This is a genomic window from Candidatus Paceibacterota bacterium, from assembly GCA_041661265.1.
GTDB lineage: Bacteria > Patescibacteriota > Minisyncoccia > JAHIHE01 > JAGLIN01 > JBAZUT01.
The window spans coordinates 57,672-115,342 of sequence record JBAZUT010000003.1; the positions used below are offsets into that span (position 1 = coordinate 57,672).

A 57,671-nucleotide genomic window follows, 5' to 3' on the forward strand; every position below is an offset into this window, starting at 1 on the left:
GTTAGTTCATTCTGCCTGTCTCCATAAGTTCTATATAAGCAATAATCCTGTGAAGGAAAATAATAAAACTCACGTAATAAGCTCGGGGTATGCCTCTTGTGTAGGAAATAAATATCTCAAGTATTTTAATGAAGGACTTACGGAGGTTACGGCGCTACAAATAAGTATGGAAAATAAGGATATATCTTATTCTAAGGGTGGGTATCGACCTCACGTAATTCTTATAACGGAGTTAGTTAGGGATGTCGCTGAAAAGTTAAGCGAAAGAGAAAATATGAATATCACACAAAAGGATATTTTAACCCATTTACAAATTGGAATGTTTCAAGCAAAAAGGGGTTATTTGGGCATAATTTCGGATATATATGGAAAAGGAGCACTTGAGTCGTTAATGAAAATGGGGATGGAAAAACAGGATGTGATTGAAGTTTCGAGAATTTTCAAATTATTATCGGCTGAAAAGAAAATTACTGATTATTATAATAACAAAGAAACAAGAATTCATATGGGAGATTCGGACATCGTATTTAATTCTGAAGATTAATTTATTTATATATATGCAATTCGACATTATAACAATTTTTCCGAAGATTTTTGAATCATACTTTAATGAAAGTATTTTAGGTAGAGCGCAGAAGAATAAAATGGTAAGGATTGCAATTCATGATCTGAGAGATTTTGCTCACGATAAACACAAAACAGTTGATGATTCGACGTATGGCGGGGGAGCCGGAATGGTTCTGAAGATTGAACCTATTTTTGAAATGCTTAAACACTTAAAGATAATAAAAAAAGACGGTACAAGGGTCAAGAGATCTTCGAATGATACTAAAGTTATCCTAATGTCCGCAAAAGGAGAAATATATAATCAGAAAATAGCCGTTGAAATGTCTAAGATAAAAAGAGTAGTAATTATTTGCGGAAGATACGAAGGAGTTGATGAAAGGGTGTCGAAATATTTGGTGGATGAAGATATCTCGATCGGAAAATATGTGTTAACGGGCGGCGAGATCCCTGCTATGGCATTGGTTGATTCCATTTCTCGATTGATTCCGGGCGTTGTCGGGAATAAAGAATCAATAGAGGATGAATCTTTTTCAAAAGAAGGATATCTTGAATATCCGCAATACACAAGGCCGGAATTGTTCTCTCCGGTAAAGGGCGTGAATTGGAGAGTCCCCGGAGTCTTGCTGTCGGGGGATCATTCAAAGATCAAAGAGTGGAGAGAAAAAATGTCAGTGAACGGGAACAAAATAAATTAAAAAAATGGAGCGGAACAAGGCGGGCTGTCAAAAGCCGGCCGAGGGAAATATCTATGCAGGAATCGGGCATTTACTAATGGTTTTTTTGTGCGCATTGATATTGTTCAATCAGCTGCTTATCATAAACATAAAGACGAAGCTTGGGATAGACGGCTATTTTTCAAAAATGGTTTATAATGTCATTTATACAAGGACAAATGAAACTCCTGCGGGCAGAGATCTGAAGCTGACGGGAAATATCCAAAAAGATGCGATTGAGATCGTTATGATTAAAGGACAGCCTGATCTGTATGGGAAAAAATTAAATGTATCTTTTGACAGGGTGCAGGAATCAATAGATATAATGAAAAAATACGATCCGAATATTAATATTTTTACTGAGCTGGAATTTGAAAGATATGCCGAAATAACAGGAAAAATATCATGTGAATTTTGCTGTCCGGTAACAGCGTTAACTTATGCCGATGGAAAACCCACATGCAATTGCGATCATGCCAAGGCAATGAGAGGTCTTGCCGCGCATTTGATCAAGAATTACGGCAATAAATTCAGCGATGATGAGATCTTGCGGGAACTTGCAAGATGGAAGGGATTATTCTTTCCGAAACAGATGATAAGTAAACTCATAGGCGAGATCAAAAGCGGAAAATTATCCCCGGATATCGCTGCGGTTTTAAACGGGATACAATTACCAAAATATGATCTTACCGATCAGAATATGAATAATGGCGAAATGGAAAATGTTCCCGACATGGTTGGAGGATGTTAAATTAATAATATATAAAAATGAACAATATAAATGATAAAGACCGTGCGAGTGAAGAAAATAATACATCCGAGGTAGCAGCAGCCGAGATGAATAGGGCAGTACCTTTGTGCGATCGGAGCAACAGATGGCTGATCATTGTTTTGATCATTATCCTGATCATTACGACGTTGCAAATGTCGGAATTATTGAAAATATTGGATGCTTTGAGAAAAATGAACGGAAATTTGTAATAATTTCATATAGAGAGCCAATCGCTCAATTGATTAAGAAAATCGGATGAATTGTATGATAAAAAAATCTCTTAATGGGAATAGGTTCGAAGTCGCCTTGGCAGCAATCATTGCCATTGTTTCGATTTTCAGTTTATTGACTGTGTTTGAGTCCGACAAGGCGTTAAATGGCATGCTGACTAAATATCAGGAGAAAAACAGACCGGCAAATCTTGATATTGTTCTGATAAAGGACAATAATTGTCCATATTGTTATGATGCAGCCGAACTGATAAGTGAAATAGAGACTGAGAATGTCAATATGGTATCAAGGCACGTTTTGGATTACCGGAGCAATGAAGCAAAGGAGATAATAATGAAATACCGAATTGAAAAAGTTCCGGCTGTTATAATCAAGGGCGAGATCGATAAGGTCGGTAATTTATACAATAAGTTCAAGGATATCGGCGAGATCATGGATGACGTTTTCATCTTTCGAGATGCCATGATGCCTTACGTCGATATCAAGTCCGGAAAATCCGTCGGAAATGTAAAAGTTGTATTGATGACGGCTGATGGTTGTGCTGATTGCTATAATTACGATAAATATATAGCAGAACTGAAAATACTTGGAATACCGACGTCGAACAGAGAGATAATCGATTATAAGTCGAATTCGGGGCAGGTCATGGTGAAAGCCAATGCGATCGAAAATGTGCCGACATTCATACTTACAGGAGATCTTGGGCGGTATCCGGCGCTTAAAAAGATACAGGACTATGACGATAATATATTCGTCTTAAGGAACGTGATCAAGCCGTATCTGAATATAGGCGACGGAAAGGTTTATACAAAAACGGATCAATAAAAAAAACAGCCTCGGGCTGTTTTTCGCCGTATGAAATGATTTATTCCGTGGGCAGATTATCCAGTATGCTTCGTCCGGTCATTTCATCCGGTTTTTGAAGTCCCAGAACGGCAAGAACTGTTGGTGCGACATCGCTAAGCATTCCGCCGACCCGCATATCTATATCATATTTCCGGGGCGTTGCAAATTTATTGTTTTTGCTTATAACAATAAAAGGAACCGGATTCGTCGTGTGTTCAGTCATGATTTCGCCGGTTTTGGGATTGAACATTTCTTCAGCATTGCCATGATCCGCAGTGATCAGAAGCGTAACATCGTTTCGCATGCAAGCCTCATAAATTCTGCCGAGGCAAATATCAATGATCTCTATGGCCTTTATTGTTTGTTTGAAATTTCCGGTATGACCCACCATGTCAGCATTGGCATAATTAAGCAGAATAAAATCAAATCTTCCTGAGTCCATGTCTTTAACAACGGTTTCAGTCAGCGTATCAGCGCTCATTTCCGGCGTTTGGTCATATGTTGAAACAGAAGGCGATGGTACAAGCGTCCGGTATTCGTTTTCAAATGGCGATTCTTTTCCGCCATTGAAGAAATATGTCACGTGTGCGTATTTTTCTGTTTCCGCGATCCTTAATTGTCTTAATCCATTATCGCTTATGACCCTTCCAAGCGGGTTTTCTACGATTTCGGGCGGAAAAACGACATTTACGGGAAGACCTTTCTCATATTCCATCATTGTGGCAATATATAGGTTTTCAATTTTTGCGCCCCTGTCGAAATTATCGAATTTATCGAGAGCGAATGCTTTTGTAAGCTGTCTCGCACGATCTTCTCTGATATTGTAATATATAATCGAATCATTTTCCTTTATTGGCGCGTAATTATTGAATTTGTCTGGAAAAATGGCCGGTTTAATGAATTCATCGGTCACATTCTGGGCATAGCTTTTTTCAAGTGCCAATTTCGGATCCAATTCCTTTATGCCGACCAGGTTTGCCAGGCAATAATATGCCATCTTCGTTCTGTCCCATGTCTGATTACGGTCCATTGCATAATATCTACCCATAATACTTGCAACATGGCCCGGCCAATTTTCTTCTTTAAGATTCCGCGTAAGTTCGGATAAATATTTCAGTCCTGCTGTTGTTTCAGTATCCCGGCCGTCAGTGAATATGTGTATAAATACTTTTTCGGTAGCAATATTGTGCATTTTAAGCATTTCCAATATGGCATAAAGGTGGTCGATGTGGCTATGGACCCCGCCGTCACTAAGCAGTCCCATTACATGAATATTGGAATTATTGTCTATTGAATGGGCTATGGCGTTAAGCAGCACGTCGTTGGAATAAAAAGTTTTGTCCTGGATAGACAGCGAGACGCGGGGCAAATTCTGATATAAGGTCTTTCCTGCGCCAAGTATAAGATGCCCTACTTCAGAATTTCCCATCTTTCCCCAAGGCAGTCCTGCTGCAATTCCAGATGCCTGAAGTATGGTATTGGGATAATATTTTATGAATGCGTCCATATTGGGAGTGGATGCATTCAGAATAGCGTTACCGCTTTGTTCGGGGCTGATTCCCCATCCGTCCAATACTACCAACATTGCTTTCTTGTTCATTTTTGTTTTAAGCTAGATTTTTTATCATTTGACATTTCATATTATATCATTTATTCTATGTTTATACAAGAAAATTCAGCTTTATCAAGAACATATATATTTAATTTATGTTATTGGTAATAAATTATGAAAGAATGTCAAAATTGCGGCATGCCCATGGTGAAAAATGAGGATTTCGGGAATAGCGACCCGAAAAGTGTTTTGTGCAGACTGTGTTTTTCCGATAAAAGTGCGGACGAAGAGAAAAAGGCAAGAGTTCCTGAGAAGGAAATTAAAATAATTGAACTGGTGGATCTGGACAGGCTGGATAGCGGAGATCTATTTTAAGCTTTCGATAGGCGATAGACCTTATGCAGGTCTTTTTTTGTTGCAAATAATGACGAAAATCGTTATAATTATAACAATAGAAATAAATGAATAATAAATTCATATTAGCAATAATTGTTGTTGTCAGCGCACCGATGGTTGCGGCTTATTTGTGGTATAAGACTGACGAACTGTCCCCGGAACCTGTTAAAGAAAACATGTCCTATTATGAGATTGTAAAAGAAGACGAAAAATGCGCTGACAATTGTTTTTTGGAATATATCGTTATGTCAGATGGCGTGGTCATGGAGAAATATATAAAAGATTTCAACAATAAAGAAAAGAACGGAATAAGGATGCTGAATGCGGGTGTTGAAGTGGAAAAGCTATTCGAAAAAGTTGCGTTATTTTTTAATAAATACGGAACAAATGACGGCATCAGCTGCGAGAGCTGTTCGTCATATCATTTATATTACTCGGGACGCGACGGCAGGAGATCGTTCGCGACAATAGAAGGAAGCAACGATTCGGAGGTCGTGAATATTCTTAGCGCCACTATGGATCTCATTGCAAAAGCAAGCGAGGGTAATGTTGATTTTTTTCATTTTTATTACGGCAAAAAAGACGGCGGATATCTTGATTATCATATTTTCACGGATGGCGTGATAATCCGTGAGGTGTTCGGCAAACGGAACGGCCAACTTCTGGAGTCGGATATTTATCGGTCAGATGGCAAAAGGATAGCTGATGTCATAAATTTAACGAAGGCGGATTTTTTTAATGAGAATAGTGAAATCAAGTTTTGCAACAACAGGGAGTTTCTATGGGGTTATCTTGAAGTAAAAACGCGAGAAAGCTATAATTACATATATACATGCGGCGACGGAAAGAATGATTCCGACATAATCTTCGATTATTTATATAATAATTTTGAATAGATGAAATATACGGCAATATCCATATCGATTATCGCTGTTTGTTTCGCAAAAATTGCGGAAGCGATCATTATAGTCCCTCCGATCATTTATATTGCCACCTTTTCCGTCGGATCATTTGTATTGAATACATTTATGATGACGGCCGTCTATATGGCTGGCCGGGGACTTGTGGATCGTTTTTATCTCGGGAAGCAGATGCATGAAATTGTCGGCATTGCGTTTTCATATCTGGGATATATATTTGTTATTATAGTTACGTCATTTGTTTCCATAGCCATCTTTGATCCGATCGATGCGCGAAGCCTGTTCTATGCGAGCGTTTTCTCTACCTTTTTGAGCTTTCTTATGATGGCTCTGAATAATTTCAGAAAATACACGCTTGCAGATTCGCACAAGAGGAATGAGATTGTTCTGCCGATGATAGTTTTTTCTGTGATCGTTTTTATAATAACGTTCGTGTCTGCATATTTCTCGATCAGTACCAGCATTATAAAAAAACAGGACCTTCCGAAAAAAACGGCGGTAACCGAGGATGTGTCAAATGCTCCCAGTGTTAATTTCGGAATTAATTTTGAAGCGAGCAAGAAAATGGCCGGTGAATACAAGAAGCAGGATGCGTCCGTTGCGGCGCCTGAAACCAAGGAAGATATTTGGTTCTATCCGTATATGAATGGAACATGCGAGATATACGTGGGAGGACGGCTCATCAAAGCTGAAATGCCATCGGGAAAATGCTTCTATTACGATAACAGCAATAATACGAGAAGAATGATATGTCCTATATATCTGACATTTGAAGAACTGAGCAGGTCACAGCCCAAGAAGAGCGCGTTAATGCAAATAGAAGGAAGGGGTTCGTGTCTCGACAGCTACAGGGTATATATAACCGAGAGCGGATTTAAATATGTTCAATAGAAAATGAAAACAAAATTGAGACAAATAAAAATTAAGGGTCTCGGAAAATTGAATATTTACGGGACGGGCGAAGGCGATGTTGTTGTGTTGGAGAAAGATGAGAATTCTTACTTTATGGGCGCGTCAAAAGAATGTACGCAAGATTTTTTTGATAGAATATATGATGAAAATGGGCCTTTCTGGAGGCTTTATGCGAATGCAGGATTTGCGGTCAGGCCGCAACAGACCAAATATGCCGTATATGTCGGCAACGCCTTATATTTCAGGAAAAGCGTTGAGGAAAGGTATATGTATAATGCCGGTATTGAGAAGGATTATGCCATAAAAAACAATTACCTCATAAGAAAAACGAAATGGGATTTGCGCAATCTGATATATCTGCTGACATTGCCCTTTGATGAGGCAAGACAATTTGTAAACATGATAAAATTCAGCTTTTATGCGAATGAAATGATCCGAGGATATGAAAGATCATACAGAAGCGCCATTGAATTTTATAATTTTTATTCAAGTGAAGGAAATATTTATGATCCTGCAAAGACGGCAAAAGAGGCAATGGAACGAGCTGTGGAAATGATGGAATATTCAATTGCGGCTTTTATATGCAATAAATACGGAATAAAATTAAAGCATTCAAAATATATCGACGAATGCGAGCTTGAAAAGCTGTCGACTTATATCGAAACGAATAACACGATGGCGATCCTGGATGAGTTCGAATTTTATTCGCTCAATCCCTATGACATATCTGTGCCCCGGCTCTTCGAGGACGATTTTAGGATCAATAAATTTTCAGGTTTCAAGGTGCCCGGCGATAATTCATTAAGATGGAGAGAAAATGTAAAATTCATAGTTGCGAGATACATGCATATAATGAGGATGTGCTATAAACTGATAGGAGACAATAGTAAAATGGGCGATCTTATATTCTATTTGAAGATAAATGAATTAAGCAAAATCGATCCGGATGCGGAAGGATCGGTCCGGGACCTCATTGATGTTGCGCTAAAAAGAAAAAATGATCTTGAAACGATAAGGAATATCGGATTGCCAAGCGTTCTGGTGTATAAGAATGAAAAATATTATGAAAAGGCGGGAATCGATCTTGCCGATAAATCGAAAAATAGGCTGAACGCGATAAGTGTATCGTCAAAGAAAAGTGTCAGCGGACCCATAGTCAATATAAACAGCATGGGTGATTATGAAAAATGCGCAGAGGGTTCCATAATACTTTCAAAAACATTATCTCCGAATCTTGTGATCCTGTTCAAGAAGGCTGCAGGGATCATAGCTGAAAGCGGGGGATCGCTGTGCCATGCCGCAATAATAGCTCGAGAGATGAATTTGCCGTGCCTGATACAATTAAAGACGAAGAACGGCATCCCGGATGGAAGCATTGTAAGGCTGGACGGCAAAAATGCGACAGTTACGATATTGGATGCTGAAAAAAAGGCTGAAAAAGAAACAACTCACAACGAACTGAACAAAGCTAGTGCAGAGCTGGAGACCGCGCGCAAAAATCCGGATCAGTCCGTGCACGAAAGAATTGTTCTTAACAAAGGTCAAAAGGTGGATTTTTATATGTTGAGCGGCGGAAAGCTTCAAAGCAAAAGCGCAGGAAACAAGGCGGCTAATCTTTCAGAGATATATTCTCATTTCAATGTCCCTGATGGGTTCGTCATCGACTCTGAGTATTTTAGAAAATTGAACGGCTTTGAAAGGATCGGATCCATAGTGAGAGAAATTAATAAGGCCAATGCGTCGGAAATAGCGAAATTGGAGGAGCATTACAATGTTTTGAAAAATGAATTTTCGAATATAGAATTCTCCAGAAAATTGGCGGATGAACTTGGACTGTTCTATGAAAAACTGGCCTCACGGCTGGTTGCGGCAAGGTCCAGTTCTTCCAGTGAGGATAGCGCCAAGGCGTCTTTTGCGGGACAATTCGATTCATACATCAATATCGGCGACATTAACAATCTTGAGTATGCGATAAAGAGCTGCTGGGCTTCGTTCTATTCCCCAAGGTCTGTTGTATATAGGAAAGAAAACAGAATTAAAAATGATAGCGCAAATATGGCGATATTGGTTCAAAAAATGATCGAAGCGAAATATTCCGGAATAGCATTTTCAAAGGACATAATGAATGATAATGCAATGTCTATAGAGGTTATTCCCGGTACATGTGAAAAACTGGCATCAGGAGAGGTTTCACCGAATGTTTATATTATCGAAAGAGAAAGCATGTCGGTGTTGAAGGTTAATGCAAATTTTGATTTCGATGACAATCTTGTCACAGGTCTTGCAACAGAGGTTCTAAAGCTCGAAAATTATTTCAAGGCGCCGCAAGATGTCGAATGGTGCATAGATAATGAGAATAAGATATGGATAATTCAAACCAGGCCGATAACTTCGGCGTGTAAAATCAAATAAAAACATGATATTAAAAGATCCTCTTTACGGTTTTATCTCAATCGGCGAGCCTTTCAAGAGCCTGATGGATACCGAGCAATTCCAGCGTTTGCGGAATATAAAGCAGCTCGGACAAAGCTATATTGTTTATTCATCTGCAAATCATACGAGATTCGAGCATTCGATCGGAACATATTATCTTGCTCAAAAGGTCGCAGAAAATAATGCAATTGAAAATAAAGATGAATTCATTGCGGCAGCTTTATTGCATGATATCGGGCATTATCCATTCTCACATTCCATTGAGAAGGCCGTCAGGCAATTGACGGAGAAGGGCCACGAGCAGCAAAGCATTGAGATCATCAGAAATACGAATATTTCAAAAATATTAAGAGATCATGGATTGGATATTGAGCTTATCTGCAATTATATAGAAGGAAAAGGGAAATATGCCAGCCTGATCTCGGGTCAGATCGACGTTGACCGTATGGATTATCTGAAAAGAGATTCATATTATACGGGCGTAGCTTACGGGATTATTGAATCTGATGTTATTATCAATAATTATACGATAAAAGGCGACGACTATATAGCCGATATCAAATATCTGCCGGCATTTGAGTCCGTTCTAATCGCCAGATACCTGATGTATTCAATGGTATATATGCACCATAGGACCATAATTGCGAATACAATGCTCCGCAGCGCATTTATTGAAGCTCTTAATAACGGCGATTTTAAGATCGAAAAGCTCATTGAATTCGATGATATTGATCTCATAAGCAGATTCAGATCGTCTTCTTCTCCCGCAAAACAACTTATGGATGCCATTACGAAAAGAAATTTATACAAGGAAGCCATTATTTTCAGCAAAGATGATTTTGAAGATGCAGGTAAGATGATAGGATACGATAAAGTGCAGGAAGTCGAGGCGTTGATCGCTAAAGAATTGAAATTAAATCGGTATGAGGTGCTGATTAATATCATGGGATTTCCAAAATCAAACAAAAGCAGGATACTGATCAGTCCTTCGATGAAAAAACTTGAGGATATATCGCCGATCGTAAGCTCTCTGAATATGGCAGAATGGAATCACTGGTTTGCCGGAGTTTATTGCCAGGAAAAGGATATTGATAAAATCCGGCAAAAAAAAGATATGATCAGGTCATATCTTATAGGAAAATAGCACTGAAGGATAATGTTCTATATAGCATTATCCTTTTTCATTATCTCAATAGCTTCTATCACCGAAAAAGCCGCGCGAGTAATGCCCATACTTCTCATATCGGCGTCAGTACCGACTAAATACAGTCCTTTAATGGGCACTTTGGGTGAGGGAAATTCTATATTGACCTTTATGGCGCCTTTTTCCGGTATTATGGTTTGAACATGCTCAAACTCGACATTCTGTTCCGCGTTCGGGATTGCTTTGAAAATACATTCTTTCAGGTTCTTAAGCTGTTTTTCAAAACTGCTTTCTTTGAATATCGTTGTAAATCCAACCAGCTGCTTGTTCTTGGGGCATAAAGTGTTATCGTAATTAGACGAAGGAACTGCCCAAAAAGGCGTTTCTGAATCGAAAAATATTTCAGAACCTATATATGCAAACTCTGGTAATTTTTTTTTAAAACCGAGCCAAAGAGTAAAGCTAAGCGTTTGCTCGATTTTTTTCAACTGATCCGAGAACTTAGCGGGCAAGGCCCTGCAGAGGCGGGGAAGGTCTTTGGCGTAGCCTGAAAAAATCACAAGATCTGATCGATAAACCTCCTTGTGTGTTCGGACGGAGTATATCGATCCTTCTTTTGTAATAAGCTCAGTCACATCTTCAGCCAAATGTATCTCGACATTAGGTTTATTGAATGAATTTATTGCGCAGGACGTTATGCTCTGAATGCCTCCAAGCGGATATCCCTGGGAAGAAAAATCCTGTCTTGCGATCTTCATGAATTTGCGTAAATGGCTTGTGGCGCTGCCGGTATCGCCATCCAAATATCCCGACCCGCCGAGAATCCTCCATGCAGGAGTTTCTTTTATGGATTTGCCGCTTAGGAAATATGAAACCGCATCCAGAAATCTGATCGATTTCGGCGACATATTATATTTTCCTATGAAGCTGTATACGCTCTGGTTCAGTATATTCTTATTGAGCGAGGAGTTAGCAACGGCGTCTATGAGAGCCCCCGAGAGCAGCAGCCGGTCTTTTTTCGAGAGAATATCGAATTTTGCAAGCTGGATCAGCGTTAGAGGAAACTCCTGGAATTTATTCTGATATCTGACATAATACATTCCGAACGGCACGAAGCGAGGGATCACCGTAAAATATTTTTTCATGATGAATGTTAGCGGGCCTTTCACTAAGTCCGTAATTGCGTGAGGCCCCGTGTCCACAAAATATCCATCGATCTCATAAGTACGGCAATTCCCTCCCAAATAAGAGTTTTTTTCTATTATCAGTACTTTCTTGCCTTCCTTGGAAAGGATCAGTGCGGACAATAGACCGCTGATACCGCCCCCGACAACTATTGCGTCATATTTTTTATTTTCAGAATTCATTTTCGGAATTATTTATAATTACAGATTAATATTATGACAGATCGCATAAAAAATCAAATTGACATATGACGGGATATGCGGATATAATTGAAAAATGATAATATCAAACAAAAGATTATATCTCATAGTATTCATTACTGGCGCGATCGTCATGATCTTGGAATTGGTCGGATCGAGGATACTTGCGCCGACACTGGGAACGTCGATTTATGTCTGGACGAGTCTGATCGGAATCATTTTGGGAGCTATGAGCCTTGGATATTATCTGGGCGGACGTTTGTCCGACAAAGATCCCAATACGCAGACATTTTCGAATTTGTTGTTGATCTCCGGTCTTTTTGTTTTTTTTATCATAGTAATGAAAAAGCCCGTTCTTGATGCAAGTATTCATTTAGAATTAAAATATGCCGCTATATTTGCCGCATTGACGCTATTTTCTATCCCAGGAATATTATTAGGTGCCATATCTCCATATTCCGTAAGACTTGCTATGAAAAATGTGGAAACCTCCGGAAACACTGTAGGCAATCTTTACGCCGTATCAACATTCGGCAGTATTATCGGCACTTTTTTGGCCGGTTTTTATTTCATACCGAATTATGGAAGTACGAATATACTTTACGGACTCGCCATCGGTCTATGTGTCATATCACTGATCGCTAATAGCAAGAAGGATAAAGCGATAAGATTAATGCTCGTCTTTTTTTTGGCTATTGGCGTCTCCGTAGTTGCTGGCGCTTCGGAAACAAATAAATACTTAGTTGATGAGGATAGCGAATATAATCACATAAGGGTATATGATACGACAGGTTCCGATGGAAAAACATTGCGCATCATGTCTGTCGAGAATGCCTTTGATTCCGGAATGTATTTGGATTCAGATGAGCTGGCGTTCGCTTATTCGAAATATTTCAGACTTGCGGACCTATTCAATCGAAAAATGAAGAAAGTTGCTGTGTTCGGGGGAGCCGCTTATACAATACCCAAGGACATACTAAAAAGACATGAGGCTACTTTTGTTGATGTTGTTGAAATAGATCCAAAAACGACAAAAATCGCGGAGGAATATTTCAATCTTGATCGGAATAATGAACGACTCGGCACATACCATATGGACGCGAGGAAGTTTCTGAACGAAAAGAGCGGTGCCGTTTCGGAAAAATACGATGCGATCTATAATGACGCTTTCAGCTCGACTTGCACAGTACCCTTTCAATTGACAACACTGGAGGCGGTGAAGCAAATATCAGGCATGCTTAATGACGAAGGAGTATACGTAATGAATGTAATATCTTCGATAAGAGGAGAGAAGTCGGAATTTTTCAGATCTGAATTCAGAACGATGAAATCAGTGTTCAAGAACGTTTATGTGTTTGCGACGGTATCCAATGAAGAAAAATATTCCGAAATTAATCAGAATCTGGTTGTTATTGCGGTGAAAAAGGACTATGATATTGGAAATATGGCAGCGGAGAATATCGGAAACGAGTATGGCGAGATGATCACAAAGTATTGGAATGGAGGCATCGAAATCGGCGATGCGATAATATTAACTGACGACTATGCGCCCGTGGAGCATTTCACTTCAAAGCTGTGCCAGGTCGTAAACAGAAATTGACCATGAAAAACAGAATCGAGCTCCTTGCGCCAGCCGGAAGCTATGAAAAAATGATCTATGCATTGGAATACGGAGCAGATGCCGTTTATGCGGGACTGCCTGATTTCAGTTTGAGAGCGAGAATCAATAAATTCGATGAAAATAAGATCATTGAAGCTATTGATTATGTTCATAGAAAAAAGAGGAAAATATATATTACAGTGAATGTATTTGCTCATAATTCCCATATAAAAAAAATCGAGGCATTCTTGAAGTTATTAAAAACTCACAGACCTGATGCCATTATTGCAAGTGATCCGGGTGTGATCGAAATGATAGGCAAGCAACTTCCCGGCATGGACGTGCATCTTTCAACACAAGCGAACACTACGAACTGGCGGAGCGTGAAATTCTGGAAAGCGCAAGGAGTGAAAAGGATCATTCTTGCACGTGAATTGAATCTGGGCGAAATAGCCGAGATCCACAGGAATGTACCGGGCATCGAGTTGGAATATTTCGTACATGGAGCGATGTGCATGGCCTATTCCGGACGCTGCCTCCTCAGCTCATGGATGACCGGAAGAAGTTCGAATCTCGGAGATTGTTCACAGAATTGCCGGTGGAGATATGACTTGGTCGAAGAAAAAAGCCCGAATGAATATATTCCCGTTGAGCAAGATATGCACGGGTCATATTTATTGAATTCAAAAGATATATGTCTTATCGATCATCTCGATGAGCTTGGGAAGGCAGGAATATCTTCATTTAAGATCGAGGGCAGGGCGAAAAGCGCGTATTATCTTGCCCAAGTGGTTAAATCTTACAGGGAAGCTATGGATATAAAGGAAAAAGGCAAGAAGAAGATCGCGAAGATCAGGGCTATAAAGCATAATCTCAGTAAACTGCAGAACAGGAGCTATAGCACAGGGTTTCTTTTTGATGAGTGTGAAAAGAAAGGATTCGAAACCAGATATTCCCATACGAGCGAAGAGCATGTTTTTGTCGGTGAAGTGATGGAGATTAAAAATGAAAAGTTAAAAATGAAAAAAGAAAATCCGGAAGACAATAGAAATCAATTAAATAATAATCTTGTGAAAATAAAAGTTCACAATGCGTTATATAAAGGAGATAAGGTTGAGATCATCAGCCCCAAAGGCAAAAACATGACCTCCAGAATTAAAAAGATCATTGAAATCGATTCCATGCAAGAATCCGATTCGGCGCATGGGGGCCAGAACAAAATGGTTTATGTCAGCTTGGGGGTGAAACCTGAAAAATATAGCATAATAAGAAAATACAAACACAGCTAGATCTGTGCTTATTGACTTTGTTGAAGACATGGGCTATGCTATTTTCATTCGATAAATTCGAAGCTGGAAGTGAAAAATGGTAAAAGTAAAATTATTTGAAAGGATGGATTGTTCGGTTTGCGGAGGGGGAGGAATAAAGAATGGCAAGTGGTGCACTAATTGTAGCGGCAACGGGGAAATAACTGTAATCTTTTCATTACATAAATAATGCTCTTGCCGATCCTACTATCCATTGCGCTTATTCAAAAAGCTGCAATTCGGTAGTTTTTTTATTTTGTGAGAAGGTTATTGACAGAAAATGCAAATCTGCTATAATAGGTATGTAATGAATACTGAACCGAAGCGACTTTTCGTCGCAAGAACCTAAGCCGGAAGCGGATGGGTTTTTTTAAAATCATAATCAATTTAAGAAATAATATGGAACAGAAACAATTTATCATGGCGATCAACCAGATCTGCGATGAAAAAGGAATTCCGAAGGAAAAAGCAATGGAGATAGTTGAAGCTGCTCTTGCTGCCGCATATAAAAAAGATTACGGCAAAAAGGGGCAGGTTATCACGGTAAAATTTGATGAGAAAACCGGAGGTATGGAAGTTTATCAGATCAAAACCGTTGCGGAAGAAGTTCCCGAAGGCGAGATCGAAGATGAATCTGAATCCGTTGAGGCTGATGAAAAAAGCGATAAAAAGAGATTCAATCCGGACAAGAATATAACTGTCGAGGAAGCAAAGAAATATCTCGATGATCCGAAGATTGACGATGAAGTCAGGATCGAACTTCCGGTACATACTGAATTCGGTCGAATCGCAGCTCAGACTGCAAAGCAGGTCATGATACAAAGAATAAGAGAAGCTGAAAAGGAGGCCATATTCAATGAATTCAAAGACAAAGAGGGCGAAGTTGTGAATGGGATCGTACAGAGAATTGAAGGACGAAATGTTTTTGTCGACGTTGGCAAAGCGATCGGGGTGATCTATCCGATGGAACAGATATACGGAGAACATTACAGGATCGGTCAGAGACTGAAGGTATATATCGCGAAGATCGACAAAGAGACAAAAGATTCCAATCTCGTATTGTCGAGAACAAATGCAAATATCATAAAAAAAATGTTCGAGATCGAAGTGCCTGAGATCAGCAATAAAACCGTCGAGATCAAGTCGATCGCGAGGGAAGCTGGATCGAGAACAAAGATAGCGGTAACATCAAATGAAGAGGGAATTGACCCCGTAGGTTCATGCGTGGGTCAGCGTGGATCAAGGATTCAGACCATAATAAACGAACTTGGGGGCGAGAAAATTGATATTATTGAATGGAATGAGAATGTCAAAAAGTTCATTCAGCACGCACTTTCTCCGGCCAAGGTGTCTCGAATTGATATCGACGAAAAGACAAAATCCGCAATGGCTTTTGTTGCGGGAGATCAGTTATCGCTTGCGATCGGAAAACAGGGACAGAATGTCCGGCTTGCAGCAAAGCTGACCGGCTGGAAGATCGATGTTGTTGAGAAAAGAGAAAGCGACACCGAGAATGAGAGCAAGCAGGAAGCCGCTAAGGCCAACGATGACGTGGCGGTAAAAAGCGAAAAAACGGAAGCACCTGAAAAAGACGAAGAAAAGTCAGATGAGTCGAAGAAAAAGAAGAGAAAAAGCAAAAAAAATGCGGAATAAGTATTTGAAGGTCTGTTTTGGGTTTAATCAAATAATAACATAATCAAAAAAATGAGTACGACAATCGCAGAAGGAGCTTTAAGCGGGAATACCTTACTGTATTCTGCTCCGGTAGCCGCTATGATCGGTTTAGCGGTCGCAGTATATCTTGTTTATTATATTATGAAGCTTGATGCCGGGACTGACAGAATGAAGCAGATCGCATCGGCTATTCAGGAAGGTGCAATGGCATATCTGAAAAGACAATACAAGACCGTTGCTATAATCGCAGCTATATTGTCGGTCGTAATTGCCATTGCCATTAACGTCGAAACAGCGATCGCATTTGTGATCGGAGCGGTTATGTCCGCAGGCGCAGGATTTCTCGGTATGAGTATTTCAGTAAGAAGCAATGTGAGATGCGCAAACGCTGCAAAGGGAGGTATGAAAAAAGCTCTCGATGTAGCATTTAAGGGTGGCGCGGTTACAGGATTGTCGGTTGCAAGCCTTGCACTTCTCGGTGTCAGCGGTCTTTTTATATTTTTTGGAGCCAATGAAGGAGCTGTGGAAAAGATCGTAGGATTCGGTTTCGGCGCTTCGCTTATCAGCCTTTTCGCCAGGATAGGCGGAGGGATCTTCACTAAAGCGGCTGATGTCGGTACGGATCTTGTTGGAAAAGTTGAGGCGGGAATTCCGGAAGACGATCCAAGAAATCCCGGAGTCATTGCGGACAATGTCGGCGATAATGTCGGCGATTGCGCGGGTATGGCAGCTGACCTATTTGAGACCTATGCGGTCACTGCGCTTGGCGCAATGCTCATCGGAGTCACGGTTATCAGCACATATCCGAATGCGATCATATACCCCTTGGTCCTCGGTGCGGCTGCGATAATCGCTTCGATCGTCGGCATATTTTTTGTAAAACTCGGAAGATCCGGGAATATCATGGGCGCGATGTATAATGGTGCGATCATTGCAGGAGTTATATCTCTGCTGTTCTTTTATGAGATAACTGTAGTTTTGATGAAAGGTGATATGAATTTATTCATCAGCGCTCTTGTAGGTCTTGGCGTGACAGCGGCAATGATCATAATCACTGAGTATTATACTTCAACGGAATACGGTCCCGTCAGAGCGATCGCAAATGCTTCGGTTACCGGCCCCGGAACGAATGTTATCACGGGCCTTGCTGTCGGACTTCAGAGCACTGCATTGCCGGTGCTGGTGATATGCGCAGGAACATTGATCTCATATACTGTTATGGGAGGCGGAGTGCTTGGTCTATATGGCGTTTCCGTTGCAGCGGCAGCAATGTTGTCTGTTACGGGTATAATTATCGCTATAGATTCATATGGACCTATAACTGATAATGCCGGCGGAATTGCGGAAATGGCTGAATTATCCAAAGAGGTCAGGGACATAACCGATCCATTGGATGCTGTCGGAAATACGACAAAGGCGGTAACAAAAGGTTATGCGATCGGTTCAGCCGCGCTTGGCGCACTTGCGCTATATTCGGCATATAGCAGCGAGATAACGAAACTGAGCGGAGGAGTGCCATTGGAATTAAAACTTTCGGATCCCATGGTGCTTGTCGGGTTGCTTATCGGAGGCATGATACCATTCCTTTTCGCCAGCTTTCTGATGGGCGCAGTTGGAAGAGCCGCGACAACCATCGTTACGGAAATAAGAAGACAGTTTAAAGAAATTAAAGGCATAATGGATGGAACCGGAAAACCTGATTATGGACGATGTGTTGACATTGTTACAATAGCCGCTCAGAAAGAAATGATAATTCCGGGACTGCTTTCCGTACTTTCTCCGCTCGTGGTCGGTTTCATTCTCGGTCCGGTGGCATTGGGGGGCCTTCTTATTGGCGTGATCATTTCGGGTCTCTTGCTTGCTCTCATGATGACGACTGGAGGTGCTGCATGGGACAACGCAAAGAAATACATCGAATCAGGTCATCTTGGAGGCAAGAAATTGCCGGATGGAAGCAAAAACCCGACGCATGCAGCCGCTGTTGTGGGTGATACGGTCGGAGATCCGACAAAAGATACAGCAGGCCCCGCGATCAATCCGTTGATCAAAGTAATGAACATTGTTGCCATATTATTCGCTGCTGCCATACTGAAATACCATATCTTCGGATAGTTGAAATAATACTATCGCAGAATAGGCAATATTAACGACTGAATTAACTAAAATAATGCATGAGTAAAAAAACGAAATTCAGCAATACTGCATATTTGTTGTTATCATTGTCGTTTTTATCGGCCATAATCTATGACGTAAGAATAGTATCTATCGAACAAATAAGCGAATATTTCGGTTTTATTCCCTATATTCCATATTTATTTATTTTTACGATTATCGTTTCGCTATTCGCATCTCAAAAAATAATCGATCTTTATGAAAAAAGTGCAATGTCGTATTGGGAAGACCTTATCTTAATATTCCCAAGTATTATTATTACGCTGATTTCATATTCGTTATTATTTTCATTTCACATTATTTCTTTCGAAATAGCCTCAGACAAAATGGTATATCTGTTTATGTTTTGGTTTTTTGTTTATAAACTCGGAATAAGTGCTAAAATACATAGAAGAGAAGACCTCTCAGATAAATAATTAAATTACTAAATAATAAATATAATGAAAATATCGGTTAAAAAGCTTCCAAAGTCATTGGTCGAAATATCGGTCGAGGTCGGGAGCGAAGAGATGTCTAAGAATATGGATGCTTCAGCGAAGAAAATGGCGGCGGCGGGTACATTTGACGGTTTCAGACAGGGAAAAGCTCCGGTTGATGTCGTTTATCAGAGGATTGGCAAGCAGAAGATATTTGAGGATGCTGTTCAGACGACGATCGAAAGATCATATGGCAGCGCGGTAAAAGACAATAAGCTGATCCCGATCGGTTATCCGAAAGCTGAGATCAAAAAAGCGGCTATCGGGAATGAGCTGATCTTCGATCTTGTTGTAACTGTACTTCCGGAAGTTAGATTGGGAGATTATAGCAAGATAAAAGGAAAGGCAGAGGCGAAAAAAGTTACAAGCGAGGACGTTGAAACTGAGCTTAAGGCGCTGCAAAAAAAACGCGCAAAATATATCACAAAAGAAGAGCCGGCTTCAAAAGGCGACAGAATTGAGATCGATTTTGAGTCGAGGTTGAACGGCGTAAAGGTTGAGGGCGGAGAAAGCAAGAATCATCCATTGGTTCTTGGCAACGGGATGTTCGTTCCAGGTTTTGAAGATAATCTCGCGGGCATGAAGAAAGATGAATCGAAAGAATTCAATATTATATTTCCAAAGGATTATTATAAAAAAGAGCTTGCTGAAAAGAATGTGAATTTCAAAGTTACTATGAAGCTGGTTCAGAAGGTCGAGCTTCCGGAGCTTAATGATGAGTTTGCGAAGTCTATCGGTAAATTTGACACTCTCGAAATCCTCAAAAAGAACATTGAAGAGGGGATCAGCATGGAGGAGAAAATGAAAGCAAAAAATGAGATCAGAAAAAAACTTATCGATGAGATCGTTGAATCGTCTAAAACCGAGATCCCGGATGTTTTGATAGAGTCGGAAAAGGATAATATGATTCATGAATTGGAACATAATGTATCTCATATGGGAGTTGAGTTCGACATATACCTCAAAAGTGTGAATACGAGCATAGAAAAATTACGGTCCGAATGGTCCGAGCAGGCTGAGAAAAGAGTTAAGGCGAATCTTGTGATTGGAGAGATCGCCAAAAAAGAAGAAATAAAAGCTACTGAACAGGAGATAGAAGAAAAGGCGAACGAAACGCTGAGATGTTATCCGAACGAGGAAGAAGTGAGAAAAAAAATAGATATAAACAAGTTTAAAGACTATATTGCAGGAACTATCATAAATGAGAAAGTTTTTGAACTCCTGGAAGACATCGCACAAAGGAATGCCAAATAAAAAAAATAGGCAAGCACGTTTTTATTATGCTTCCCTATATGAAACGCCCGAAATATCATTGATATGGACCCATCCTTTGTGAGTCTGGTATTTGTTAGCGTCGAGCTTGAGATAGACTATGTTGTTTTCGATTTTTAATATGACGCCTTCCAGTTTATGGCCCCCGGACAAAAGCAGGGTTATATCAAACTTATTGCTTGCGAGAGCCTTGAGTTCTTTCAATGCAGTTTTGGTTGCTTTCATTCGATTATCCTCCGTATCGATAAAAAGAACGTAACACAACTTAATTAATTTGTCAATAGCATGTTTTGTAATAAACATTGAGTGAGCGTATGTAGTTTTATAAAAATACACTTTAAATAAAATAAAATAAATAATATGAATCTGATACCAACAGTCATTGAAAAGACGAATTATGGAGAAAGAGCTTATGACATATATTCCAGGCTTCTGAAGGAAAGGATCATTTTTCTGGGCGGCCCGATCGATGATAGTGTGGCAAATACGATCATCGCGCAACTCCTATTCCTGGAAAAACAGGATCCGAAATCCGATGTGATGTTTTACATAAATTCTCCAGGAGGTGTTGTGACCTCGGCGCTGGCGATCTATGACACCATGAACTATATCAAGTGCGATGTCTCGACGGTTTGCGTCGGCATGGCAGCTTCGGCAGCATCGCTGCTTCTTTCAAGTGGAGCGAAAGGAAAGAGACTTATCCTTCCAAATGCCGAGGTTTTGATCCATCAGGTGATGGGTGGCGCTGAAGGACAAGCAAGTGATATCGATATTTCGGCGCGACACATTCTGAAAATGAAAGAGAGGCTGAATAAGATCCTGGCGCACAACACGGATCAGCCGATCGAGAAGATCGAGAAAGATTCGGACAGGGATTTCTACATGACCGCGGAAGAAGCTAAGAAATACGGGATCGTGGATAAGATATTGAAATAGATTTAGAGGACGCATATGCGTCCCTAGTTTAAAATGTTAGTTAAAAATAATGAAATATAAATTCAATGATCTATTTGATGAAAGTGATGGAACTTTAATGCCCAAAAAAACTATTAAATTAAAATCCGTTACTCTCAGTCCATCAATAACCTTTAAAAAGGGAGTCTCATTTAGCGGAATAGATATATTTGATTTTAAAGATATGGATATTGAAGCGGAGGACGTAGGGGGAACATTAGTCATTAAAGGTTTTTATAAACATGGACAATAGAGAAGAACAATTTATACCACTGGAAAATATACCAGAAAAGCCAACAAAAAACGAAATTAAGGAAATGGATCAATTTGGAAAGCGATTGGACGAAATAGAAAAGAAAAGAGAACTTATTGATGAAAAAGTAACACGGATCGGAATATCGATAAACGATTCCGAAAAACGTATTGAAAAAACGACAACTTTTATGATGTTTGTTGCAGGCGCTATCTTGATATCTTTTTCACTTGCATTTGTCACCTTATCATTCGAATACTATAAACGAAATGAGGATAACCTAAATAAGTTGACATCAAGGATTGAGTCATTGGAGGAAAAGAAGTTTGAGAATGTAATTAATTCGTATGATATTCAAAGGTCAAATGAATTGAAGTTAATTACAGATGTTATTCAACAACATCAAACTGATAATGAGGTATTTAGAAATTGTTTAAAAAATAAAAGATATTGGCAATACGAAGAGTGTGCCGAGTAGGTGATACTAAATTATGATAATTGAATTATTTTGAAAATTATTAAATTTAGACATTCATTAAAAATTAGAAATTAAGAATTAGAAATTAAATATTGTTGAATATAAATTAGCTTTTATATAAGCCAAAAACGCGTCTTGACAGTATTTAGATTATGCTATATTATTACATTAATAATAGGTTAAAGAAATAAAACTGAATACGAAGGAAAAAAGTAGCTGGTCAAGAATGAAGTAGCACTTGACAAGTGTTTTATTTGTACTATTATGAATAGGTAACCGTGCGAGAGTTCGTTAACAATTCAGATATGTTATCACTACAAACTTTGTGTAGTTGTCCTGAACTATTTCTGCATCGTTCATAAGTCCATATGTAAATATGCAACTGTGAACATTTATGATGCAACATTAATATGAGAGTTTGATCCTGGCTCAGGATGAACGCTAGCGGCGTGGATAAGGCATGCAAGTCGAACGCCCCTTTATTGGGGAGTGGCAAACGGGTGAGTAATACATTGGGATCTACCTTGAAGTCTGGAATAACTTCGAGAAATCGGAGCTAATACCAGATGGTCTCGCAAGAGTAAAGATTTATCGCTTCAAGAAGAACCAATGCACTATCAGCTAGTTGGTGAGGTAATGGCTCACCAAGGCTATGACGGTTAGGAGGCCTGAGAGGGTGTTCTCCCACATTGGCACTGCGACACTGGCCAAACTCCTACGGGAGGCTGCAGTCGAGAATCTTCGTCAATGCACGCAAGTGCGAACGAGCGACGCCGCGTGAACGATGAAACCCTTCGGGGTGTAAAGTTCTTTTATTAGGGAAAAATTTTGATGTTACCTAGTGAATAAGAGGTTGCTAACTCTGTGCCAGCAGCAGCGGTAATACAGAGACCTCAAGCGTTATCCGGATTTATTGGGCGTAAAGAGTCTGTAGGCGGATTGAATAGTCAGATGCCAAATCTCAGGGCTTAACCCTGAAACTGCATCTGAAACGTTTAATCTAGAGGATGGTAGAGGCAAGTGGAACTTATGGTGTAGCAGTAAAATGCGTTGATATCATAAGGAATACCAAAGGCGAAGGCATCTTGCTGGGCCATTCCTGACGCTGAGAGACGAAAGCGTGGGTAGCGAAAGGGATTAGATACCCCTGTAGTCCACGCTGTAAACGATGGATATTAGACATTAGAAGTGTCGACCCTTCTAGTGTCGAAGCTAACGCATTAAATATCCCGCCTGGGAAGTACGGCCGCAAGGCTAAAACTCAAAGGAATAGACGGGGACCTGCACAAGCGGTGGAGCATGTGGTTTAATTCGACGGTAAACGAGGAACCTTACCAAGGCTTGAAATCTCCGGAATCCCGATGAAAGTTGGGAGTGCCGCAAGGAACCGGATGACAGGTGCTGCATGGTTGTCGTCAGCTCGTGCCGTGAGGTGTTCGGTTAAGTCCAGCAACGAGCGCAACCCCTGTCAGATGTTATATTTTCATCTGATACTGCCCGGGTTAACTGGGAGGAAGGCGGGGATGACGTCAAATCAGCATGGCCCTTGACGCCTTGGGCTACACACATGCTACAATGGAGAGTCACAAAGAGTCGCCAAACCGAAAGGTGGAGCTAATCTCATCAAAACTCTCCCCAGTTCAGATTGAGGGCTGCAATTCGTCCTCATGAAGCCGGAATCGCTAGTAATCGTGGATCAGATATGCCACGGTGAATACGTTCTCAGGTCTTGTACTCACCGCCCGTCACACCAAGAGAGTCTGTAATACCCGAAGTCCCCTTTATTGGGGCCCACGGTAGGATAGATAATAAGGGTGAAGTCGTAACAAGGCATCCGTAGCGGAAGCTGTGGATGGATCACCTCCTTTCTAGGGAGAAGTGCGATTAATTTCGCAACTTACCTTGGTCTTCTAACTCTACGAGTTATATAAGCTGTTGGGAATGTCTCAGCTTCGAACAAAAGATGTTCCATGGACAACTACATAAGGTTTGTAACTTATATCTGAATAGCAAAGTCGCATCTAATCTCTTGCATTGGATGCGATTTTTGTTACGCGGCACTTGTAATATTATTATTTCTTTGATAAGATATTATAAGTTTCGATAAATTAAAAAACTTCTAAAATCAACAAGTAATTTGTAAACTTTGGGCGATTAGCTCAGTTGGCTAGAGCACTTCACTGATAATGAAGAGGTCGGAAGTTCGAGTCTTCCATCGCCCACAACAAAAACTTATAACTGATGACTTATAACGCATAACAATAAAGAAATATTAAATTCGAGAATCCTTGCATTGTTTTATATTTATTGTATAATACAAATGTAGACGAAACTTTGAGGCGACTTGCGAGCCCGTTGCGATGTGTTATGAGTTATAAGTTGTGAGTTGTTTTGGGCCCGTAGCTCAGTTGGTAGAGCACTTGCTTTGCAAGCATGGGGTCGCAGGTTCGAATCCTGTCGGGTCCACTTTGAGTTCACGTGAGAGGTTGAGGCAATATAAAATGACAGATTGCTGCTATCAATATATTCCGATGATTTATTGAAGATGCGAGCAATATATATACTTTTGAAAATCAAACACAAATATAAATATTTTAAAATATAAAAAAAGAAAGGGGGTGGAGTAAATGGAATTTTTATTCGCCAGTGATTATTTTTTTATCATTTTCAACCAAATGGTAACATTCTATCAGAATATACTATCTGGTGGGATCGATAGAGCGTTAATCGTATTGGGCGTAGGAGCTTTTATTGTTTTCGAAATTGATAAAGTTGCCCTACGAACAAAGATAAAGGAACGCAGAGTTGTTGCGATGACCGCAAAATGGGTGTTCATGATCATTACGATATTAATCGCCCTGGAAGAAGCGCATATCGGTAATAACACCATTCAGACTTTTTCAAGCGGTTTTGCGCTTATGATTGCTCTTTCAGGCGGCTTGGCTTTCGGACTCGGTGGACAGTATCAGGCTAAAGAAATACTTGAGGAATTTAAACACAAGATCATACAGAAGTAGGATCATATATTGCAACTAGCTAGTGGCAAAAATAGACAGACTTTCAGTCTGTTTTTGTCATTTTATCAGGTAATTTAGAAATTACCGACAGGCTCTTGACAACATTATTCATACTTGCTAATATTACTCTTGTCGCTGTTTAAAAGGAAATATATTGACAACAGAAATTTGACTGAAGATTTCAGCCAAAATTGTGTTGTTAATGATTGTACGTTAACAATTGATTTAATTTGTGATTCAATGATTAGCAATTAATAATTGCTAGTTAACCGTTTATTAGATAAACACGTAAGAGCGTATGGTGGATGCCTAGACATGAAAAGACGATGAAGGACGTGGCATGGCTGCGAAAAGCTTCGGGGACCCGCCAAGCAGGGTGTGATCCGAAGATGTCCGAATGGGGAAACCCGTATTGATTAATCTCAATACATCTATAACTGAATTCATAGGTTATGGAAGGAAACCAAGTGAAGTGAAACATCTCAGTAGCTTGAGGAATATAAAGAAATAAGTGTATACTAATATTTTCTCTAAATTTATTTAGAGCTTAATATTAGTATATCTCGATTCCCTGAGTAGTGGCGAGCGAAAAGGGAAGAGCCCAAACCTAGCTATACCTCACTGCGTTCGGTAAATTTCTAATTTTGTAATTTCTAATTTCTAATGAATGACTTAATTTTAAATGATTAAAAATTAAGAATTTTGTTTGAAAATTAAAAATTGAAAATTAAAAATTCTACCCGAGCATAGCGAGGTGTAGCTGGGGGTTGCAAGATAATGACATTGAATTGAAATATTGGCGCTACAATTCATTTGTAGTTCTATATTTCAATTCGTAAGGATTTTTTGCTTGTTAGCTGAATAGGCTGGAAAGCCTAACCGAAGACGGTGATAGTCCCGTAAGCGAAAATCGGCAAAACCTTCGTTATTTTCTTAAGTACTCTAAGGCCAGAGAAACCTTACAGGAATCCGGCAGTCCTACTAACATGAACAAATGAATTCTCTTTATTGGGAATTCACTTGTTCATCTGCCAAGGCTAAATACTTTTCATGATCGATAGTGAACAAGTACCGCGAGGGAAAGGTGAAAAGAATCCCGAAAGGGAAGTGAAATAGAACTGAAACCATATGCTTACAATGAGTGGGAGCCCGTCTTCGGATGGGTGACCGCGTGCTTTTTGTAGAACGAGCCAACGAGTTTGCTTTATGTTGCGTTAAGCTAAGCCCGACAGGGTGGAGCTATAGTGAAAGCGAGGGTGAAATGCCCGAAATAAGTAGCATATGCAATACACGAAACCGGGTGAGCTTACCATGGGCAGGATGAAGCTGCGAGAATATCGCAGTGGAGGTCCGAATCCACCAGCCGTGCAATACTGGGGAATGACCTGTGGTAAGGGATGAAATTTCTATCGAACTCGGTGATAGCTTGTTCTTCCCGAAATAGCTATTGGGCTAGCACTGTAATTACCTGCTAGAGGTAGAGCTCTGAATGGAGTCAGAGGGGGTAACCTACTCTCTCCTATCAACCTTCGAATTCTAGTCAGTCAATTTTACAGCAGTCAGAACTCCGGCGCTAAGGTCGGGGCTCAAAAGGGGAACAGCCCAGATCGTCGTCTAAGGTCCCAAAATTCAAGTTAAGTGGTAAAGGAAGTGATTTTCCTTTGACAGGTAGGAGGTTGGCTCAGAGGTAGCCACCCTTTAAAGAGTGTGTAACAACTCACTTCTCGATTATGGAAGATTGCACCGAAAATTCAACGGGGCTAAAACTTGATACCGAAGACACGGGTGCCATCGCAAGATGGCGCGGTAGGGAAGCGTTCCATACGCATTGAAGCCATATCCGTGAGGGGTGGTGGAGTGTATGGAAGTGAGAGTGTTGGCATTAGTAATTAAAAATTACGTGAGATTCGTAATCACCGAAAGTCCAAGGTTTCCTGGGCAACGTATGTCATCCCAGGGTTAGTCGGTCCTAAGGCGAGGCTGAAAAGCGTAGTCGATGGCCAGCTGGTTAATATTCCAGCACTAACATTGGTGTACAGATATGGGGAGACGGAACGTGATAGCTTGAGCGCATTATTGGATTTGCGTTAATGGCTTGTAGGCTTGTTTTCCAGGTAAATCCGGAAAGCTTTAAGGCCGAGAGCCGTTTAGACTTCCTCCTTCGGGAGGGATAATTTGAGCAAGTCATGTTTCCTAGAAAAGCCTCTATTCTTAATCAATGTTATCCGTACCACAAACCAACGCAGGTGGACAGGTCGAATAGACCAAGGTGAACGGGAGAATCCTCGTTAAGGAATTCGGCAAAACAGTGGCCGTAACTTCGGGATAAGGCCTCCCCAAATAGGGCTTCGGCTCTATTCGGGGTGCAATTAATGACTTCGAGCGACTGTTTAACAAAAACACAGGTCTCCGCAAACTCGCAAGAGGATATATGGGGGCTGACGCCTGTCCAGTGCCAGAACGTTAAGATTCGGTGTGAAAGCTCTGAATTTAAGCGCTGGTGAACGACAGCAATAACTATAATTGTTCTAAGGTAGCGAAATTCCTTGTCATCTAATTAGTGACGCGCATGAAAGGCGTAACGACTTGAGGACTGTCTCAACGAGGAACCCGGTGAAATTGCAATAACGGTGAAGATGCCGTTTGCCTACGGCTAGACGAAAAGACCCCATGAAGCTTTACTATACTTTGATATTGGTCTACGGCTTTGGATGTTCAGTATAAGTGGGAGGCTATGATGCTTCGACGCCAGTCGAAGCGGAGCCACAACATGAGATACCACTCTTTCAAGGCTGTAGCTCTAACCTATGACCGTAATCCGGTCAGGGGACAGTGTCTGACGGGTAGTTTAACTGGGGCGGTTGCCTCCTAAAGTGCAACGGAGGCGTTTATAAGGTCAGCTAGGTCCGGATGGAAATCGGACTGATAGTGCAAAGACACAAGCTGGCTTAACTGCGAGACTGATGGGTCAAGCAGGTGCGAAAGCAGAACTTAGTGATCCGACTTTCGATTGTAGTATCGAAGAAGCTCAACAGATAAAAGCTACTCTGGGGATAACAGGCTAGTCGCGCCCAAGCGTCCATAGCGACGGCGCGGTTCGGCACCTCGATGTCGGCTCATCGCATCCTGGGGGTGGAGAAGCTCCCAAGGGTTTGGCTGTTCGCCAATTAAAGCGGTACGTGAGCTGGGTTCAAACCGTCGTGAGACAGGTTGGACTCCTATCTGTCGTAGGCGTGGATACTTGAAGAGCGTCTTTTCTAGTACGAGAGGACCGAAAAGAGCAGACCTCTGGTGTACCAGTTGTTCCGCCAGGAGCATCGCTGGGTAGCTAAGTCTGTAATGGATAAACGCTGAAAGCATATAAGCGTGAAGCCATCTCTGAGATTAGGTATCAATAAGACTCCTGATAGATGATCAGGTTGATAGGGTACAGGTGTAAGCGCAGTAATGCGTTAAGCCAAGTACTACTAATAAGTCAAATGTTTATTTAATAGAGGTTGTATTTTAAAGATGTTTTACATCTTTAGATTACAGCTTTGGTTAACTAGTGATTATTGATTGTTGTTTATCACAAATATACATACTTGATATTTTGAAATATCGAGTACAAGAATTCTCTGGTGATTTTAGCGGCGAGGTAACACCTGATCCCATTTCGAACTCAGAAGTAAAGCTCGCTTGCGCCCATGGTACTTATTCCTTACGGAATCGGGAGAGTAGGTCATTGCCGGAGATTTTTTGTTGGAAAAAATATTTTGACCATATGAGGTAAAAAGGTTATAATCTATTATATTACTAATAATAAATATGACTGGAATACAGAGAGCGATCAAAAAATTATCTATCATATTGTTGATCTTGTCCTTGTTTTTTATTATTTCATGGCCTGAATTACGGCCGAAAGAAGATTCGTGCTATAACGGCAAGCTGGACTTTGGCGAAGATGAGATAGACTGCGGCGGTATTTGTTCAACGGCATGCCCGCCTCCTGAAAAACCGCCAATGGTAGAAGATGTAAAGATCGAATGGTCCCGCGCTCTCAAGGATGGAAATGATAATTATGACCTTATTGCAAAGATATATAACACCAATAAACACTGGGGAGCTACAAACGTCAACTATAAATTTATTATATATGGAGGTAATAACGATGTTTTAGCAATCAAAACCGGAAGTACATACATTGTACCTCTCGGATTTTCCGAGGGTGAAGGAGTGAAATATGTAATAGAAAATAATTATGTATCTGACAAAGAAATAACAAAGGTTGACTTTGAGCTAGATAATTTCAGATGGGCCGAAGTGAAGGATATATTGGAACTTCCGGAACTGGGCGTTGATACGATAATAGTAAAGGACAGAAGATATGGAAAAGTGGAATCCGGTAATGAATACTATTATATTTATGGTGTAACAGAAAACACTTCCAAATACAGTTTCAGATTTGTTGATATATATGCTGTGGTGTATGATGCGCAAAACAACCCCATTGCTGCCGGTAAAACGGATCAGAACACCGTTGCGGCCGGAACAGGATGGGAATTCAGAATATTCTGGAATGATAAATTCGAAGGGGAAGTTGCAAAAGTGGACTACGTCGCTGAGACAAATATATATGAACAATCGAACTTTATGCGGGCTTATGGCACGGGAAAGAAGTACAATACCACAAAATAGGGCGTCAAAATCATGAAGATAGCATTTTTAAATAAAATCGACGTAGCGCTGTTCGTTTCTCAAACTATTCTGATTGTTATTGGAATTATTACGATTTTTAGTACATCGTACAGCAGCAGTGGCAGCGATTTTGTGAATTTTAATAAACAGGCGATATTCGCCATTGTCGGGATAGTGGTGTTTTTTGTTATCAGTCTTGTAGATTATCGAGCTATAAAAAATTATACGGGCATCATATATGTGATCGCCTGTATTATTTTGATCTTGGTGGCTATAATGGGAAAAAATATCAGAGGAACCGCGGGATGGTTCGATCTTGGCTTTGTCAGTCTTCAGCCAGCCGAGTTCGTAAAAATAGCCATGATAATCATCATCGCAAAATATTTTACAAAGATCGATATTTACATAAACAGCTTTAAGAAGGCAATAGTTTCCGGAATATACGTCCTGATACCGGTTTCGCTCATTATGATGCAACCTGACATGGGAAGCGCTCTTATAATTATCTTTATATGGATAGCTATGCTGATACTATCCGGCGTGAATAAAAAATATATATTATATATAACTATATTGGCGATCGTGTTATCGGGCATAGGGTGGCAATATGCGCTGAAAGATTATCAAAAGAGCAGAATTTTGTCATTTTTTGATTCGGAATATGACCCTATGGGAGCAGGATACAACGTCAGGCAGTCCGTGATCGCTATCGGTTCCGGAAATATATGGGGAAAAGGCCTGGGACATGGATCCCAAAGCCAATTGAATTTTTTGCCGGAGAAGCACACCGATTTCATTTTTGCGGTCATAGCAGAGGAGATGGGATTCGTCGGAATAATCCTGGTGATTGGACTATATGGCATAATATTTTACAGACTGCTCAGGATCGCGGAGGAAGCTGAGGATAATTTCGGGAAATATCTGGTTCTGGGAACGTCGTTACTTGTATTTTTTCATGTCGTGATCAATATAGGCATGAATATGGGCATCATGCCCGTTACCGGAATACCGCTTCCCCTTGTGAGCTATGGCGGAAGTTCATTGGTCAGTCTTATGGTTATGTTTGGGATAGTGAATAGTGTGTATATCAAGGGAAGGGGTTATAAATTCACTAAAGAAGAAGATTAGCAACGTCCGGAAAAGAATAAATGTGGCTTTGGCTCCACATAATATATTTACATTGAATATCATATGTGTTAATATGTTTAAGTTATCATAAATAAAACTATGGCTGAAAATAAGACTGAGTTTTTCAATAAAATAGTATCGCTTTGCAAAAGACGGGGATTTATTTATCCCTCAAGTGAGATATATGGGGGATTCGCGGCGATCTATGATTATGGACATTACGGAACGCTTCTGAAGAACAATATACGCGATTCGTGGTGGAAGAGCATGGTTCAGATGCGCGATGATGTCGTGGGACTGGATAGCGCTATCTTTATGCATCCAAAAACATGGGTCGCATCGGGACATGTCGGGGGATTTAACGATCCCCAGATTGACTGCAAGAAATGCAAAAGCAGATTTCGGGCAGACCATTTTCTTAAGAATTTCGGCATAAATGCAGACAAAATGCCCTTGGTTGAGATCAATAAGCATTTGGATGATTTAAGGAAAGAGAAAAAGCTTAAATGCCAGAATTGCGGATCGACCGAAATTACGCAAGCAAAAATATTTTCTTTGATGGTAAAATCAAATATAGGATCGCCGACTGATGAGCTGAAAGAAGAGAATGTGGTATATCTCCGGCCGGAAACCTGCGGGGGGATATATCTTGAATTCAAGAATACCATTGATTCGTTGCACAAAAAACTTCCTTTCGGGATCGCGCAAGTCGGCAAGGCTTTCAGGAATGAGATCGTTGCGAGACAGTTCATATTCAGAACGAGAGAATTCGAACAGATGGAAATGCAGTACTTTTTGCACCCCTTGATGATGAAAGATAAATATGAATCATGGAAAAAGGCGAGATGGCAATGGTATCTGGATAATGGCATCTCAGAAAAAGAGATCAAGTGGTATAAGCACGAGAAACTTGCCCATTACGCATCAGAAGCATATGACATTACGTATAATTTCAAATCTCTAGGTGACTTCGATGAGGTTGAGGGGATACATGCGAGAGGCGACTGGGATCTTTCCCAGCATTCGAAATGTTCAGGCGTAGATCTTTCATATACAGATGAAAAAACGAAGGAAAAGTTCATACCTCACATCATGGAAACGTCAGTTGGACTGAATAGATTACTGTTTATGTTCCTGGATAATGCGTATTGTGAGGAAAAAGTGGGAGATGAAACGAGAGTTGTACTGAAACTGCCAATGCATCTTGCCCCAGTCAAAGTTGCAGTATTCCCGCTTCTGAAGAACAAGCCGGATCTGGTGCAAAAAGCACGTGAAGTTTATGACGCGCTCAAGCCATATTTCATGTGTGAATTCGACGATAACGGAAATATAGGGAAGAGATACAGGAGACAGGATGAGATAGGGACGCCACATTGCGTTACTGTTGACTTCGATACGATCAGTGACGAAACCGTAACTGTCAGAGACAGGGACACTATGAAACAGGAACGCATTAAGATCGCGGAATTACCTGACTTTTTGAAAGTAAAATTGGCCTAAACTTATGCGAGAAGCAAAATTGATCATTGCAGACAGTGAACATGATTCTAATATGTATTACGCAACCGGATGCTTAGTGCCAGATGATTTTATTTATCTGGAAATAAACAGCAAAAAGATCGTTTATATCGACGATATGGAATTTGGAAGAGTCAGAAACGAAGCCTTGGTAGATAAAGTTATAAATTATTCAAAATACAGTCCCGGAATTGACAGAGATACATTTGGACGCATATTGATCAGGATCCTATCGGATAATGGTATTGAAAAAGTTTATGTTCCCGGCAATTTCAAGATGAAGTATGCAAAGGTTTTGCTGGATAACGGCATAAGGACAGAGGTGGTTGAGCCGTTTTTCAAAGAAAGAATATCAAAAAGCAAAGAAGAGGTTGAAAAAATATCAGAGGTTCAGAGAATAAATGAGAGTGCTTTCAAAAAAGCTATAACTGTAATTAAAAAATCAAAAATAAGAAAAGATAGGAAGTTGATCTATAACGGAAATGTTTTAACTTCGGAATTCATCAGGATCATATTACAGAAAGAATTTGTCGCAAATAATTGCTTTTGCGATTACAGTATTATAGTTTCTTGCGCAGACGATACCGTCGATCCCCATGAAGCGGGAAAAGGGGCCCTGATCGCAGGGGAATCAATTATCATGGACGTGGTGCCTAAGTCGAGTTCAAACAGATATTACAGCGATATGACAAGGACGATAGTCAAGGGGAAAGCTTCTCCGGAGATTAAAAGGATCTATAATGCGGTTGCTGAGGCGCAAATGATCGCACTGAGTGAAATTAAATCAGGGATACGCGCCGACCATATTCATAAAAGAATCCAAAAATTTTTTGACAGTGCCGGATTTAAAACGGGAATGAAAAAAGGAAAAATGCAGGGGTTTTTTCATAGCACGGGACACGGGGTGGGCCTGGATGTCCATGAACTTCCAAGGATCAATTTGAATTATCAAAAAGAGCTCGAAACAGGAAATGTGGTTACGGTCGAACCAGGTTTATATTATCCGGGAATTGGCGGAGTGAGAATTGAGGACATGGTAGTCGTCACAGAGCATGGATGTAAAAATCTTACTCATTTTCCTAAATATTTGGAAATATAGGCATAAGATCTATAATAATACATAACAGAATATTAATATGAATAAATCAAAAAAGGAACAAATGGATATCGCGAAAATATATGACATTGCGATCAAGAAAGGTATTGAGAACGACTTCAGATCTAAGGCTGACATCAATGAGCTTTTCAGAAGAGAGAAAGAAAGATACAGGAAGTTGGAAGGTGAAGACAAAAATAGCTATGACAAGGACAGGCTTATTAATCCATTTTCCGATACCAGGGTCCTAAATATTTCCGAGAATAAAAATATTAAGAAAATACTTAGCGGCATCGATATCGGCAGCGGAGAGATCCTGTATGCGCAAATGCATAATGACATAGATCTCGTGATCTCCCATCATCCGCTTGGGAAGGCGCTTTCTAATCTCAGCGATGTCATGCATCTTCAGGCGGATGTATTGAATATGTATGGCGTTCCGATCAATATTGCAGAAAGCTTGCTGAAGGAGCGCATTTCTGAAGTTTCAAGAGGTGTAAATCCGATAAATCATAATAAGGAAGTGGACCTTGCAAGATTGTTTAAAATCAATCTGATGTGTGTACACACGCCTGCAGATAATTTTGCGGCAAAGTTTCTTGACGAATCGATTAAGAAAGCAAAAATAGCATATGTCGGCGACCTTCTGAAATTATTAAGAACGATTCCTGAATATAAAGAATCCATAAAGATCGGAGCAGGCCCTAAGCTTTTCGCTGGATTTGAAGATAGCCGGGTCGGAAAGATAGCCCTGACTGAAATAACCGGAGGAACAGAAGGATCGGCCGGAATGTATGAAAAAATGGCTCAGGCGGGGATCGGCACGATCGTAGCTATGCATCTTTCGGAAGAAAGAAAAAAAGAGGCGGAAAAGGCTCATATAAATGTTGTTGTTGCGGGACATATATCGTCCGATTCTCTCGGAATGAATCTTTTCCTGGATGAGCTTGAAAAGAAAGGCATTGAAATAGTACCGTGTTCCGGGCTTACAAGGATCAAAAGATTTAAATAGGCTATGCGATGTTGAAATGTTATACAAAAAGCGGGCGTTTGCTCGTTTTTTTGACTGGTTGGTCCTGATATTGTATCATATATAGTAATACGGTTCTTTGAAAATGGAGGTTAAATTATGTACCAAATAGAAATAAAAACTGAAAAAATAAGAAACATCCAGCCTGGATACGTCGCCATAGACTGCGATCCCGATGAAGTGCAGAAAATGATCTCGGCGCACTTTATGACTCCCATGATGTTCGTATATAACGGGGTTGCGGGCATATATGAAAGCAAATATGGCATTGAAAGCACAAAAAGAATAATTCTTGCGATAAGAAAAGCCAAGATCCTGGATGAAAACATAAGCGCAATAGCCCTGGGCGGAGAAGGAGTCAGTGCGGCTATCAAGGTCCTCGGACCTGCGGAAGCAAAAAAGATATTCAGCCATTTATCGACAGCGGGTGGCGCGGGACTGGAATTCTGGGTCAATGACCGAAGTTTTACCGCACTGGATTCATTTCCATCAAGAGATGCGGCATATAAGGCAGCAAATTATAGTGAATTGCTTACTGTATATGACATAAACCAGGGACTGAAAGACAAAACAGTCACTATCATTGCAGATCTGAATCTTGAGGAACCGAATCCCGACGACATAAAGATACAAGCGCTAATTGATGATATACGATTTGCGAAGGAAAATGGTGCGAAGAAGATCATCATTATGTCGCATAGAGGCAGGCCCGAAGACCGCGAAGAAAGATATAGCATGAAAGAGTATGCGAACATTTATACGCATCTTTTGAGAAGCATAGGTCTGTTAAGACCGGATGAAGAAGTGGTTTTTATCGATGACTACGTCGGAGAAAAGTATGCAAAAATTATCACTGACCTTCGCGACGGTACTATATGTATTACAGAAAATGCAAGATTTCATAAGGAAGAAAAATCCAAAGACAGAGATATTGTCTCAAGATATATCGCTGATATAAAAAATACGACCGGGACCGAAGTCCTGATATTTTCAGCGGCCGGTTCTGCGCACAGAAAGGATGCTACGAAGAAATATCTCCCGGAGATAATAGAAAAGAAAGCCATCGGGATACTGATGCAAAAAGAAATTGCTGAAATGTCAAAGCTCCGAAATAAAAAAGACGGACCGATACTGGCCATTATCCAAGGCGCCAAGAGCGACAAGCTTCAGATCGTGAAGGAGATATTTGAAAAGGATTTGGTCGATAAGATAATGGTCCTAGGAAAGCTCGCGCTTAATTTCTACAATGGAAATGAAGTGGCCGCTCAGATCAAAAATATCGCGGGAAACAAGCTCATCCTTCCGAAAAGGATGACAATTGCACAAATACCGGAACGGCTGGATGAAAAGCAGTTCATAAACTACCTCAAAACACAAAAATAATCAAACAAAAGCAGAATCAAGTTCTGCTTTTTTTAACTTTGCATTATTTTCGATCAGACTACAATATTGATCAACCTACCCTTGATGAATAAAAACTTTTTTATCTCTTTCCCTTCTACCCATTTTCTGACTTTGTCGCTGGCAAGCGCAAGTTTTTTTGCTTCATCTTCAGAAATCCCTGCAGGCGCGGAAAGCTTTTCCCTGACTTTGCCGTTTATCTGGACCACGAGTTCAATTTCTGTTTCTCTTGCAGTAGATTCATCGTATTTCGGCCATTTTTCAAGATGAATACTGTCTGTACCGCCTAGGTTCAACCACATTTCTTCCGTGATATGCGGAACAAACGGTGCGAGCATTGTTATGATAGTTGAAAATTCATTCCGGGGTATAGAGCTCAGCCTATCGTATTCATTCGAAAGGATCATGATCTGGGAAATTGCGGTATTGAACTTCATATTATCAACGTCTTCAGTAACCTTTTTTATCGCCCTATGAAGCACCGGCAACATATCAGCTTTTGATTTGTTATGCTCTGAATCCAAAAATGCAATTAATTTTGAAACGGCTTTTTTCCTATGATCGTATTTATACTTTTCAACATTCGGCATTTCACCGAATGTTTTCGACTCTGCTTCGGGGATGAATATCGGATCATATCCGAAACCGCCATTTCCCTTTGCCATTTGCGAAACAAAACCCTTGCAAACACCGTCAAATTGCCTGAATGTGTCGTTCTTCGGATCATACATCGTAATGACAGATTTGAAATATGCTGATCGGTCATTCTTGTCGGACAATTCGCCAATTATCTGTCCTTGCGCTTGTTTATAATCACCCTTGGCAAATCTCGCCGAAAATACGCCGGGCTTTCCATCCATCGCGGCAACACTGAAGCCACTGTCATCAGCAACCGTTATATAGCCGGTTTTTTTCGCATAGTATTTTGCCTTTATCAGTGAATTATCTTCATATGTCTTGCCGTTCTCTACGGGCTCTTTGTATTTCTTTTTCAGATCGGCAATGCATATGATATTAAAATCCTTAAAATGATCTTTTAATTCTGATAACTTGCCCTGATTGTTGGTTGCGACCAATATCGTATTTTTGACAGGTTTTGAAAACGCTATGTCTGCGTTTTGCACCTTGAATTGGAGATTCCAGATCCTTTCCAAAAACCTGTGCATTCCTATGAGACTTGTAGTTGACCAGGGAATGGATTCGCCATACGGCCCCATGAACATCTCATATAACCTAATCGTATCGGCGCCATATTTTTCAATAACATCATCCGGATTAACGACATTTCCGCGCGATTTGCTCATTTTTTGACCATCTTCCGCCAGGATCATCCCGTGCGATCTTCTTGTCTTATACGGCTCGCTCGTATTCACATATCCGAGATCGAACAAAAACTTGTGCCAGAATCTGGAATACAGAAGATGAAGAGTTGTATGTTCCATTCCGCCGTTATACAGATCAACGGGCATCCAGTAATCTATTTTTTTTCTTGAGGCAAACTGCTTATCATTCCGCGGATCAAGATATCGAAGGAAATACCAGCTTGACCCTGCCCAGTTTGGCATAGTGTCGGTTTCTCTTCTGGCATCGTTCTTGCAAACGGGACACTTTATACTCACCCACTTTGTGATATTGGCAAGAGGGGATTCGCCTGTATCCGTTGGCTCATAATTCTTCACATTAGGCAATTCGAGCGGAAGGTCGGACTCATTCAGTGGAATATTCTTCGTAATATTAAGAACTTGGAATTCCCATCCAACGAGACCGTTGTTCTTTATTCTGCCAATATAATCATTCGTAAAACCATATGACTTTTCAAGGTCATTGATGCTTTTTATTTTTGCACCCGGAAGAATCCTGGAAATGAGGTCTTTGTTCGAATATAATTCACCAAGACCGCCAAAATTATATACCTTTTTTATCCTGACAACTTCAAAATCACCGGTATTCTTATTATTAAATTTGAGAATGTCGCCAGCCTTTATGTCTCCGAAATATCTTTCTTTTTCATCAGGATTCAATGCTCTGGTTTCGATCGTCTTTTTTTTGCCGATGATCTGATTCCAAACATTGTTATCTCTGAAATTGAGTTCCATTTTGACATTTATTCCCGCAAGTCCGCAATGTTTGCATTTTATGATCGGGATCGGCTCTCCCCAATAATGCTGGCGGGAGAACACCCAATCGCGAAGCTTGTAATTTACTTTTTTTTGCCCGATGCTTTTTTCTTCCAGCGATTTAATCATCTCGTTACGTGCTTGTTCCGATCTTAGGTTACTATATTTTTCCGAATTTACTAACTGGCCATCATCACAATACGATTTTTCACCCTTCAGAAAGGCATCTCTTTCCTTTTGTATAGCTATTTCGGGAGATTCTGATCCCGACACAACAATCGTTAAAGCCGCAGGTACAACGACTACTTTTATCGGCAACGCATATTTCTTTGCAAACACAAAATCTCTTTCATCGTGAGCTGGAACTGCCATTACGGCGCCGGTTCCATATGCCCCCAGGACATAATCGGCCACCCAGACCGGGATTTCTTCATTATTGAATGGATTTATTACTTTAAGACCTTTAATCTCTACGCCTGTTTTTTCTTTCGCCAAATCAGTCCTATCCAGATCAGGTTTATTTTTCGCCTCGTTAATATATTTCAAAACCTCATCGTAATTGTTTATTTGCGTTTTTAAAGTTTCTATAAGCGGATGCTCGGGAGCAAGAACAACGTAAGTACAACCAAAAATGGTATCGATACGGGTCGTAAACACTTCGACATTGTTTGCAACACGCCCCTCGCCCCTCTCAAGAGGGGAATATTGAATTCTAGCATTATCTTTTAACTTTTCACTTTTCACTTTAAACTTTACAGTTGCGCCTTCCGATTTTCCTATCCAATTGATCTGCTGCGTTTTGATCTTGTCCAAATAATCCACGCTGTTCAGGTCGTCTATAAGACGCTGGGCATATTTTGTTATGCGGAGCATCCATTGCCTTTTCGTTCTTTTTTCAGCGACTGCGCCGCATCTTTCACAGCTTCCATCCATAACCTCTTCATTAGCCAAGCCAATCTTGCAGCTTGGGCACCAATTTATCGCCATTTCAGCTTCATAGGCCAGTCTTCTTGAATCTATGTACTCTTTTTTCCCGAGAGCATCCAGGCCGGCGGGAACATCAAGCTCCTCGATCGGACGAGCCTTGTCTGATCTTTCATCATAAAAACTGTTGAAAAGCTTCAAAAAGATCCATTGTGTCCATTTATAATATTTCGGATCTGTCGTATTGATCTCTCTCGACCAGTCAAAGCTTGGCCCATAGCTCTTTATTTGCTTGGTAAAAGTTTTTATGTTCTTTTTCGTTACTATGGTCGGGTGAGTCTTTGTCTTAATGGCAAAATTCTCGGTCGGCAAACCAAAAGCGTCCCATCCGATCGGATAGATCACATTGTATCCGCTCATTCTTTTTTTTCGCGCGACGATATCGATCGCAATATGGCTCCGCAGATGTCCGACATGGAGCCCTGCGCCCGACGGATAGGGGAATTCTATCAGACAATAATACTTCGGATCATTTGAGAAATCTTTGGCCTTGTACAGTTCGCTCTTGTCCCATTTGGTCTGCCACTTTTTTTCTATCTTCCTGAAGTTATATTTTGACATTATTATATATTAAATTGTAATTATCAGTTTATTGTTATAACGGTGATTTCAGGAGGAACGAGGAATCTCAGCGGGACAGTGCTCATTCCGATCCCGCGATTCACATACATCCTGTCATTATCTATTTTGTATAGACCGCTTATGAACCCTTTTCCGGCTTCGCGCCTTGCCGGTATAAATTGTTCGGAAAGAAAAGGTATGTATATCTGGCCGCCATGAGTGTGACCGACCAAGATAAGGTCAATGCCTTTATTCTTTGCATATTTGATCACGTTTGGAGAATGTGCCAGAAGTATTTTACATGATTTTACGCTATTATCAATGCCATTAAAGGCTTTTTCCATGTCGTCAGCATTTTCCCCGCTGGTATATGGATCCTTCACGCCCAAAATATAAAAATTATTCCCGTTAAGCGCAAATCCGTCGTTTGAATTCGTAATGACTTTAGCCCCCGCTTTTTCAAGTTTTGTTGTAAAATCCCTCATATCAAAATCCAAAGACCAATAATCCCAATTGCCAAAAACGATATATGTCGGATACTCATTCGATATCATCCTGACCAGATCAATGGCCTTTTCAATGCCGCTCTTATCCGTTATCAGGTCGCCAGTAATAAACACAGAATCGGGCTTCTGGGACTTTATACTGCTATAGATATCGCTTATTTTCCCATCAACAGTGTCCTTATTGAAATGCAAGTCGGATATTTGAACAAATCTTACGCTGGCCCCAAGGGTGTTTGAACAATCCAGGTCAAGATCCAAAGATTCAGCTACGATCATGTTGGGTTCTATGAAATATGAGTAACCGAACACCATCATAAAAGCCGATATAACAACAGCAACGATCCATTTTTTCTTTATCTTCAATTTCATCAGTGCTCTATAAATGAAATAAATTCACTGCATTCTTTGATGTTTCACGCTCAATGTTTTTTATATCCTCATTCCTCAGGTTCGATATTTTTTCCAGTGTAAATTTCACGTGAAGAGGCTCGTTCCTTTCTCCGCGATAGGGAACGGGGGACAGATAGGGACAATCAGTTTCAATCAGCATTCTGTCAAGCGGCATTTTTCGTATCACATCATGCATCTCCGATATGTCGCTTGTCGGGGCATTCTCTTTGTAATATGTAATAATCCCGGTAAAACCCAGACAAAAACCCATATCCAGGAATTTCTCCGCTATTTCCCATCCCGCAGAGAAACAATGGACGACCCCATGCCACTTTTCCGTACTAAAGCCATCCAAAACATCGATCATTTCGTTGTAGGCGTCTCTGCAGTGCAATATCACGGGTTTATTGTGCCTGAATGCCATATCCAGCTGAGACTCAAAGGCCTCGATCTGCATATCCTGAGGGGACAGGTTTCTGAAGAAATCCAGTCCGATCTCGCCGATAGCCACAGCTTTATAATGAAGGCACAACTGCTCAAGTTTCGCGAGATTTTTTGAATCTAACGAATCTGCATCATGCGGATGAATTCCGACGGAGCAATATATATTTTCATGCTTCATGGCCAGATCCGAGCTTCGTTCGCTTGATCTCATGTCGCAGCCGACATTGATCAGCTTTTCTCCGCCATTATCAAAATACCGCCTGATGACATCATCGCGATCGGGATCAAATTCTTTAAAATCAACATGCGCATGCGTATCGATCATTATGGTAAAATATTTTATTATTCCAATTGCTTCTCGATATTTCTGATCAGTCTGTTTAGTTCCGTCATTAACTCGTTCAATAGCGAGTTTATAACACTGAAATCCAGCGACTTACCGAATGGCATTTTCTTGATCTCTCTGATCTTCACATCAAGCTCGAGACTTGTCTGCTGAGCTCTGATCAGCGATTCATGGAAAGATTTCGCATTACCTGTTTTTTTCCCCGAAGCAATGCTCTTTGAAATTGTGACGGAGAATCTCCTTATCTCGGAAATAGAGCTATAGTTCGCCAGATTCGGAAAATATCCCGTCAATTTTTGGATCGCGAAAACGAGCTCCAGCGATTTTTGCCATGCTGCGAGCCGTTTATAGTCTTGATTATCATTTGTTTCCATATATTTGATAATATATTATATATAAATGATCTGCGTACTTCACTTATCTAGCCGAGGAAATAGATTGTCGCCTTTTTTTATTTTCGTGCCCGGCTTAAGCCTTCCCCAAAGGCTTGCATCTTTGATATTTTTGGACAACTCTGCCGTTCTTTCTTTTTCATCTGCGAAAAGCTGGGAGAATATCTTATCTGAGGTTTCGGGCATAAAAGGCCGTATCATCCAGGCGATATGGCGCATACATTCGAGAAGGTTGAATATCGTCATGCTTCTGTCCGCACCTTCCATTTTCCAAGGCTTCTTTTTTTCGAGATACTCATCGCACATGCTCATAAATGCCCTCATTCCAAGAAGGGATTCATTCATTTTAAACAAGTCAATCGAACTAAAATATTTCAGCCATGCATCTGCTGCAGCTCGTTCAAGATCGGTATCCGGCGGAATCGAAGTTTCGGATAGTGTGTCCATTTTTGATGCGAGCGTTAATATTCTTGCGGTCAGATTGCCTATGCCGTTTGCAAGGTCTGCCTGATATAGTTCTTCGAATTTAGCATATGAAAAATCTCCATCATCCGAAGAAGATATCTCTTTGAGGAGATAGTACCTCAGCGCGTCAACGCTTCCGTATTTTTCAACAACTTCAAAAGGATCAATGACATTGCCGAGAGACTTGCTCATCTTTTGCCCGCCGGAGGTTATGAAACCGTGAACATATATATTTTTGGGAAGCGCCAAATCTGCGCTAAGGAGCATTCCCGGCCATATTGCGCTATGAAAACGTAAAATATCTTTTCCAATCAGATGAACGTCTGCAGGCCAATATTTCTTGTATTTGTCGGAATCTTCAGCGTATCCGAGAGCTGATATGTAGTTTGTGAGAGCATCGCACCATACATACATAGTTTGGTCATCATCGCCCGGAATGGGAATACCCCAATCCAAGACTCTTTTTGAGCGCGAAAAGCTTATATCCCTCAAACCTTCCCTCAGAACGCTTAATATCTCATTTTTCCGAGACTCTGGTATGATGTTGATCTCGCCAGACTCTATCCTTTCCCGGATCCTGTCCGTATATTTGGATAATCTGAAAAAATAGTTGTCTTCCTTTACTCTTTCCGGCTCCTTTTTATGATTCGGACATTTGCCGTCGATCAAGTCTTTTTCTGTTATGAATTCTTCACACCCGACGCAATACAGCCCTTCATAGCTGTTTTTGTAAATATCTCCAGCGTCAACAAATTTTTTCCAGATCTTCTGCGCAGACGGATAATGGCGAACTTTGTCCGATGTCCTGATAAAATCGTCAATTGAAACATTCAGCGTCCCAAGCAGCAACCTGAATTTATCCGAATTGCCGTCAACAAATCTCTGAACGTCGATATTCTTTTCTTCGGCCGTCTTTTTTATTTTGCTGCCGTTCTCATCGGTTCCTGACAGAAAATATACATCTTCACCAAGCAAACGATGAAATCTTGCAAGGGCATCGGCCTGAAGAACTTCCATCGCATAACCGATATGAGGAGAAGCGTTTGCATAAGCGATCGATGTGGTTATATAGAATTTTTTCTTTGACATATGTAAACTTATATGTTATTTAAGGATTATGAAAAATGCGGAGGTAAGAAGATGAGCGAAAATATTCTTTATGCGGAAGTCCGCGACCGCGGGCATCAGGACATCTTGATCCAAATTGGAAAAAAGATAATCGCGGCCAGGCTTGAATCATGCGACAACATGGGCATACTCGTAGTATTTAAAAAAGACAAACAGAAAGTTGTTAACAGCTACAAAAAGCGCGAAAAGAAGACATTCATTCCATGGCACCGAATAAAATGCATAGACATCCCCTGATCATAACAGGGGATTTTTATTTTTTCAAATATGTACCTGTTTGACATAATGCTATATGCATATTAGAATTTTTCAGGAAGAAAATAAATGGTACATCCTTTTAAAAACAGATCTATCGAAAGCGCGGAACAGCTGATCGTGGAAAGAGTGGCAAACGAGGAGATCCGGGATTTCAGCTTTTGTATCCTGAAACTGAGGCTGGGCGAGGTTTGTCCATATGAAACCCTTGAAGCTGTCCTGAACAATCTTATCGATAAGGGTAAGGTGATTAAGGGCAAAAGAACGTGTTATGGCGATCAAAGATACAATTTAGTGCAATATTCCGCACCGATCACAAAATCAACAAATCAAGGCAATTTAATTGGCCGGCTATGAGGCCAATTTTTTTACTGAGTCATCGCAAAATAATTAATTTGCATCAATTAACTTACAATCACAATAAATTCACCCTTGATCTCTCCCGGGGCGATCTTTTTTATCACCTCTTCGGGCTTGCCGCGATAGATCGTTTCATACATTTTTGTCAGTTCACGACAAATGACGATGTCCCGGTCAGGAACATTGACTAGAAGACTCTGAAGCGTTTTTTCTATTCTGTGGGGCGACTCATAGAAAATTACCGTTTTATCTTCACCTTTCAAATTTTCGAAAAAGGTTTTTCTGCCCTTCTTGTGCGGAACAAACCCTAAAAACTCAAACTTATCCGTCGCGAAGCCCGAAACGGAAAGCCCGGCCGCAAGCCCCGACGGACCCGGAATTGGGATTATATTAACATTAATATTTTCATCAAGCAAGTATCTTATCAGAAGATTTCCCGGATCGGAGATACCGGGAGTGCCGGCGTCGCTGACCAGCGCCAATTTCTTGTTCATCTTCAACAGATCGGCAATTTCCTGCATCTTTTCAAGCTTGCTGTGGTGATGATAGCTCATCATCGGCTGATTGATGCTATATTTTTCGAGAAGAATTTTCGTATGCCTCGTATCCTCGCATAAGATCACATCCACCTCTTTTAAAACCCTCAACGCTCTGAGGGTTATATCTTCCAAATTGCCGATAGGCGTAGCTACTATATACAGATCTGCCATATAATTAATTTACTGCATGATTATGATTAACATCATCCAATATAATTGTGATTATGGCAGTAACCGGAACAGCCAGCATTGCGCCCATCACGCCGGCCAATTTTCCGCCGATCATGATCGCCAATATGATTATGATCGGATGCAGATTTACGGATTTTTCCATAACTTTGGGCACTATCAGATAATTTTCAAATTGCTGTATGAAAAAATATAGCACAAATGTCAACAGGGCATCGTTGAGCGAAATTGTCAGCGCGATGATTATCGCCGGAATGGCGGAAAGGATCGGTCCGACATAGGGAACCAGCTCAAGCATGCCCGCGATCATAGCCAGCACCAGCGCATATTCGGTTATTCCGAGAAGATATAAGCCGACGTATGACATTATCCCGACTATAAAACCGAGCGACACCTGTCCCACGAACCACCTTCCCAGCTTGACCTGAACTTTTTTTATTATATTCAAAGATCTGTGCTGCATTTTTTGCGGAATGACATTTTTTACGAAACGCTCGACCCCATTCTCTTCGATGATAAGATAAAAAGATATCACTATTGTAAGCAGCGCCGACATAACACCGCCAAGCAGATTGAATATCCCGGCAAAAAAACTTGATGTGATATTCTTGAAGTATCCGCTCGCCTGAACCAATAAATTTTGAAGGGGTCCCGACAATTCCGACTTGAGAAGGGCGTTGTCAATTATAAAAGAATTATCCGCCAGATATTGCGGTATTACAAGAGACAGCTGGCTTAACTGTTTTGCAAGCGGAGGAGCGATAATGAAAAACATGGATCCAAAAACGATGAAAATAATCGCAAATATTAGCATTGCGGCTATGATCCTCGGAATCTTTTTTGATTCCAGAAAATCAACGGCCGGAACGATTATCAGAGTTATCAATATCGATATAAAAAGCAGGAAGATGATATCCCTCAGGAAATACACAAATATTACGGCGAAGATCGAGATCAATATCCTGAATATGCCTTCGTATGACACATCAAGCGAGTGATGACTATTTTCATTCATATTCTTATTTTAAACTTAAGATGCCGTTTATCGGCGCATTATCCTCAAATGGTCCGATAAGGGCCAAGTTGAGCTTTTTATCGACGAATATATCCTCAGAAACTCTCTTGATATCCTTCGCACTGACTGAGTCTATTTTATCAAATTTCTCTTCGGGGGTCAAAATCTTTCCCGAATAGAGTTCCTGCATCGCGACAAAGCTCGCCATTGAATCAGATGATTCAAGAGCTATGGTCGTTCGGCCTTTGAGATATGTCTTTGCCTTGCTGAGTTCATCTGCATCAACACCGAAGTCTCTTATTCTTTTGTATTCATCGAGAATTATTTTGATCGCTTTTATGCTTTTTTCGTTGCTGAGTCCGGCCTGAGTGACCAAATATCCGACGTCTTTATAGCTTTCCGCGCTTGTATGGATATAATATGCAAGACCGTTCTTTTCCCTGACCGACGTAAAAAGCCGCGAACTCATGTTCCCTCCCAGTATCGCGCTCAAGATGCTCATTGCATATTTATTCTCGCTCTCGATCCCATATGCCCTTACGCCTATGCAAATGTGCGTTTGATCCGTTTTTCTGTTATTCACGAGCAAGTTTGGCTGAGATTGATCATCATGAGCGCTGGCCTGATCCGGAGATCTGCGGTCCGATATGCCCATAAAATATTTGCCGATCTTCGACTCGACTTGTTTTTCATTTATCTTTCCGCAGACAGCGATCACGATATTGTCCGCAGAGTAATAGTCATTATAATATTTCACAAAATCTTCCCTTTTTACAGAATTGATCGTTTCGCGGTTTCCGATCTCGTCAAAACCCAAAGGCTGGTCTTTATATAAAACACTTTCATACAACGTCGGAACGTACATCATTGGATTGTCGAGATACATATTCATTTCCTCGATTATCGTCCCTCGCTCCTTATTGATCTCCGATTGGTCAAATTTTGAATTCAGAACAATATCCGAAATGACGTCTGCGGCAAGATCGAAATTCGATGCATCAACTTTCACCCAAAATCCGGTATATTCCTTTCCCGTAAATGCGTTGTATACTCCTCCAACCCTGTCCAATTCCTTGGAGATATCGAGCGTTGTCGGCCTTTTTGCCGTTCCCTTGAAAAACATATGCTCAAGAAAATGAGATATTCCGCGGATATTCTCCGACTCGTTCTTCGATCCGGTTCTCACCAGCAGCAGGATAGTGACCGTATTTGTATGTTCAAGCGGAACCGTAATGAGCTTCGAACCGCCGGAAAGCAAAGATTTTTTATACATGTTTTGGATATATAATTAAAAATAACGCAAAAGGCCGATAACTAGCAGCTTCTAAATGATACGAACTGAAATTGACTAAGCCGTAAACTTTTTAGCTTACGGAGAGGAGAGAGATTGTTTGCCAACTACAGTACGATTAGAATGCCGCTAGCTCTCGACCTTTTGCGCTCAATAAGCATTGAAATCACCATTTGTATTAGATATTATATGATTTAGCACGGTATATGTCAATATTTAAAAAAATATATCGCTCGTGTGCCTTGCCATGTTCCGATTTATTGTGTTAAATTTATATATAGCAAATAAATAAGAAAAGATAATGCATCAGGAAATCACATTCATAGGGCATTCTACCATATTGATAGATATCGAAGGCTTCAAGATCATAACGGATCCGATTTTTTCAAAATGGGTATATGGAATACCGCGTGCCAAAAAAGTTAACATAGAAATTGACGATCTCAAGAACGACGTTGATCTTATTTTGATATCGCATGCGCACAAAGATCATCTGAACAAAAAAAGTTTGAATCATTTTCAAAAGGATATTCCCATTGCATCGCACAGCGACAACAAGAAATATATCAGTAAATGCAAATTCACGAACATACTCCAATTCGCCTATTGGGAATCAAAACTTTTCAATAAAGACGCGATCCGGGTCACATCGGTTCCGGCATATCATGGAAAAACTTTGCCATGGGGACCGATCGGAACCTCAGGGGGATTCGTGATCGAATCAACAGATAAAACTATATATTTTGCCGGAGACACCGCATATGATTCCGGATTATTCAAGACGATCAGGACGAAATTCGACATAGATGTTCTATTGATGCCGATCGGAGCGTATTCGCCTCGATGGATGCTCAGAAACGAGCACACCAATCCCGATGAAGCGCTGAAAACGATGCATGTACTGAAAGCCAAAACAATGATTCCGATCCACTGGGGCTCATATATGTTCGCGCTTGATACTCCCAAACAGCCTATCAGAATACTGAAAAAGAGGATAATGGGCACGAATCTTGAAAAAAAGGTGCGCATTCTGAAAAACGGTGAAAGTATGAGCCTGTAAAAGACCGCAAGTATTGACAAATCTAATATTATGTATAATAATGTATTTACGCTTTAAGACACAATAATCAGACAAAGCATGGACTCTGCACACAATATAATGATGATGATGGATATGATGATGAACCACTTCAATGAGAGTTGGCGCTTTTAGATTTCAGATCAAGACAAAGAGCAAAAGGCCGATTCTCCGGAATCGGTTATTTTAGTTCATTCAATGATTTCCATTTCAATATTGAATCGCGGATTAGATGAATAAATAATCAATAATATATAATACATGCAAATTACGATCATAAACGACTGCCAGGATCAAAACGCCAAATTAAGACAAGTGACAAGGGCGGGCTCATATTTTAAGAATGCTTCCGTGAATTGCTTCGGCGTCAGTTCAGAGCTCGAAGCGGCGGGGTTTCTTTTGGATGCCATAGACGCTTTTGAGGGAAGGGAAGGAATAGTCCTCGCAAACGTCGCTCCAAGGAACGGAAGCGCGCATAAATGGAAGAATGGCACTCCTTTCGGATATTTTTGGTACAAAAAAACTTTGGTGGTTACGACAATCGACGGGATGATCCTTTCTCTTGCAAAAAAATACGGCGTGATCGATAAGCTTTATGTCCTTGAGATCAAAGAAGTGCTGGAAGCCATTAAAAGAAGCGAATTGAGCGACGAAGTGAAAGGCCGGATCATTTCAAGCCAATTCAGAAGCTATGACTTTCTTCCGAGAGCCGCCTATTGGATAAAGAAAAAGATAAAACTGCCCAAAACCGAATTTGACCTAAACCTTATTCCGGAGATCCCAAAAAAGATCTGGTTCACGGACAACTTTGGAAATGCAAAAACCACCATCGACAGCGCATCTGCCGATGACAGAAAAAGAATAACCGTCAGGATCAACGGCAATGCTGTTGAATTGAATTACTACAAATGTCTTCGCGACCTCAAAGATGGAGAAACCGGACTAGTACAAGGAAGTTCGGGAGTTTTCGGACACAGATTTTTGGAGATCATGACTCAAGGAAAAAATACTTCTCATCTGTTGAACATCAAAGCAGGGGATGATGTGGAGATATTATAACAAATTTACAATTTTAAATTTACAATTTTCAATAAATGACTGAATATCCAAATGTTCAATGGGATCGGAATAACTCGACTCATGAGTACATTTACTTGAAAAGTAACAATGCTTTATAAAATTCTTCATTTCATTAATTCGCCTTTGCGCATGAGTTGAACGCATCGACCTCGGCATTATAAGTCGTAACATAGTTTTTGGTTTCCTTTATCAGAGCATTAATATCCGACACCATCTGGTTATATCTTCTCACGTTCTTATTATAAACCGCGATATCGCCTTCCGATCGAGGATTGGAGCTGTCAATGATGTCTTTCAAGCCATTTATTGAAGCTTCCGCCGAAGTTATCGTTGTATTATTCTGATCAATTTTCTGCTTCAATGCCGTGTCTATTTTCGGACAAGCGGATAACGGAAGCGCAAAGACTTGGATCGCCATCCATGTTTCATTTTTCTCATATTGTCCTTTTTGCACAGCTATTCCTATTTCGGCATATCTCCCGTTGAGTATATTTGCGCGATGTCCCGGGCTGTTCATCCATGCATCGACGAGAGCTTTGTCGCCGTCGAAATTCCCAAGAGCGATATTCTCTCCGATCGTGATATACTCATAGCCATATTCCTTTGCAACATCTGAAACGCCTATTCCGGAAGGAGATATGTGCTCAAAATATTGTTCCTTGAACATATCATCGAGCCGCAATTGCGCAATTGCGTCCAATTTTGCATTCTCCTTCAGAGCTGTCAGTCCGCCGTTTGCATTACGCATATCATTAGTCCATTTCAGGACTCCGGAAATTGTAAGATTTGTTCTGGTGTTATATCCGTTAGAATATTTCAGGGGAGGCGGACTGTTTATTTCTTTTTCAATTTCTGAAATTATATTTTTTGTATCTTCGATCGGAAAATTAAAATCAATTTTTTTTATACCATAATAATTCATTCCGAAATAAACCGACCCAACGACCGTCAACAACAATACAATGCCGAAGAATGTTTTTTTAATCATAGAATATATTTACGTGCGCCATATTTATGCATTTATTATACTTGCGATATATATTAATACAAGTCTATACAATAACTACATATTGTAGTAGTTTATCAAAAGAACATTCTCAAAATAAAATTCTTTTTCGCATTTCAAATAATGCCGTATTTTGGCTTCAATTAGTGCCAAATATCTGTGGATAAGTCAATGCTTGACACTGCTTTTTATAATGAGATAATGATAACACAACAACATCGTTGGGCAGCGAAATTCAAAAATTTATAAACGATATTGCACGACTGGTTCATATGCTGAAATGATCGATCCGGAAAGTTAGAATAGTCTTCTAGCGAGAGGCGACCATGACAAACTGAAAGTTTAAATCTGGTTGTTTTTGTTTACTGAATTTTATCTGACGAAGTTTCGTTTTTATGCACCTGGAGCTTTAGTTTCAGATCAATCGGATCAGAGGCATAAAGATCCATTACGGCCGGCCTCCGAATTTAAGTTATGCAAAATATTTATTATCTTTCAGATATCATATATAGTATAAAGAATCGATTCAAAGTTTTGGAAGTATCATTTATTTTATAAAGCAAAAAAATGGCATGCAATAATGATGACTTTGAACCAATGTGCGTTTCGACCGAAGAAAGAGAAGTGATACATGATCTCCGCAATTTGGAATTCGGAAGGATATCGGTTTTCATTCAGAACGGCGTGATGATTAACAAGGAGATCACAAAAACGATCAAGAACAACAAGCATTCGCATCGGGAAGGATATATCCAGGAAAAATATTAAAAATTTCGCCTGACAGCAAACTGAGTCCCGAGGTCTCGGGATGACAGACAACTGAGGGCTCGCATAGTCAATCTACTTTTTTTGAAGTGGTTGGCGGTTGCGGGCCCTTTTTGTAATAACGATCCGCAAGCGACAGATGACAGTATATTAATTAATAATGTTAAGCTGGTTTGAAAATCAAACTACCGGCATTTAACATATATAAAGGTCGGAGTTGTTTATTTAAACCCTAAAGGTAATTAATTAACTTTAATTATATATGAGGGTGAAAGGTTTAAATAAGTAACTTAAAAAACTTTTATCAGTTAAATAAAAAAACTTCTGCCGAAGTTCAAAATATGGATCTTTGTAGATGTAACGCCTTTTTCGAAAGGTTTTACGAGGAAAGCGAGGCAATCCCGAATTCTCGGGACTGCCAAGCGGTGAAATCCTCGCAATTCATCACTAACATAATATTTATATTTTGTCAATATGTAGGCGGAAGCTTAAAAGGAAAATTACAATGAAAACGAAAACAATGAAAAAGTTCGTTGCACTCTCGGTCATGTTTGCGATGAGCTTGAGCTTCAGTTCAACCGTATTGGCGCAATCAACGATCGGAACCGGCCTAACTGCTGATGTCAGCGGCGGCGCTACTCCTATTGTGAAAGCGAAATGGGAAGCAAATGCGCAGGACAGATACACAGATGCAAGCACAGCGGCAGGAGCGCAATTTTTGCCGTCAGGACAATACAATATGCATAAATCAATTGCAATATGCGCAGTTGTAACCGATCCGGACGGACTTGCAGACATCGACAATGTGTATGCCGATGTATTCTATCCAAATGTTGCATTAGGTTCCAGCCATGTAGCGCTCCCGAATCAGTCAGGTGATGGCTGCGGAGCGTTCATGCAGGAAGATCTTTTGGTCAGACTCCCTAAAGCCGATGGCATTGCGCTATTCTGCGACAGGGTGAGGAATAACAACAATAATCTTCCGACATTCAACACGGCACCGATAGCTTATAGCTATGACGAAATTTGCGGCGCAACAGGAGAATTGGAGAAAGACACGGCTGCCGTTTATTGCGGTGAAAAAGAGATCTCATATGAGGATCCTTCGGGAGATTATGAGGTTTGGGCGATCGGACAGGATAAGAATGGTTTGCAGGGAAAACTTGTGAATCATTTCACTTATCTTCCAATGACCGCATTTGAGACTGATTTCAATCAGGTCGCATATGGAAATGTCAGACTGAACACTCACAAGATCATCGCCGGCGACTTGACTTGGGATGTCTTGAATCAGGGAAGAGCTTCAGTGAGAAACGTCGGAAACACCAGGTTGGTCATGAAGATCTGGCAGAATGATATGGGACTCGGCAAGACTAGCGGACTCTGGAATGTGAAATATGACGCCAGGGTCGGAAGTGCTTCAACATACGCGGTCTATGATCCGGAAACAACAAACGTATTGGATGATGAATTAGACTTGTCAGAATTGGACGAAATGGATTTCTCCATCGACATTTCAAAATTCCCTCCGACGCATGTTGGATCGAACTACACCGGAACAATGACATTGAGCGCAGATTCGCTTCCTCATTTAGTATGCGAGGAGACTCCAGGTCAGGTTCAGTAATACGACTGAAACAATTGAAGTTTAATGTATTGCAGGGGGCGGCGACAAGCCGCCTCCGGAGAGGCTTGAAGCTAAATTATTTTGTTTTTGGTTTCAGACTTCTCGATAATTTATAATCAATAGAAAGCGAGGTATTATGAAAATTAAACGCGCCGTAAAGCAAATATTCATAATAAGAAAACTATTGAAAACAGGTTTCAAAGTATCAGCTATTGCGGTGTTTGCATTTATTTCCTGCATTTATACATCCGTAAATGCCCAAGACCTTGAATTTTTAGGTGTGGCATCTGCTGACATCATTGTGGCAAATAGTGATATTGGCGAAAGCGCCAGCTCGACTTTTATAACCGAAGACATCGTCGCAACCAATGATATTTCGGAAAGTGCGAGTTCGACTTTTATAATTCCGCAGGATGATAAGCATATATCAATTGGCCTGGATCCCGACTCTTCAAGTATCCAGTCTCCGATCATCATGGCGAAATGGGAAGCGAATTCGGACAGATTTACGGATGCGGATGCGGCTGCCGGAGCTCAGTTTATGCCCTCAGGCCGTTATGGGATCAATAAATCCATCGCATTCTGCGCAATTGTGGAAAATTCGGACGCCGCTGGCGCCGTTTATGCGGACGTTTACTATCCCGTAGGCGTGGCTCTTGGAAGCAGCTATACATCACTTCAGGGCCGATCCGGACTCGGTTGCGGAAAGATCATGCAAGAGCAGGGATTATTAAGGATTAATAAGGAATCAGGCATTGAACTTTTTTGCAATAAAATTAGGAATACAAATAATAATCTGCCTTCATTTGGAGCCGGATATGATTATGGAATTGCGTGCAACAATGAAGGAAGTTTGATGAAAGAGACAGCTGCGGTTTATTGCGGTCTCAGGGACATTTCATATGGAGATCCTTCCGGCGATTATATTGTAAGGACTGTTGCCGATCAACCAAACGGGACAAGCAGCACTATAGAAGACATGTTCACATATTTTCCCGTTACGGCTTTTGAAACGGATTTTGATTCTATCGACTATGGCAAAGTGAAGCTGAATTCTAAAAAGGTTATCAGCGGAGATGCCATATTCGACATTACAACGATTAACAAACCGACAGTTCGAAATGTCGGCAACACGAGGCTTACTATGAGAATCGTCGAAGATGATATAGGACTTGGCAAGACATATGAAGATTGGAATGTGCGGTTTGATGCAAGAGTCGGAAATGTATCGGCATTTACGATCTTTGAACCGAATACGCCTACTTTGCTCAATGACTCGCTCGGACTTTTGGATACGGAAAATATCGATTTCTCAGTGAATATATTCAGATTTCCGGAATCAGTCCGGGAAAGACTCGGAGGATCGATGATGCTGAGCGCAGAAGCCGCGCCACACCTTGCTTGCGAATAATACGAAATGTCAACGTTCCAGACAGAATACTCTTATAATTAATTAAATCTATGTACAAAAAAATGATGATCAGCATGACGAGAATACGATGCTTTCTTGTAGCAGTTTTTGTGGTCGCCGCATTGATACCGATCGAGACTCTTGGGATCGGACAAACCACTGACCCTATCGCAATAAAAAATGCGCTGAGAGGAAATGAATACCAGCAGACCATGATCATAGTCAACACTGAAAAAACCGATTCGACGATTGCGTTCGCCGCTCATGGAGACATTGATAAATGGGCTACATTCTATAAATTCAACGATTTCAGCACTCAACTGAGCGATGTCGTATTGAAAACGGGAGAGGTTCGCAATGTCAGCGTAGTATTCAAAATTCCTCAGGACACGCCCAATGGCGAATACAAAGGATTCATCAGTGCAGTCAAGAAAAATGATTCTTCAAGCTCAAGTGAAGGATCAAGCACTTCCGTTTCACAGGAAATAAACAGGGAGGTCACTATTGATGTAAATGATAATGAAGTTGTATCGTTCGAAGTCTCAGTCATTCCCAAGACATATGACCTTGTAAAAGGCGAGATGCTTGAGATCAGGCTTGTTTATGATAATAGAGGAAATACGAACATCACTCCTCAAGCCCAGATCAAGATAAGGAAAGACGATCAGACCGTATATAATTCGATATATCCTTATCCGGAAAATGAACCGGGTGTGAAACCGGGAGCGGTATATGAAATTCCGGCTATCCAGATCCCAACCAATAATTTCGAGAAAGGAAAGTTCCGCGCGGAAATGAATTTTCTTGTTGACGGAAAAATGATATTCGAAAAGAAATTCGGATTTTCCGTCGACATGCTGGGCGCCGACGACCAGGCCGGACTCGTTCTCGGGGCCAATGATAAAAACCTCATAAAAGGCATCACTGACATCGGCTTGCCTTTATATGCGATCTTGGCATTATTCGTCATTGCAGGTATTTCTTTGATCTATAGAAAAAGCAAGCAAATGAAAAAGGTCCAAGTGATTCAAAAAGATATTTCCGATGTCGCTGACGTGCAGCAATAAAGCCAATGTTTTCAAATAGGATGATTAGGGGGGATTAACAATAACCGTAAACGTATGAATGTGACCATGAGCGAGTGTTTGACGGAAACAAAAAGAATTGCAAAAAAGATCATAAATATAAAAAGAATAAACAGAGCGTTGTCCTTGATAAGCGTAATCGCACTCGTCGTGCAAACCACGATTGCGGGAAATATTGCCGGCTCATTTGTTTTTAGTGCAAAACCGGCTTTTGCTGTTTCTGCTGGTAGTTCCGTGAGTAAGTGTGAATGGTGGAGCCAAGAAGAGATAACGCCTGGAAATTGGGGTTGGGCAAGTAAGATTAATTATGACGTCACCAAAGCATGGTGCGATGGGAAAAGTCTGCCTCCAAATCGTCTTTCAACGTATACTCCCGCAGCCACCGCGAAAATTTCAGGATATAAATACAAGGACATAATTAATGATGGAATTGACGAGGGGGATACAAAAATTGCGGGATGGGAAATCGTCCTCTCTGGCAGCAAGTCGGCCACGACATCAACCGATGCGAATGGATATTATGTATTCAGCGGACTTATGCCCGGCAATTACACAGTATCGGAAGGATCAAATGCCGAAAAAGGAACGTTCGTCCAAACAGTGCCTGCCGGAAGCAGCTATTCGATCGCACTATCGGAAGCAGAAAATAAAACAGGAAATGATTTTGCGAATTATTTTCCGAGTTGCGGAAATTCACTGACAGATGTTTTTGATGTTTACAGCGAAGCCTGCGACGATGGGATCCTGAATGGCGTTTACGGCTACTGCAACAGCGATTGTTCCGGCCAAACTGCAAGCATTTGCGGTAATGGCGCAAAAGAAGGCGATGAACAGTGCGATATTAGCGATGGTGTGGGAGCACATCAGTCATGTTCAGATCAATGTTCGATAATAGATCTTCCTTTTTGCGGGGACAGTGTCAAAAATGGAGATGAAGCCTGCGATGGAACAGACGGAGTCGGCGAGCATCAAGCATGCACGGAAAATTGCACTATCGTCGATCTGGCATTTTGCGGAGACCAGACAAAAAACGGGAATGAGCAGTGCGACGGAGGCGACGGAACAAGCGAGCATTACAGCTGTACAGCTTCATGCACACTTGAATATATCCCATATTGCGGCGACGAGATCAAGAATAATAATGAAGCTTGCGACACAAATGACGGCATAGGAGACCATCAATCTTGCAACAATGAGTGTTCAATCGTGAATATCCCATATTGCGGCGACGAGATCAAGAATAATAATGAAGCTTGCGACACAAATGACGGCATTGGAGACCATCAGTCTTGTTCAGAGACATGCTCGATTGTCGAGCTGCCTTACTGCGGTGATGGCGCTAAAAATCAGGAAACTGAGGCATGTGATGACGGAAATGCGGCTAACGGCGACGGATGCTCGGCAACTTGCGAGACAGAGATGCCGCAAGGACCTGTTTGCGGCGACAATATCAAAAATGGAAATGAGCAGTGCGACGGAACGCAGGGCATAGGAGAGCACGAATCGTGCAATAGCCAGTGCGTCATCCAGAACGATCCGTATTGCGGAGATAATATTGTAAATGGAACTGAAGGTTGTGACGGAACGGCAGGAGTGGGCGAATATCAGTCTTGTTCCAACGAATGCACCATCACGAATCTGCCATATTGCGGAGATGGAGAAAAGAACGCAGCGGACCAGTGTGATGACGGAAATGCGGCTAACGGCGACGGATGCTCGGCAACTTGCGAGATCGAGGAAGAAAATAGCAATAATAATGGAGAATCCGGCAACAACAATACGGGCGGAGGAGGTTCTGCTGCGATCATGCAGTTCAATATTTCGGGCGAATCGCTCAGGTCATCGAATATCCGCGAAGACAGCGTCACGATCACATGGCTGAGTTCGCATTTCGCATCAAGCCAGGTCATATATTCTCTGGAAGGAGAAAGCCACGATCTGGATCTCAATGATAATTCCGGCACGCCGCCGAAATACGGCTATGCGCATACCACGGCCGAATTCGACAAAGATCCGAAAGTCACGGGACATTCCGCCACGATCACCGGATTGACGCCTGGTTCCGTTTATTACTATAGAACCGTTTCGCGCGGATCGTTTGCGGTCAGTGAAGAAAAAAGCTTTACTTTGCCGGATGCTGTGGTCAACAATTCTGATGCGAATACTGCTGAAACGGCGGTCGCCAATAATGACGAAGGAGAGGTGAAGGGAATCACGTCAACATCGGAAGGCGATTCTCGCGACTGCAATTACATATCGTCATTCATCAGGATCGGCGGGATCAATGATCCCGGCGAAGTGGAGAAAGTTGAAAAATTCCTGAATGATTTTGAAAGTGAAAATCTTTCCGTTGATGGAAAATTCGAGCAAGCGGATTCAGATGCGATATCAAGGTTCCAGAAGAAATACACGAGTGATATTCTCGTGCCGTGGAATGGCAACATTCCGACCGGAAACGTATTTACCACAACGATGAGCAAGATAAATGAAATATATTGCAAGAAGGACTTGCCCCTGACCGCAATACAGCTTGACGAGATCAGTGCCACGAAGACAAGGCTTGCGCTCGCTATTGCAAACAGTTCATCTGGAGACACGGAAAGTCCGGCTGCAGACAAAACAGCTCAGGATGAAACCGCCAGTGAATCTGTTTCGAATGATGCATCAACGAATAGTGAAAATGGAAATGTGAAAGGCGCGTCTTCGGAAAATA

At 40.9% G+C, this 57,671-nt stretch carries 47 protein-coding genes, 2 tRNA genes and 3 rRNA genes (2 of these 52 cut by a window edge); 40 read left to right on the top strand and 12 right to left on the bottom strand.

Annotated elements, in window-relative coordinates; translation table 11 throughout:
• The 5 genes in view from WC788_03040 to WC788_03060 are tightly spaced (at most 55 nt apart) and all read left to right on the top strand, a layout consistent with a single transcriptional unit that may run on beyond the window.
• Positions 1 to 544 carry the 3' portion of a hypothetical protein gene (locus WC788_03040; GenBank protein MFA6096578.1) on the top strand. Its footprint begins 485 nt before the window's first position, so the window shows 544 of its 1,029 coding nt (coding positions 486-1,029); its start codon lies beyond the left edge, outside the window; the stop codon is at positions 542 to 544.
• 13 nt (positions 545 to 557) lie between these two features.
• Positions 558 to 1,262: a tRNA (guanosine(37)-N1)-methyltransferase TrmD gene (gene trmD / locus WC788_03045; protein ID MFA6096579.1), complete on the top strand. Its 705-nt coding sequence runs from the start codon at positions 558 to 560 to the stop codon at positions 1,260 to 1,262.
• Between the two features lie 4 nt (positions 1,263 to 1,266).
• Positions 1,267 to 2,031 (top strand): hypothetical protein, encoded by a 765-nt coding sequence (locus WC788_03050; GenBank protein MFA6096580.1) that lies wholly within the window; start codon positions 1,267 to 1,269, stop codon positions 2,029 to 2,031.
• Positions 2,032 to 2,048: 17 nt separating this feature from the next.
• Complete coding sequence (locus WC788_03055) at positions 2,049 to 2,261, top strand: hypothetical protein (protein MFA6096581.1); 213 nt, start codon at positions 2,049 to 2,051, stop codon at positions 2,259 to 2,261.
• 55 nt (positions 2,262 to 2,316) lie between these two features.
• Positions 2,317 to 3,108 carry a thioredoxin family protein gene (locus WC788_03060; protein ID MFA6096582.1) on the top strand — a complete coding sequence of 264 codons (792 nt, stop codon included), beginning with the start codon at positions 2,317 to 2,319 and terminating at the stop codon, positions 3,106 to 3,108.
• Between the two features lie 40 nt (positions 3,109 to 3,148).
• Here the strand turns inward: WC788_03060 and gpmI are convergent, their stop codons facing one another.
• Positions 3,149 to 4,729, bottom strand: coding sequence for a 2,3-bisphosphoglycerate-independent phosphoglycerate mutase (gene gpmI / locus WC788_03065; protein MFA6096583.1), 1,581 nt, complete (start codon positions 4,727 to 4,729; stop codon positions 3,149 to 3,151).
• 126 nt (positions 4,730 to 4,855) lie between these two features.
• On the opposite strand from gpmI, the gene WC788_03070 reads away from it, so the two are divergent.
• From WC788_03070 to WC788_03090, 5 genes are all read left to right on the top strand, one after another.
• Positions 4,856 to 5,056 (top strand): zinc ribbon domain-containing protein, encoded by a 201-nt coding sequence (locus WC788_03070; GenBank protein MFA6096584.1) that lies wholly within the window; start codon positions 4,856 to 4,858, stop codon positions 5,054 to 5,056.
• A gap of 86 nt (positions 5,057 to 5,142) precedes the next feature.
• A complete protein-coding gene (locus WC788_03075; protein ID MFA6096585.1) occupies positions 5,143 to 5,973 on the top strand; it encodes a hypothetical protein in 831 nt (276 codons plus the stop codon).
• A complete protein-coding gene (locus WC788_03080; protein MFA6096586.1) occupies positions 5,974 to 6,888 on the top strand; it encodes a hypothetical protein in 915 nt (304 codons plus the stop codon).
• A gap of 15 nt (positions 6,889 to 6,903) precedes the next feature.
• On the top strand, positions 6,904 to 9,321 hold the full coding sequence (locus tag WC788_03085) for a PEP/pyruvate-binding domain-containing protein (protein ID MFA6096587.1): 2,418 nt from the start codon (positions 6,904 to 6,906) through the stop codon (positions 9,319 to 9,321).
• 4 nt (positions 9,322 to 9,325) lie between these two features.
• Positions 9,326 to 10,486: an HD domain-containing protein gene (locus tag WC788_03090; GenBank protein MFA6096588.1), complete on the top strand. Its 1,161-nt coding sequence runs from the start codon at positions 9,326 to 9,328 to the stop codon at positions 10,484 to 10,486.
• A 17-nt stretch (positions 10,487 to 10,503) separates the two neighbouring features.
• Here the strand turns inward: WC788_03090 and WC788_03095 are convergent, their stop codons facing one another.
• Positions 10,504 to 11,853, bottom strand: coding sequence for an NAD(P)/FAD-dependent oxidoreductase (locus WC788_03095; GenBank protein ID MFA6096589.1), 1,350 nt, complete (start codon positions 11,851 to 11,853; stop codon positions 10,504 to 10,506).
• Positions 11,854 to 11,947: 94 nt separating this feature from the next.
• On the opposite strand from WC788_03095, the gene WC788_03100 reads away from it, so the two are divergent.
• The 6 genes from WC788_03100 (at position 11,948) to tig (ending at position 20,354) form a co-directional block, all read left to right on the top strand.
• Entirely contained in the window at positions 11,948 to 13,471 is a 1,524-nt protein-coding gene (locus WC788_03100) for a fused MFS/spermidine synthase (GenBank protein ID MFA6096590.1), read from the top strand.
• Between the two features lie 2 nt (positions 13,472 to 13,473).
• Positions 13,474 to 14,760, top strand: a complete 1,287-nt coding sequence (locus WC788_03105; GenBank protein ID MFA6096591.1) for a U32 family peptidase C-terminal domain-containing protein — start codon at positions 13,474 to 13,476, stop codon at positions 14,758 to 14,760.
• Between the two features lie 76 nt (positions 14,761 to 14,836).
• A complete protein-coding gene (locus WC788_03110; GenBank protein MFA6096592.1) occupies positions 14,837 to 14,968 on the top strand; it encodes a hypothetical protein in 132 nt (43 codons plus the stop codon).
• A 209-nt stretch (positions 14,969 to 15,177) separates the two neighbouring features.
• Entirely contained in the window at positions 15,178 to 16,431 is a 1,254-nt protein-coding gene (gene nusA / locus WC788_03115) for a transcription termination factor NusA (protein MFA6096593.1), read from the top strand.
• A 51-nt stretch (positions 16,432 to 16,482) separates the two neighbouring features.
• Positions 16,483 to 18,564 carry a sodium-translocating pyrophosphatase gene (locus WC788_03120; protein MFA6096594.1) on the top strand — a complete coding sequence of 694 codons (2,082 nt, stop codon included), beginning with the start codon at positions 16,483 to 16,485 and terminating at the stop codon, positions 18,562 to 18,564.
• A gap of 500 nt (positions 18,565 to 19,064) precedes the next feature.
• Complete coding sequence (gene tig, locus WC788_03125) at positions 19,065 to 20,354, top strand: trigger factor (protein ID MFA6096595.1); 1,290 nt, start codon at positions 19,065 to 19,067, stop codon at positions 20,352 to 20,354.
• A 24-nt stretch (positions 20,355 to 20,378) separates the two neighbouring features.
• On the opposite strand, the gene WC788_03130 is transcribed toward tig, so the two are convergent.
• Entirely contained in the window at positions 20,379 to 20,597 is a 219-nt protein-coding gene (locus WC788_03130; GenBank protein ID MFA6096596.1) for a hypothetical protein, read from the bottom strand.
• 135 nt (positions 20,598 to 20,732) lie between these two features.
• On the opposite strand from WC788_03130, the gene WC788_03135 reads away from it, so the two are divergent.
• The 15 genes from WC788_03135 to pgk all read left to right on the top strand — a co-directional run bounded on the left by WC788_03135 (position 20,733) and on the right by pgk (position 35,906).
• Positions 20,733 to 21,308: an ATP-dependent Clp protease proteolytic subunit gene (locus WC788_03135; GenBank protein MFA6096597.1), complete on the top strand. Its 576-nt coding sequence runs from the start codon at positions 20,733 to 20,735 to the stop codon at positions 21,306 to 21,308.
• Positions 21,309 to 21,357: 49 nt separating this feature from the next.
• Complete coding sequence (locus tag WC788_03140; GenBank protein ID MFA6096598.1) at positions 21,358 to 21,579, top strand: hypothetical protein; 222 nt, start codon at positions 21,358 to 21,360, stop codon at positions 21,577 to 21,579.
• The gene (locus tag WC788_03145) at positions 21,569 to 22,057 is read left to right on the top strand and encodes a hypothetical protein (protein ID MFA6096599.1); all 489 of its coding nucleotides are present in this window, start codon (positions 21,569 to 21,571) and stop codon (positions 22,055 to 22,057) included. Before WC788_03140 ends, WC788_03145 begins: the two co-directional genes overlap by 11 nt.
• A gap of 406 nt (positions 22,058 to 22,463) precedes the next feature.
• Positions 22,464 to 23,925: ribosomal RNA gene (locus WC788_03150) — 16S ribosomal RNA — on the top strand.
• A gap of 280 nt (positions 23,926 to 24,205) precedes the next feature.
• Positions 24,206 to 24,279, top strand: a tRNA-Ile gene (locus WC788_03155).
• Positions 24,280 to 24,450: 171 nt separating this feature from the next.
• Positions 24,451 to 24,523, top strand: a tRNA-Ala gene (locus WC788_03160).
• Positions 24,524 to 24,684: 161 nt separating this feature from the next.
• The gene (locus WC788_03165; protein MFA6096600.1) at positions 24,685 to 25,074 is read left to right on the top strand and encodes a hypothetical protein; all 390 of its coding nucleotides are present in this window, start codon (positions 24,685 to 24,687) and stop codon (positions 25,072 to 25,074) included.
• Between the two features lie 278 nt (positions 25,075 to 25,352).
• Positions 25,353 to 28,565 (top strand): 23S ribosomal RNA (locus WC788_03170).
• A gap of 125 nt (positions 28,566 to 28,690) precedes the next feature.
• Positions 28,691 to 28,807 (top strand): 5S ribosomal RNA (rrf, locus tag WC788_03175).
• The 16S, 23S and 5S rRNA genes sit together here with 2 tRNA genes alongside, the layout of an rRNA operon.
• 74 nt (positions 28,808 to 28,881) lie before the next feature.
• Positions 28,882 to 29,751, top strand: a complete 870-nt coding sequence (locus tag WC788_03180; GenBank protein ID MFA6096601.1) for an FxLYD domain-containing protein — start codon at positions 28,882 to 28,884, stop codon at positions 29,749 to 29,751.
• Between the two features lie 12 nt (positions 29,752 to 29,763).
• Entirely contained in the window at positions 29,764 to 30,879 is a 1,116-nt protein-coding gene (gene rodA / locus WC788_03185) for a rod shape-determining protein RodA (protein ID MFA6096602.1), read from the top strand.
• Positions 30,880 to 30,978: 99 nt separating this feature from the next.
• On the top strand, positions 30,979 to 32,379 hold the full coding sequence (locus tag WC788_03190) for a glycine--tRNA ligase (protein ID MFA6096603.1): 1,401 nt from the start codon (positions 30,979 to 30,981) through the stop codon (positions 32,377 to 32,379).
• 4 nt (positions 32,380 to 32,383) lie between these two features.
• Entirely contained in the window at positions 32,384 to 33,496 is a 1,113-nt protein-coding gene (locus WC788_03195) for a Xaa-Pro peptidase family protein (GenBank protein ID MFA6096604.1), read from the top strand.
• 37 nt (positions 33,497 to 33,533) lie between these two features.
• A complete protein-coding gene (locus WC788_03200; protein MFA6096605.1) occupies positions 33,534 to 34,505 on the top strand; it encodes a Nif3-like dinuclear metal center hexameric protein in 972 nt (323 codons plus the stop codon).
• A 117-nt stretch (positions 34,506 to 34,622) separates the two neighbouring features.
• Complete coding sequence (pgk, locus tag WC788_03205; GenBank protein ID MFA6096606.1) at positions 34,623 to 35,906, top strand: phosphoglycerate kinase; 1,284 nt, start codon at positions 34,623 to 34,625, stop codon at positions 35,904 to 35,906.
• A 53-nt stretch (positions 35,907 to 35,959) separates the two neighbouring features.
• Here the strand turns inward: pgk and rdgB are convergent, their stop codons facing one another.
• From rdgB to metG, 5 genes are read right to left on the bottom strand one after another with little or no spacing between them, the layout of a single operon-like run.
• A complete protein-coding gene (rdgB, locus tag WC788_03210) occupies positions 35,960 to 39,586 on the bottom strand; it encodes an RdgB/HAM1 family non-canonical purine NTP pyrophosphatase (GenBank protein ID MFA6096607.1) in 3,627 nt (1,208 codons plus the stop codon).
• Positions 39,587 to 39,609: 23 nt separating this feature from the next.
• A complete protein-coding gene (locus tag WC788_03215; protein MFA6096608.1) occupies positions 39,610 to 40,461 on the bottom strand; it encodes a metallophosphoesterase in 852 nt (283 codons plus the stop codon).
• A 7-nt stretch (positions 40,462 to 40,468) separates the two neighbouring features.
• Positions 40,469 to 41,251, bottom strand: coding sequence for a TatD family hydrolase (locus WC788_03220; protein ID MFA6096609.1), 783 nt, complete (start codon positions 41,249 to 41,251; stop codon positions 40,469 to 40,471).
• 17 nt (positions 41,252 to 41,268) lie between these two features.
• On the bottom strand, positions 41,269 to 41,646 hold the full coding sequence (locus WC788_03225; GenBank protein MFA6096610.1) for a four helix bundle protein: 378 nt from the start codon (positions 41,644 to 41,646) through the stop codon (positions 41,269 to 41,271).
• 39 nt (positions 41,647 to 41,685) lie between these two features.
• Positions 41,686 to 43,218, bottom strand: a complete 1,533-nt coding sequence (gene metG / locus WC788_03230; GenBank protein ID MFA6096611.1) for a methionine--tRNA ligase — start codon at positions 43,216 to 43,218, stop codon at positions 41,686 to 41,688.
• Positions 43,219 to 43,269: 51 nt separating this feature from the next.
• Here metG and WC788_03235 point away from each other — a divergent pair, with 51 nt between their 5' ends.
• Positions 43,270 to 43,494, top strand: coding sequence for a hypothetical protein (locus tag WC788_03235; GenBank protein MFA6096612.1), 225 nt, complete (start codon positions 43,270 to 43,272; stop codon positions 43,492 to 43,494).
• Between the two features lie 87 nt (positions 43,495 to 43,581).
• Positions 43,582 to 43,869, top strand: coding sequence for a hypothetical protein (locus tag WC788_03240; protein ID MFA6096613.1), 288 nt, complete (start codon positions 43,582 to 43,584; stop codon positions 43,867 to 43,869).
• A gap of 47 nt (positions 43,870 to 43,916) precedes the next feature.
• Here WC788_03240 and rsmI read toward each other — a convergent pair whose 3' ends face one another.
• From rsmI to WC788_03255, 3 genes are read right to left on the bottom strand one after another with little or no spacing between them, the layout of a single operon-like run.
• Positions 43,917 to 44,582, bottom strand: coding sequence for a 16S rRNA (cytidine(1402)-2'-O)-methyltransferase (gene rsmI / locus WC788_03245; GenBank protein ID MFA6096614.1), 666 nt, complete (start codon positions 44,580 to 44,582; stop codon positions 43,917 to 43,919).
• 4 nt (positions 44,583 to 44,586) lie between these two features.
• Positions 44,587 to 45,615, bottom strand: a complete 1,029-nt coding sequence (locus tag WC788_03250; GenBank protein MFA6096615.1) for an AI-2E family transporter — start codon at positions 45,613 to 45,615, stop codon at positions 44,587 to 44,589.
• A 4-nt stretch (positions 45,616 to 45,619) separates the two neighbouring features.
• A complete protein-coding gene (locus tag WC788_03255; GenBank protein ID MFA6096616.1) occupies positions 45,620 to 46,888 on the bottom strand; it encodes a pitrilysin family protein in 1,269 nt (422 codons plus the stop codon).
• Between the two features lie 319 nt (positions 46,889 to 47,207).
• On the opposite strand from WC788_03255, the gene WC788_03260 reads away from it, so the two are divergent.
• Together WC788_03260 and WC788_03265 are read left to right on the top strand one after the other, a co-directional pair.
• Positions 47,208 to 47,966 carry an MBL fold metallo-hydrolase gene (locus WC788_03260; GenBank protein ID MFA6096617.1) on the top strand — a complete coding sequence of 253 codons (759 nt, stop codon included), beginning with the start codon at positions 47,208 to 47,210 and terminating at the stop codon, positions 47,964 to 47,966.
• Positions 47,967 to 48,245: 279 nt separating this feature from the next.
• Positions 48,246 to 49,043 (top strand): SAM hydroxide adenosyltransferase, encoded by a 798-nt coding sequence (locus tag WC788_03265; GenBank protein ID MFA6096618.1) that lies wholly within the window; start codon positions 48,246 to 48,248, stop codon positions 49,041 to 49,043.
• 133 nt (positions 49,044 to 49,176) lie between these two features.
• On the opposite strand, the gene WC788_03270 is transcribed toward WC788_03265, so the two are convergent.
• Complete coding sequence (locus tag WC788_03270; GenBank protein ID MFA6096619.1) at positions 49,177 to 50,052, bottom strand: CAP domain-containing protein; 876 nt, start codon at positions 50,050 to 50,052, stop codon at positions 49,177 to 49,179.
• 585 nt (positions 50,053 to 50,637) lie between these two features.
• Here WC788_03270 and WC788_03275 point away from each other — a divergent pair.
• The 5 genes from WC788_03275 to WC788_03295 form a co-directional block, all read left to right on the top strand.
• Positions 50,638 to 50,838 carry a hypothetical protein gene (locus tag WC788_03275; protein ID MFA6096620.1) on the top strand — a complete coding sequence of 67 codons (201 nt, stop codon included), beginning with the start codon at positions 50,638 to 50,640 and terminating at the stop codon, positions 50,836 to 50,838.
• Positions 50,839 to 51,340: 502 nt separating this feature from the next.
• Positions 51,341 to 52,462, top strand: a complete 1,122-nt coding sequence (locus WC788_03280; GenBank protein ID MFA6096621.1) for a hypothetical protein — start codon at positions 51,341 to 51,343, stop codon at positions 52,460 to 52,462.
• Between the two features lie 136 nt (positions 52,463 to 52,598).
• Positions 52,599 to 53,873 carry a hypothetical protein gene (locus tag WC788_03285; GenBank protein ID MFA6096622.1) on the top strand — a complete coding sequence of 425 codons (1,275 nt, stop codon included), beginning with the start codon at positions 52,599 to 52,601 and terminating at the stop codon, positions 53,871 to 53,873.
• Between the two features lie 50 nt (positions 53,874 to 53,923).
• On the top strand, positions 53,924 to 54,940 hold the full coding sequence (locus WC788_03290; protein MFA6096623.1) for a hypothetical protein: 1,017 nt from the start codon (positions 53,924 to 53,926) through the stop codon (positions 54,938 to 54,940).
• Positions 54,941 to 55,006: 66 nt separating this feature from the next.
• Positions 55,007 to 57,671 carry the 5' portion of a fibronectin type III domain-containing protein gene (locus WC788_03295; protein ID MFA6096624.1) on the top strand. It continues 170 nt past the right edge of the window, so 2,665 of the gene's 2,835 nt are visible here — the first part of the coding sequence; its start codon is at positions 55,007 to 55,009; its stop codon lies off the right edge, out of view.

What these genes read in the sequence shown, in the direction of transcription:
- trmD (MFA6096579.1), top strand. Translation starts at nt 558, where the DNA reads ATGCAATTCGACATTATAACAATTTTTCCGAAGATTTTTGAATCATAC.
- WC788_03200 (MFA6096605.1), top strand. Translation starts at nt 33,534, where the DNA reads ATGAATAAATCAAAAAAGGAACAAATGGATATCGCGAAAATATATGAC.
- WC788_03240 (MFA6096613.1), top strand. Translation starts at nt 43,582, where the DNA reads ATGGTACATCCTTTTAAAAACAGATCTATCGAAAGCGCGGAACAGCTG.
- WC788_03285 (MFA6096622.1), top strand. Translation starts at nt 52,599, where the DNA reads ATGAAAATTAAACGCGCCGTAAAGCAAATATTCATAATAAGAAAACTA.
- WC788_03135 (MFA6096597.1), top strand. Translation starts at nt 20,733, where the DNA reads ATGAATCTGATACCAACAGTCATTGAAAAGACGAATTATGGAGAAAGA.
- WC788_03130 (MFA6096596.1), bottom strand. Translation starts at nt 20,597, where the DNA reads ATGAAAGCAACCAAAACTGCATTGAAAGAACTCAAGGCTCTCGCAAGC.
- WC788_03140 (MFA6096598.1), top strand. Translation starts at nt 21,358, where the DNA reads ATGAAATATAAATTCAATGATCTATTTGATGAAAGTGATGGAACTTTA.
- WC788_03165 (MFA6096600.1), top strand. Translation starts at nt 24,685, where the DNA reads ATGGAATTTTTATTCGCCAGTGATTATTTTTTTATCATTTTCAACCAA.
- WC788_03070 (MFA6096584.1), top strand. Translation starts at nt 4,856, where the DNA reads ATGAAAGAATGTCAAAATTGCGGCATGCCCATGGTGAAAAATGAGGAT.
- WC788_03060 (MFA6096582.1), top strand. Translation starts at nt 2,317, where the DNA reads ATGATAAAAAAATCTCTTAATGGGAATAGGTTCGAAGTCGCCTTGGCA.
- WC788_03235 (MFA6096612.1), top strand. Translation starts at nt 43,270, where the DNA reads ATGAGCGAAAATATTCTTTATGCGGAAGTCCGCGACCGCGGGCATCAG.
- WC788_03120 (MFA6096594.1), top strand. Translation starts at nt 16,483, where the DNA reads ATGAGTACGACAATCGCAGAAGGAGCTTTAAGCGGGAATACCTTACTG.
- WC788_03250 (MFA6096615.1), bottom strand. Translation starts at nt 45,615, where the DNA reads ATGAATGAAAATAGTCATCACTCGCTTGATGTGTCATACGAAGGCATA.
- WC788_03180 (MFA6096601.1), top strand. Translation starts at nt 28,882, where the DNA reads ATGACTGGAATACAGAGAGCGATCAAAAAATTATCTATCATATTGTTG.
- gpmI (MFA6096583.1), bottom strand. Translation starts at nt 4,729, where the DNA reads ATGAACAAGAAAGCAATGTTGGTAGTATTGGACGGATGGGGAATCAGC.
- WC788_03275 (MFA6096620.1), top strand. Translation starts at nt 50,638, where the DNA reads ATGGCATGCAATAATGATGACTTTGAACCAATGTGCGTTTCGACCGAA.
- pgk (MFA6096606.1), top strand. Translation starts at nt 34,623, where the DNA reads ATGTACCAAATAGAAATAAAAACTGAAAAAATAAGAAACATCCAGCCT.
- WC788_03095 (MFA6096589.1), bottom strand. Translation starts at nt 11,853, where the DNA reads ATGAATTCTGAAAATAAAAAATATGACGCAATAGTTGTCGGGGGCGGT.
- rodA (MFA6096602.1), top strand. Translation starts at nt 29,764, where the DNA reads ATGAAGATAGCATTTTTAAATAAAATCGACGTAGCGCTGTTCGTTTCT.
- WC788_03190 (MFA6096603.1), top strand. Translation starts at nt 30,979, where the DNA reads ATGGCTGAAAATAAGACTGAGTTTTTCAATAAAATAGTATCGCTTTGC.
- tig (MFA6096595.1), top strand. Translation starts at nt 19,065, where the DNA reads ATGAAAATATCGGTTAAAAAGCTTCCAAAGTCATTGGTCGAAATATCG.
- WC788_03075 (MFA6096585.1), top strand. Translation starts at nt 5,143, where the DNA reads ATGAATAATAAATTCATATTAGCAATAATTGTTGTTGTCAGCGCACCG.
- metG (MFA6096611.1), bottom strand. Translation starts at nt 43,218, where the DNA reads ATGTCAAAGAAAAAATTCTATATAACCACATCGATCGCTTATGCAAAC.
- WC788_03265 (MFA6096618.1), top strand. Translation starts at nt 48,246, where the DNA reads ATGCAAATTACGATCATAAACGACTGCCAGGATCAAAACGCCAAATTA.
- WC788_03100 (MFA6096590.1), top strand. Translation starts at nt 11,948, where the DNA reads ATGATAATATCAAACAAAAGATTATATCTCATAGTATTCATTACTGGC.
- rdgB (MFA6096607.1), bottom strand. Translation starts at nt 39,586, where the DNA reads ATGTCAAAATATAACTTCAGGAAGATAGAAAAAAAGTGGCAGACCAAA.
- WC788_03090 (MFA6096588.1), top strand. Translation starts at nt 9,326, where the DNA reads ATGATATTAAAAGATCCTCTTTACGGTTTTATCTCAATCGGCGAGCCT.
- WC788_03225 (MFA6096610.1), bottom strand. Translation starts at nt 41,646, where the DNA reads ATGGAAACAAATGATAATCAAGACTATAAACGGCTCGCAGCATGGCAA.
- WC788_03145 (MFA6096599.1), top strand. Translation starts at nt 21,569, where the DNA reads ATGGACAATAGAGAAGAACAATTTATACCACTGGAAAATATACCAGAA.
- WC788_03195 (MFA6096604.1), top strand. Translation starts at nt 32,384, where the DNA reads ATGCGAGAAGCAAAATTGATCATTGCAGACAGTGAACATGATTCTAAT.
- WC788_03280 (MFA6096621.1), top strand. Translation starts at nt 51,341, where the DNA reads ATGAAAACGAAAACAATGAAAAAGTTCGTTGCACTCTCGGTCATGTTT.
- WC788_03215 (MFA6096608.1), bottom strand. Translation starts at nt 40,461, where the DNA reads ATGAAATTGAAGATAAAGAAAAAATGGATCGTTGCTGTTGTTATATCG.
- WC788_03270 (MFA6096619.1), bottom strand. Translation starts at nt 50,052, where the DNA reads ATGATTAAAAAAACATTCTTCGGCATTGTATTGTTGTTGACGGTCGTT.
- WC788_03055 (MFA6096581.1), top strand. Translation starts at nt 2,049, where the DNA reads ATGAACAATATAAATGATAAAGACCGTGCGAGTGAAGAAAATAATACA.
- WC788_03260 (MFA6096617.1), top strand. Translation starts at nt 47,208, where the DNA reads ATGCATCAGGAAATCACATTCATAGGGCATTCTACCATATTGATAGAT.
- rsmI (MFA6096614.1), bottom strand. Translation starts at nt 44,582, where the DNA reads ATGGCAGATCTGTATATAGTAGCTACGCCTATCGGCAATTTGGAAGAT.
- WC788_03105 (MFA6096591.1), top strand. Translation starts at nt 13,474, where the DNA reads ATGAAAAACAGAATCGAGCTCCTTGCGCCAGCCGGAAGCTATGAAAAA.
- WC788_03220 (MFA6096609.1), bottom strand. Translation starts at nt 41,251, where the DNA reads ATGATCGATACGCATGCGCATGTTGATTTTAAAGAATTTGATCCCGAT.
- WC788_03110 (MFA6096592.1), top strand. Translation starts at nt 14,837, where the DNA reads ATGGTAAAAGTAAAATTATTTGAAAGGATGGATTGTTCGGTTTGCGGA.
- WC788_03050 (MFA6096580.1), top strand. Translation starts at nt 1,267, where the DNA reads ATGGAGCGGAACAAGGCGGGCTGTCAAAAGCCGGCCGAGGGAAATATC.
- nusA (MFA6096593.1), top strand. Translation starts at nt 15,178, where the DNA reads ATGGAACAGAAACAATTTATCATGGCGATCAACCAGATCTGCGATGAA.
- WC788_03080 (MFA6096586.1), top strand. Translation starts at nt 5,974, where the DNA reads ATGAAATATACGGCAATATCCATATCGATTATCGCTGTTTGTTTCGCA.
- WC788_03290 (MFA6096623.1), top strand. Translation starts at nt 53,924, where the DNA reads ATGTACAAAAAAATGATGATCAGCATGACGAGAATACGATGCTTTCTT.
- WC788_03255 (MFA6096616.1), bottom strand. Translation starts at nt 46,888, where the DNA reads ATGTATAAAAAATCTTTGCTTTCCGGCGGTTCGAAGCTCATTACGGTT.